Source organism: Stutzerimonas stutzeri (genome assembly GCF_002890915.1).
Lineage (GTDB): Bacteria > Pseudomonadota > Gammaproteobacteria > Pseudomonadales > Pseudomonadaceae > Stutzerimonas > Stutzerimonas stutzeri_AF.
The window spans coordinates 1-57,671 of sequence record NZ_POUT01000005.1 but is presented as its reverse complement, the minus strand read 5'-3'; the positions used below and the strand labels follow the sequence as shown (position 1 = coordinate 57,671).

General features: G+C 67.2%; 46 protein-coding genes and 2 pseudogenes (1 of these 48 running past the window's edge). 29 read left to right on the top strand and 19 right to left on the bottom strand.

From position 1 onward, the window contains the following. The 3 genes from CXK94_RS10745 to CXK94_RS10735 all read left to right on the top strand — a co-directional run. Positions 1–437, top strand: the end of a protein-coding gene (locus CXK94_RS10745; protein ID WP_037037920.1) for a putative bifunctional diguanylate cyclase/phosphodiesterase. 1,801 nt of this gene lie to the left of the window's left edge; the window shows 437 of its 2,238 coding nt (coding positions 1,802–2,238); its start codon lies beyond the left edge, outside the window; the stop codon is at positions 435–437. Positions 438–565: 128 nt separating this feature from the next. Then, positions 566–847 carry a hypothetical protein gene (locus CXK94_RS10740; RefSeq protein ID WP_037037919.1) on the top strand — a complete coding sequence of 94 codons (282 nt, stop codon included), beginning with the start codon at positions 566–568 and terminating at the stop codon, positions 845–847. A gap of 69 nt (positions 848–916) precedes the next feature. Continuing rightward, positions 917–1,099 carry a hypothetical protein gene (locus tag CXK94_RS10735; protein ID WP_037037917.1) on the top strand — a complete coding sequence of 61 codons (183 nt, stop codon included), beginning with the start codon at positions 917–919 and terminating at the stop codon, positions 1,097–1,099. Positions 1,100–1,117: 18 nt separating this feature from the next. On the opposite strand, the gene CXK94_RS10730 is transcribed toward CXK94_RS10735, so the two are convergent. The 3 genes from CXK94_RS10730 to dbpA all read right to left on the bottom strand — a co-directional run bounded on the left by CXK94_RS10730 (position 1,118) and on the right by dbpA (position 6,126). Continuing rightward, a complete protein-coding gene (locus CXK94_RS10730; RefSeq protein ID WP_102894344.1) occupies positions 1,118–2,302 on the bottom strand; it encodes an NAD(P)/FAD-dependent oxidoreductase in 1,185 nt (394 codons plus the stop codon). Between the two features lie 33 nt (positions 2,303–2,335). Continuing rightward, on the bottom strand, positions 2,336–4,537 hold the full coding sequence (gene yccS / locus CXK94_RS10725; protein WP_102894343.1) for a YccS family putative transporter: 2,202 nt from the start codon (positions 4,535–4,537) through the stop codon (positions 2,336–2,338). Between the two features lie 209 nt (positions 4,538–4,746). Beyond that, positions 4,747–6,126: an ATP-dependent RNA helicase DbpA gene (gene dbpA / locus CXK94_RS10720; protein ID WP_102894342.1), complete on the bottom strand. Its 1,380-nt coding sequence runs from the start codon at positions 6,124–6,126 to the stop codon at positions 4,747–4,749. Between the two features lie 169 nt (positions 6,127–6,295). Between dbpA and CXK94_RS10715 the strand changes: the two genes are divergently transcribed. From CXK94_RS10715 to CXK94_RS10700, 4 genes are all read left to right on the top strand, one after another. Next, on the top strand, positions 6,296–6,805 hold the full coding sequence (locus CXK94_RS10715) for an ATP-dependent zinc protease (RefSeq protein WP_102894341.1): 510 nt from the start codon (positions 6,296–6,298) through the stop codon (positions 6,803–6,805). A 505-nt stretch (positions 6,806–7,310) separates the two neighbouring features. Continuing rightward, positions 7,311–7,574 (top strand): DUF4212 domain-containing protein, encoded by a 264-nt coding sequence (locus CXK94_RS10710; RefSeq protein ID WP_037037913.1) that lies wholly within the window; start codon positions 7,311–7,313, stop codon positions 7,572–7,574. A 5-nt stretch (positions 7,575–7,579) separates the two neighbouring features. Then, positions 7,580–9,349 carry a sodium:solute symporter family protein gene (locus CXK94_RS10705; protein WP_102894340.1) on the top strand — a complete coding sequence of 590 codons (1,770 nt, stop codon included), beginning with the start codon at positions 7,580–7,582 and terminating at the stop codon, positions 9,347–9,349. Between the two features lie 98 nt (positions 9,350–9,447). Next, positions 9,448–9,966: a hypothetical protein gene (locus CXK94_RS10700; RefSeq protein WP_102894339.1), complete on the top strand. Its 519-nt coding sequence runs from the start codon at positions 9,448–9,450 to the stop codon at positions 9,964–9,966. Positions 9,967–10,080: 114 nt separating this feature from the next. Here the strand turns inward: CXK94_RS10700 and CXK94_RS10695 are convergent, their stop codons facing one another. The 3 genes from CXK94_RS10695 to CXK94_RS10685 all read right to left on the bottom strand — a co-directional run bounded on the left by CXK94_RS10695 (position 10,081) and on the right by CXK94_RS10685 (position 15,082). After that, positions 10,081–10,788 carry a 3'-5' exonuclease gene (locus tag CXK94_RS10695; RefSeq protein WP_102894338.1) on the bottom strand — a complete coding sequence of 236 codons (708 nt, stop codon included), beginning with the start codon at positions 10,786–10,788 and terminating at the stop codon, positions 10,081–10,083. After that, positions 10,785–12,719, bottom strand: a complete 1,935-nt coding sequence (locus tag CXK94_RS10690) for a putative nucleotidyltransferase substrate binding domain-containing protein (protein WP_102894337.1) — start codon at positions 12,717–12,719, stop codon at positions 10,785–10,787. The genes CXK94_RS10695 and CXK94_RS10690 overlap by 4 nt, the downstream gene beginning before the upstream one ends. A 182-nt stretch (positions 12,720–12,901) precedes the next feature. After that, positions 12,902–15,082: a malate synthase G gene (locus CXK94_RS10685; RefSeq protein ID WP_037037907.1), complete on the bottom strand. Its 2,181-nt coding sequence runs from the start codon at positions 15,080–15,082 to the stop codon at positions 12,902–12,904. 236 nt (positions 15,083–15,318) lie between these two features. Between CXK94_RS10685 and CXK94_RS10680 the strand changes: the two genes are divergently transcribed. Further along, complete coding sequence (locus CXK94_RS10680; protein ID WP_102894336.1) at positions 15,319–15,843, top strand: glycine cleavage system protein R; 525 nt, start codon at positions 15,319–15,321, stop codon at positions 15,841–15,843. Positions 15,844–15,847: 4 nt separating this feature from the next. Here the strand turns inward: CXK94_RS10680 and rarD are convergent, their stop codons facing one another. Continuing rightward, on the bottom strand, positions 15,848–16,738 hold the full coding sequence (rarD, locus tag CXK94_RS10675; RefSeq protein WP_102894335.1) for an EamA family transporter RarD: 891 nt from the start codon (positions 16,736–16,738) through the stop codon (positions 15,848–15,850). A gap of 147 nt (positions 16,739–16,885) precedes the next feature. On the opposite strand from rarD, the pseudogene CXK94_RS10670 reads away from it, so the two are divergent. Both CXK94_RS10670 and treF read left to right on the top strand, forming a co-directional pair. Next, positions 16,886–17,633 (top strand): annotated as a pseudogene (locus CXK94_RS10670) (SDR family NAD(P)-dependent oxidoreductase). Between the two features lie 288 nt (positions 17,634–17,921). After that, positions 17,922–19,562, top strand: a complete 1,641-nt coding sequence (gene treF / locus CXK94_RS10660; RefSeq protein WP_102894333.1) for an alpha,alpha-trehalase TreF — start codon at positions 17,922–17,924, stop codon at positions 19,560–19,562. Positions 19,563–19,577: 15 nt separating this feature from the next. Here treF and CXK94_RS10655 read toward each other — a convergent pair whose 3' ends face one another. From CXK94_RS10655 to CXK94_RS10640, 4 genes are all read right to left on the bottom strand, one after another. Continuing rightward, on the bottom strand, positions 19,578–20,504 hold the full coding sequence (locus tag CXK94_RS10655; protein WP_037037902.1) for an EamA family transporter: 927 nt from the start codon (positions 20,502–20,504) through the stop codon (positions 19,578–19,580). A 178-nt stretch (positions 20,505–20,682) separates the two neighbouring features. Then, entirely contained in the window at positions 20,683–21,195 is a 513-nt protein-coding gene (locus CXK94_RS10650; protein WP_037037900.1) for an LEA type 2 family protein, read from the bottom strand. Then, the gene (locus tag CXK94_RS10645) at positions 21,196–21,954 is read right to left on the bottom strand and encodes a slipin family protein (protein ID WP_037037898.1); all 759 of its coding nucleotides are present in this window, start codon (positions 21,952–21,954) and stop codon (positions 21,196–21,198) included. After that, positions 21,944–23,317 carry an NfeD family protein gene (locus tag CXK94_RS10640; protein WP_102894332.1) on the bottom strand — a complete coding sequence of 458 codons (1,374 nt, stop codon included), beginning with the start codon at positions 23,315–23,317 and terminating at the stop codon, positions 21,944–21,946. Before CXK94_RS10640 ends, CXK94_RS10645 begins: the two co-directional genes overlap by 11 nt. A 252-nt stretch (positions 23,318–23,569) precedes the next feature. Between CXK94_RS10640 and CXK94_RS10635 the strand changes: the two genes are divergently transcribed. After that, positions 23,570–23,767, top strand: coding sequence for a hypothetical protein (locus CXK94_RS10635; RefSeq protein ID WP_037038016.1), 198 nt, complete (start codon positions 23,570–23,572; stop codon positions 23,765–23,767). A gap of 5 nt (positions 23,768–23,772) precedes the next feature. Here the strand turns inward: CXK94_RS10635 and CXK94_RS10630 are convergent, their stop codons facing one another. Then, positions 23,773–24,765, bottom strand: coding sequence for an SDR family oxidoreductase (locus tag CXK94_RS10630; RefSeq protein WP_102894331.1), 993 nt, complete (start codon positions 24,763–24,765; stop codon positions 23,773–23,775). A gap of 456 nt (positions 24,766–25,221) precedes the next feature. On the opposite strand from CXK94_RS10630, the gene CXK94_RS10625 reads away from it, so the two are divergent. The 5 genes from CXK94_RS10625 (at position 25,222) to CXK94_RS10605 (ending at position 31,679) form a co-directional block, all read left to right on the top strand. Then, positions 25,222–25,380, top strand: a complete 159-nt coding sequence (locus CXK94_RS10625) for a YqaE/Pmp3 family membrane protein (RefSeq protein ID WP_037045204.1) — start codon at positions 25,222–25,224, stop codon at positions 25,378–25,380. Between the two features lie 192 nt (positions 25,381–25,572). Continuing rightward, positions 25,573–29,064, top strand: coding sequence for a response regulator (locus CXK94_RS10620; RefSeq protein ID WP_102894330.1), 3,492 nt, complete (start codon positions 25,573–25,575; stop codon positions 29,062–29,064). A gap of 1 nt (position 29,065) precedes the next feature. Then, positions 29,066–29,884, top strand: a complete 819-nt coding sequence (locus CXK94_RS10615) for a CheR family methyltransferase (protein WP_102894329.1) — start codon at positions 29,066–29,068, stop codon at positions 29,882–29,884. Next, the gene (locus CXK94_RS10610) at positions 29,881–30,483 is read left to right on the top strand and encodes a chemotaxis protein CheB (protein ID WP_102894328.1); all 603 of its coding nucleotides are present in this window, start codon (positions 29,881–29,883) and stop codon (positions 30,481–30,483) included. The genes CXK94_RS10615 and CXK94_RS10610 overlap by 4 nt, the downstream gene beginning before the upstream one ends. 2 nt (positions 30,484–30,485) lie before the next feature. Further along, positions 30,486–31,679 (top strand): hybrid sensor histidine kinase/response regulator, encoded by a 1,194-nt coding sequence (locus tag CXK94_RS10605; protein WP_102894327.1) that lies wholly within the window; start codon positions 30,486–30,488, stop codon positions 31,677–31,679. Positions 31,680–31,775: 96 nt separating this feature from the next. On the opposite strand, the gene selO is transcribed toward CXK94_RS10605, so the two are convergent. The 4 genes from selO to CXK94_RS10585 all read right to left on the bottom strand — a co-directional run bounded on the left by selO (position 31,776) and on the right by CXK94_RS10585 (position 40,457). Beyond that, positions 31,776–33,236 carry a protein adenylyltransferase SelO gene (gene selO, locus CXK94_RS10600; RefSeq protein ID WP_102894326.1) on the bottom strand — a complete coding sequence of 487 codons (1,461 nt, stop codon included), beginning with the start codon at positions 33,234–33,236 and terminating at the stop codon, positions 31,776–31,778. 91 nt (positions 33,237–33,327) lie between these two features. Continuing rightward, entirely contained in the window at positions 33,328–36,621 is a 3,294-nt protein-coding gene (mscK, locus tag CXK94_RS10595) for a mechanosensitive channel MscK (RefSeq protein WP_102894325.1), read from the bottom strand. A gap of 137 nt (positions 36,622–36,758) precedes the next feature. Next, positions 36,759–38,504, bottom strand: a complete 1,746-nt coding sequence (locus tag CXK94_RS10590) for a potassium/proton antiporter (RefSeq protein ID WP_037044274.1) — start codon at positions 38,502–38,504, stop codon at positions 36,759–36,761. A 135-nt stretch (positions 38,505–38,639) separates the two neighbouring features. Next, a complete protein-coding gene (locus CXK94_RS10585) occupies positions 38,640–40,457 on the bottom strand; it encodes an acyl-CoA dehydrogenase (RefSeq protein ID WP_102894324.1) in 1,818 nt (605 codons plus the stop codon). Positions 40,458–40,593: 136 nt separating this feature from the next. Here CXK94_RS10585 and fni point away from each other — a divergent pair, with 136 nt between their 5' ends. Then, complete coding sequence (gene fni, locus CXK94_RS10580) at positions 40,594–41,634, top strand: type 2 isopentenyl-diphosphate Delta-isomerase (protein ID WP_102894323.1); 1,041 nt, start codon at positions 40,594–40,596, stop codon at positions 41,632–41,634. A 1-nt stretch (position 41,635) separates the two neighbouring features. Here the strand turns inward: fni and CXK94_RS10575 are convergent, their stop codons facing one another. After that, positions 41,636–42,679, bottom strand: coding sequence for an NAD(P)H-dependent flavin oxidoreductase (locus CXK94_RS10575; RefSeq protein WP_102894322.1), 1,044 nt, complete (start codon positions 42,677–42,679; stop codon positions 41,636–41,638). Positions 42,680–42,828: 149 nt separating this feature from the next. Between CXK94_RS10575 and CXK94_RS10570 the strand changes: the two genes are divergently transcribed. Both CXK94_RS10570 and CXK94_RS10565 read left to right on the top strand, forming a co-directional pair. Beyond that, on the top strand, positions 42,829–43,716 hold the full coding sequence (locus tag CXK94_RS10570; RefSeq protein WP_102894321.1) for a LysR family transcriptional regulator: 888 nt from the start codon (positions 42,829–42,831) through the stop codon (positions 43,714–43,716). Positions 43,717–43,742: 26 nt separating this feature from the next. Continuing rightward, positions 43,743–44,582, top strand: coding sequence for a 23S rRNA (adenine(2030)-N(6))-methyltransferase RlmJ (locus tag CXK94_RS10565; RefSeq protein WP_102894320.1), 840 nt, complete (start codon positions 43,743–43,745; stop codon positions 44,580–44,582). Between the two features lie 140 nt (positions 44,583–44,722). On the opposite strand, the gene CXK94_RS10560 is transcribed toward CXK94_RS10565, so the two are convergent. Next, positions 44,723–45,697 (bottom strand): serine/threonine protein kinase, encoded by a 975-nt coding sequence (locus tag CXK94_RS10560; RefSeq protein ID WP_102894319.1) that lies wholly within the window; start codon positions 45,695–45,697, stop codon positions 44,723–44,725. A gap of 113 nt (positions 45,698–45,810) precedes the next feature. Next, positions 45,811–46,515, bottom strand: a complete 705-nt coding sequence (locus tag CXK94_RS10555) for a ComF family protein (protein WP_102894318.1) — start codon at positions 46,513–46,515, stop codon at positions 45,811–45,813. A gap of 92 nt (positions 46,516–46,607) precedes the next feature. On the opposite strand from CXK94_RS10555, the gene bioB reads away from it, so the two are divergent. The 10 genes and pseudogenes from bioB (at position 46,608) to CXK94_RS22410 (ending at position 57,306) form a co-directional block, all read left to right on the top strand. Further along, positions 46,608–47,663 carry a biotin synthase BioB gene (gene bioB, locus CXK94_RS10550; RefSeq protein ID WP_102894317.1) on the top strand — a complete coding sequence of 352 codons (1,056 nt, stop codon included), beginning with the start codon at positions 46,608–46,610 and terminating at the stop codon, positions 47,661–47,663. A 108-nt stretch (positions 47,664–47,771) separates the two neighbouring features. Beyond that, entirely contained in the window at positions 47,772–48,950 is a 1,179-nt protein-coding gene (bioF, locus tag CXK94_RS10545; RefSeq protein WP_102894316.1) for an 8-amino-7-oxononanoate synthase, read from the top strand. Next, positions 48,883–49,668: pseudogene (locus tag CXK94_RS10540) on the top strand (alpha/beta fold hydrolase); the annotation flags it as partial. The gene bioF and the pseudogene CXK94_RS10540, both read left to right, overlap by 68 nt. Continuing rightward, entirely contained in the window at positions 49,661–50,476 is an 816-nt protein-coding gene (gene bioC / locus CXK94_RS10535; RefSeq protein WP_037043259.1) for a malonyl-ACP O-methyltransferase BioC, read from the top strand. The pseudogene CXK94_RS10540 and the gene bioC, both read left to right, overlap by 8 nt. Position 50,477: 1 nt before the next feature. After that, complete coding sequence (gene bioD, locus CXK94_RS10530) at positions 50,478–51,167, top strand: dethiobiotin synthase (RefSeq protein ID WP_102894314.1); 690 nt, start codon at positions 50,478–50,480, stop codon at positions 51,165–51,167. Positions 51,168–51,240: 73 nt separating this feature from the next. Continuing rightward, a complete protein-coding gene (locus CXK94_RS10525) occupies positions 51,241–51,489 on the top strand; it encodes a hypothetical protein (protein WP_102894313.1) in 249 nt (82 codons plus the stop codon). Between the two features lie 315 nt (positions 51,490–51,804). Beyond that, complete coding sequence (locus CXK94_RS10520) at positions 51,805–53,610, top strand: phenylacyl-CoA dehydrogenase (protein ID WP_102894312.1); 1,806 nt, start codon at positions 51,805–51,807, stop codon at positions 53,608–53,610. A gap of 260 nt (positions 53,611–53,870) precedes the next feature. Further along, positions 53,871–55,160 (top strand): GGDEF domain-containing protein, encoded by a 1,290-nt coding sequence (locus tag CXK94_RS10515; RefSeq protein WP_037043264.1) that lies wholly within the window; start codon positions 53,871–53,873, stop codon positions 55,158–55,160. A 137-nt stretch (positions 55,161–55,297) separates the two neighbouring features. After that, a complete protein-coding gene (locus tag CXK94_RS10510; protein ID WP_102894311.1) occupies positions 55,298–57,076 on the top strand; it encodes an acyl-CoA dehydrogenase C-terminal domain-containing protein in 1,779 nt (592 codons plus the stop codon). Positions 57,077–57,135: 59 nt separating this feature from the next. Next, positions 57,136–57,306 carry a hypothetical protein gene (locus CXK94_RS22410; RefSeq protein ID WP_180984413.1) on the top strand — a complete coding sequence of 57 codons (171 nt, stop codon included), beginning with the start codon at positions 57,136–57,138 and terminating at the stop codon, positions 57,304–57,306. Positions 57,307–57,671: the final 365 nt, after the last annotated feature.

Sequence of the window (57,671 nt, the reverse complement as noted above, 5' to 3'; positions counted from 1 at the left end):
TGCTCATGCAGGACAGCGAGCTGATGCTGAACAGCCTGCGCGAGATCGCTGCGCTCGGCGTGCGCCTGGCGCTGGACGATTTCGGCACCGGCTATTCCTCGCTCGGCTACCTGAAGCGCTTTCCGCTGCACATCCTCAAGGTCGACCGCAGCTTCATCGCCGCCGCGCCGGAGGACGCCGATTCGGTCGCCATCAGCCGGGCGGTCATCGGCCTCGGCCATAGCCTCGGCCTGGCGGTGATCGCCGAGGGGGTGGAGCGCCCCGAGCAGCTGCAGTTCCTGATCGACGAGGGTTGCCAGAATGCCCAGGGCTTCTGGTTCAGCCGGCCGAGGCCGGCCGCCGAGCTGCAGCGGCTGTTCAACGGCGAGAACTGCTTCGACGGCTTCTGGGGCCTGCTGCCGCAGGCCAGCCTGGCGCCCCTGGGCCTGGAGCGCTGATGCCGGCGCCCCCTGCGCCGCGGCGCGCCAGGGCACTCTTGGCCCTCGCAAGGGTCAACACTCCTGTGGATCTTGATGAATCAAGAACTCGCCGGCCGCCCGCCGGCTCATCCTGAAGGAGGTTAACCATGCGTCTCACCTATTTGCTGCCCCCGGTACTCGGTCTTCTGCTGGTCGGTTGCGGCCCGGACGAAGACCGCGAGCGCGAGCCGACCCCGCCGCCGGCCACCACCGAGCAGCCAGCCGCACCGTCGACCGATACCACCACTCCGCCTGCCGGGACGGGCACGGGTACGGGCACCGCTCCGAGCACCGGCACGTCCGGCGGCATGGCCACTCCGCCCGCCGACAATGGCAGCGACATGGGCACCGAGTCCGATTCGGGCACTGCGCCCGGTACCTCGCAATAAAGGCGGTTTCGCCGAACCTGATCCAGGCACCTCGCGTAGCGCGCGGGTGCCTTCAGCAGGAGACATTCGATGAAGTGGACATTCGCCCCCGCCCTGGCCTTGGCCACGCTGGCCCTGTTGGGCTGCTCCCCCGAGGAGGAGGAGTCGGCGCTGGACAACAACAGCCGCAACCAGCAGGAATATCAGAACACCGCCACCGACCCGGCCGGGCCGCGTGAGCTGTCGCCGCCGTCGAACACGCCCAACGAGTAGCCGCCCGGTGTCTGCGGGTCAGACGAACTGGGCCGCGGCAAAGCCCGAGGCCCAGGCCCACTGGAAGTTGAAACCGCCCAGGTGGCCGCTGACGTCCAGCACCTCGCCGATGAAGTACAGCCCCGGCGATTTCTGCGATTCCAGGGTCTTGGACGAGACTTCGCGGGTATCCACGCCGCCCAGCGTCACTTCGGCGGTGCGATAGCCCTCGGTGCCGGCGGGCACCAGCTGCCAGTCGCTCAGCTGCGCGGCAATCGCCTCCAGCTCCACCCTCGTGTATTGCTTCAGCGCTCTGGAGACGAACCAGTGCTCGCAGAGCAGCCCGGCCATCTTGCGGGTGAAGACTTCGCCGAGCAGGGTCTTCAGCTCTGCATTGGGGCGTTCCTGCTGCTGCGTCGCCAGCCATTCGTCGAGGTTCAGGTGCGGCAGCAGGTCGATATGCAGCACGTCGCCCGGCTGCCAGTAGGAGGATATCTGCAGGATCGCCGGGCCCGACAGGCCGCGGTGGGTGAACAGGATGTTCTCGCGGAAGCTCTGCCCGTTGCAGCTGACCAGGCAGTCCTCCACCGAGGTCCCGGATAGCTCGGCGCACATGGCCTTGAGCGTCGGTTCGGTGATGGTGAAGGGCACCAGTCCGGCGCGGGTCGGCAGCACGTTGTGGCCGAACTGGCGGGCGACCTGGTAGCCGAAGCCGGTGGCGCCCAGAGTCGGGATCGACAGGCCGCCGGTGGCGATCACCAGCGACTGGCAATGCACTGGCCCGATGCCGGTCTGCAGCGCATAGCCCGTGTCGGTCTTCCTCACCGTCTCGACGGCGATGCCGAGGCGCAGGTCGACACCGGCCCGCGTGCATTCGCCGAGCAGCATCTCGAGGATGTCGCTGGACTTGTTGTCGCAGAACAGCTGGCCGAGCTTCTTCTCGTGGTAGGGCACGCCATGGCGGGCGACCAGCTCGAGGAAGTCCCACTGGCTGTAGCGCGCCAGCGCCGACTTGCAGAAATGCGGGTTGCCGGAGAGAAAGTTCGCCGGCTCGGTGTACAGGTTGGTGAAATTGCAGCGCCCGCCGCCGGACATCAGGATCTTCTTGCCGGCCTTGTTGGCGTGATCGAGCAGCAGCACCCGGCGCCCGCGCGACGCCGCGTTGAATGCGCACATCAGGCCGGCGGCGCCGGCGCCGATGATGGTGACTTCTGGGGTTAGCACGGGGTGCCCTCGTTCGCAGAAAAGCCGCGCATCTTACCGTGCCTGTCCGCCAGGCTCGACGGCATCCTGCTTGAGCAGGTGCACGGCCATGCTGCGCAACGGCGCCAGTTGCCGGCAGATCAGCCCGAGCTGGGTCTGCACCAGGCGATGGCCGTCGTCGGTGTCGTCCGGCAGCTGCTCGAGCCGCTGCGCTAGGGCATCTTCCTCTTCACTGTAGATGGCCACCGGACGCTTGTGCAGCAGCGCCGCGGCGAGGTCGTCGAGGCTGGCGGCGAGCTGCTGCGCGGCGCTTTCCAGCAGCGCGTCGCTGGCGTCGTCGGGCAGGCTCTCGCGGTGCGCGCCGAGGCCGGAGAGGTAGTTGAGCAGGGTGTGCGAGAGGATCAGGAAGCGGAAGCCGGTCTCGGCTTCCTTGCGGAAGTGCCCGGGCTCCAGCAGCATGTTCGACAGCGTGGTGGACAGCGCCGCATCGGCGTTGTGCGCGTTGCGCCGGGCCAGCCGATAGGCCAGGTCGTCGTGCTTGCCGCTCTCGTACTGGCGCATGATCTGGCGCAGATAGTCGCTGTTGCAGCTGAGGGTGTTGGCCACCACCTGGTTCAGCCGCCGGCCCTGCCAGTCCGGCAGGATCAGGAACACCGCGGCGGCGGCGATCAGGCTGCCGAGCAGGGTATCGAACAGGCGCGGCCAGATCAGTCCGTAGCCGTCGCCGACCTGGTTGAAGCAGAACAGCACCAGCAGGGTGATCGCCGCCGTGGCCAGGGTGTAGCGCGTGCTGCGGGCGGCGAAGAAGACCACCCCGGCGACCACCGCGAACAGCGCCTGGACCTGCGTATTGGGAAACAGATCGAACAGTGCCCAGCCGGCCAGCAGGCCGAGCACGGTGCCGCTGACCCGCTGCACCAGCTTGATCCGCGTGGCGCCGTAGTTGGGTTGGCAGACGAACACCGTGGTCAGCAGCACCCAGTAGCCCTGCTCGGGATGGATCGCGTGCAGCACCGCATAGCCGCCGACCAGGGCGATGCTCATGCGCAGGGCATGGCGGAACAGCAGCGAGGTCGGCGTCAGTTGCTGGCGCACGCGGTTGAAGGCCTCGCGCAGCGATTGCGGCTGGCGGTCCAGCAGGCTGCTGTCCTGCTCGCCCTGCAGCGCGTCGGGGTCGCTGGCGCTGGCGAGCTGGCGCTGCACAGTGGCGAGGTTGCCGGCCAGGGCGCGCAGCGAGCGCAGCAGGCCGCGCCAGGCCGGGTTGCTCTGCAGGCGCAGGTGCTCCAGCGAGGCCTCCAGGTCGGCCATCGCCTGGGCGTTGGCCTCGCTGTAGCGGAACGCCTGGCGCAGCTGCACCGCCTCGGCCAGCTCGCCGCAGGCGCTGGCCTGCAGGCGCAGCAGGCGCTGGCAGCGGAACAGCACGTCGCTGTGGAAGAAGGCCTCGGCCAGTGCCTGGTAGGGATAATGCGAGGAGCTGACGCGTTCGTGCAGGTCCTGGGCGAGGAAGTAGAGCTTGAGGTAGCGGTTGATCTTCACCCCGGGCCGCCCCTGGCCGAGGCGGTTGAGCAGGGTCTCCTTGGCCGCATTCAAGGCATTGACCACCCGGCCGTTCTGCTGCGCCAGTTGCAGGCGGCGCTCCTCGACGTCGAGCTGGCGCACCGGTTCGAACAGCGCGGCCTTGAGGCGGAAATAATGGCCCAGTTCGCGATACAGCCGGGCCAGGCTCTGCTGCACCGGCTGGTGGGTGAACAGGGCGTTCCACAGCACCGAGAGCAGGCCGTACCAGGCCGCGCCGGCGAGCAGCAGCAGCGGGTCGCGCCAGAACTGCAGCGCCGCCGCCTCACCACGCTGATCGGCGGCGATCATGCTGTAGATCGCGAGGATCAGCGTCGCCTGGGCGATGGTCGCGTAGCGTTCGCCGAGCGCGCCGAGCATCACCAGGGCGAAGGTCGAGGCGGCCAGGCCGAGGACGAACAGCAGCGGGTAGGGGAACAGCAGTTCCACCGAGACCGAGGCGACGCTGAAACACAGCAGCGTCACCAGCAGCGCGCTGAGCCGGCCGAGCCAGCTGTCGTCGGTTTCCGCCAGGGCGCTGGCGATGATGCCGAGGAACAGCGGAATCACCAGTGCCGGTTGTCCGAGCTGCCAGCTCAGCCCCATGCTGCCGGCCAGCGCGATGAACACCCGCAGGCTGTAGCCGAACTTCTCCAGCGCCCAGAGGCGCCGCAGGGACTGGCGGAACGAGGGTGTCGGCATGGGCGGGCGGACCTGGCGGCGGGAAAGGTTCTATTGGACGCCGTCAGCACAACGCTGTCACGGGCTGCGGCGAATTTTCCCGCATGGTAACGACCGCGCGCGCGGCAGTAGGGTGGAAAACTCGCGAAGCGATTTTCCACGCGGGGCGTGCAGCGATACGCCTCGTGAGCCCTGCACCCTATCCGCGTGGATGGCTTCGGCCATCCACCCTACAGCGCGCGGACCTTCAGCGAGCGGCCCTTGATCTTGCCGGCATTGAGGCGCTTCAGTGCCGGCCCGGCGACGTCACGTTCCACCGCGACGTAGGCCTGGAAGTCGAAGATCGCGATCTTGCCGACCTTGCTTCCGGGAATGCCGGCATCGCCGGTCAGGGCGCCGAGAATGTCGCCGGGGCGCAGCTTGTCCTTGCGGCCGGCGGCGATGCACAGCGTCTGCATGGGTGCCTGCAGCGGTTCGCCGCTGTGCGCCGCGAGGCTCTCCAGCGGCTGCCAGTTCAGCGGCGCCCGCTGCAGTTCCTCGATGGCCCGGGCGCGGTGCGCCTCCGCCGGGGCCACCAGGCTGACGGCGATGCCCCTGTTGCCGGCACGGCCGGTGCGGCCGACGCGGTGCACATGGACCTGGGCGTCGCGCGCCAGCTCGACGTTGATCACCAGGTCCAGCGCGTCGATGTCCAGCCCGCGCGCGGCCACGTCGGTGGCCACCAGCACCGACAGGCTGCGGTTGGCGAACATCGCCAGCACTTGGTCGCGCTCGCGTTGCTCGAGGTCGCCATGCAGTGCCATCGCCGAGATGCCGCTGGCATTCAACTGCTCGACCAGGTCCTGGCACTGCTGCTTGGTGAAGCAGAACGCCACGCAGCTCTGCGGGCGGAAACTGGCCAGTACCCGCACCACTGCCGGCAGCCGTTCGCCGGCGTCGATCTCATAGAAGCGCTGCTCGATCTGGGTGTCGTCGTGCAGGGCCTCGACCTTTACCTGCTGCGGCGTGCGCATGAAGGCCGCCGCGAGCTGCGCGATGCCGCTCGGGTAGGTGGCGGAGAACAGCAGGGTCTGCCGCTTGGCCGGGGTCCGCCCGATGATCGCGGCGATGGCGTCGTAGAAGCCCATGTCGAGCATGCGGTCGGCCTCGTCGAGCACCAGCGTATTGAGCCCGTCGAGTTGCAGCGTGCCTTTGTCCAGGTGCTCCTGGATGCGCCCCGGGGTACCGACGATGACGTGCGCGCCATGTTCCAGCGAGCCGATCTGCGGACCGATGGGAACCCCGCCGCAGAGGGTGAGGATCTTGATGTTGTCCGCTGCGCGTGCCAGCCGGCGCAGCTCCTTGGCGACCTGGTCGGCGAGCTCGCGGGTCGGGCACAGCACCAGCGCCTGGCAGCCGAAGTAGCGCGGGTTCAGTGGGGCGAGCAGGGCGATGCCGAAGGCGGCGGTCTTGCCGCTGCCGGTCTTGGCCTGGGCGATCAGGTCCTGGCCCTCGAGCATCGCCGGCAGGCTCTGCGCCTGGATCGGAGTCATCGCCGTGTAGCCGAGGGCGTCGAGGTTGGCCAGCATGGCGGCGGAAAGCGGCAGGGTGGCAAAGGCGGAATTGGGCACGGGCGGGGTCTTCGGCGGCGGAATCGGCGTGCAGTCTAACAGGGCCGCCCGGGCCTGCGCGGCGAACGGCCGGACGGTGGGAATGAAATGTTTTGTATGGTGGCCAGGCGGAACCCCGAGGCGGTGCGCCGATCGAAAATGGCCCACTCGTCACCCTCAGGAGGTCGTTTTGTCACGCGCGTTTTTCCTCGCCGGATTGCTGGCATTCCCCGCATTCGCGGCGCAGCCCACCCTCTATGGCCGTTACGAACACATCAAGATCGAAGAAATCGGCAAGACCCTGCCCGCCAAGATGGACACCGGCGCCATGACCGCCTCGCTGTCGGCGCGCGACATCGAGCAGTTCCGCCGCGATGGCGAAGACTGGGTACGCTTCCGCCTGGCCGTCGCTGGCGCCGATGACACGCTCTACGAGCAGCCCCTGCTCGGCATCAGCCGCATCAAGACACGTGCCGAAGAGGCCGGCGGCAGCGCATCGCGCAGCGAGCCGCCGCGGGCCGAGCGGCCCATCATCGGCATGCAACTGTGCATTGGCGACCAGTTGCGCGAAGTGGAGGTCAACCTGACCGATCGCACCCATTTCAGCTATCCGTTGCTGATCGGCGCCGAGACCATCCGCGACCTGGATGCGGCGATCTACCCCACTGAGAAGTACACCGCAGGCCAACCGGCCTGCTGAAGCAGGCCGCTCCTGCACGTTTGTGCCGTCCGGCTTCGGTCGAGGCCTGCTTCGCTTATTGCAATCAAGTCGAAATAAAGGATGTTCATTATTTCGACTTGTTATTTTTGTTTTAAACTTTAGTTCATAGGTCGTTAGTTTGAAACTTATATGGGTTCGTTCGGGCTTGTTAATGAGTGGTAATTAAATTGGAATATGATTTGGTGCGAATAGTCATATGCCGCTGTTAATTATCACGTGACCGGCCGGTCGTGTTTCGGGGTGGCTGGTCGATTGCCCTCGGCCTGCGACCGGTCCGCCTGCAGGGTGACGGCCGGCTGTCTGGGGCGACGGTTACGGTGCGATTGAGCGCAACAGGGCGTGCAGCTGGAGGGCTCTGTTTGGCACCTGCCCGCCTTTTTCGCTTGTTTGTCAGACTAAAGTCGGGGCTTTCATTCTATAAGGCACCTTTGTTAGATTCAGTATGTGGTTCTTTCTTGCAATAACAATAAGGCGGAGAACGTCAATGGCCGACAACGATAAACAAAATGCTGCTGCGTACTGGAAGGCGAATGTTCGCCTTATCACTTGGAGCTTAGTGGTCTGGGCTCTTGTCTCATACGGTTTCGGTATCCTCCTGCGCCCGCTGGTGTCCGGTATCCCTGTAGGGGGAACGGATCTTGGCTTCTGGTTCGCTCAACAGGGTTCCATCATCACGTTCATTGCGATCATCTTCCACTACGCGTGGCGGCTGAACAAACTGGACAAGGAATTCGGGGTTGAGGAGTAACCACTATGAGCCAATATTGGATCAACATGATGTTCGTGGGCGCCTCGTTCCTGCTCTATATCGGGATCGCGGTCTGGGCCCGTGCCGGGTCGACTAAGGAGTTCTACGTCGCCGGTGGTGGCGTTCATCCTGTCACCAACGGCATGGCAACGGCGGCGGACTGGATGTCCGCGGCATCCTTCATCTCCATGGCCGGTATCATCGCCTCCGGCGGTTATGCCACCTCCGTCTACCTGATGGGCTGGACCGGCGGCTACGTGCTGCTGGCGATGCTGCTTGCGCCCTACCTGCGCAAGTTCGGCAAGTTCACCGTGCCGGACTTCATCGGTGACCGTTTCTACAGCCGCGGCGCGCGCCTGGTTGCAGTTATCTGTCTGATTCTGATTTCCGTGACCTACGTAATCGGTCAGATGGCCGGTGCCGGTGTGGCGTTCTCCCGCTTCCTGGAAGTAAGCAACTCCGCCGGTATCTGGATCGCGGCCGCGATCGTGTTCGCCTACGCGGTGTTCGGTGGGATGAAGGGCATCACCTACACCCAGGTGGCGCAGTACGTGGTGCTGATCATTGCCTACACCATCCCGGCGGTGTTCATCGCCATGCAGCTGACCGGCAACCCGATCCCGATGTTCGGCATGTTCGGTACCCACGTCGATTCCGGCGTGCCGCTGCTGGACAAGCTGGATCAGGTCGTCACCGACCTGGGCTTCGCTGCCTACACCGCAGACATCGACAACAAGCTGAACATGTTCCTGTTCACCCTGTCGCTGATGATCGGTACCGCCGGTCTGCCGCACGTGATCATCCGCTTCTTCACCGTACCGCGGGTGGCCGATGCTCGCTGGTCCGCCGGCTGGACGCTGGTCTTCATCGCCCTGCTGTACCTGACCGCACCGGCCGTTGCCTCCATGGCGCGCCTGAACCTGGTACAGACCATCTATCCGGAAGGTCCGCAGGCCGAAGCGATCCGTTACGAAGATCGTCCGGAGTGGGTGCAGACCTGGGAACATACCGGTCTGATCAAGTGGGAAGACAAGAACAGCGATGGCCGTGTGCAGATGTACAACGACGCCAACGCCACCTTCGCCCCGACCGCCCAGGAGCGCGGCTGGAACGGTAACGAGCTGACCGTCAACAACGACATCATCGTGCTGGCCAACCCGGAAATCGCCAACCTGCCGAGCTGGGTCATCGGTCTGATCGCCGCGGGTGCCATTGCCGCTGCACTGTCGACCGCTGCCGGCCTGCTGCTGGCGATCTCCTCGGCGATCAGCCACGACCTGATCAAGACCCTGATCAATCCGAAGATCAGCGAGAAGAGCGAGATGAGGGCTGCCCGTATCTCCATGACGGCAGCCATCCTCCTGGCGACCTATCTGGGTCTGAACCCTCCGGGCTTTGCGGCCCAGGTGGTGGCCCTGGCGTTCGGTCTCGCGGCAGCGAGCCTGTTCCCGGCGCTGATGATGGGTATCTTCTCCAAGCGTGTGAACAGCGCGGGTGCCGTGGCCGGTATGCTGGTGGGTGTGGTGAGCACCGCCGTGTACATCTTCCTGTACCTGGGCTGGTTCTTCATCCCGGGCACCGCGACCCTGGCCAACACGCCTGACCAGTGGTGGATGGGGATTTCCCCGCAGGCCTTCGGTGCCGTAGGTGCCATCCTGAACTTCGCCGTGGCCTACGCGGTGTCGATGGCCACCCAGGCACCGCCGCAGGAGATCCAGGACCTGGTCGAGAGCGTGCGTACCCCGAAAGGTGCTGGCGCTGCGCTTGATCACTAACTGATAATGCAACCGGACGTCAGACCTGGTCTGGCACGAGGTTGAGGTACAAGTCGGGCTTCCATCTGGAAGCCCGATTTTTTTAGGGGGACTCGTATATGTTCTGGCATCTAATCGCGGCGGCAGCCGCCGCCGCTGCCGCTGCGGGGATCGCACTGCTGTTGCGTTCCTTGACGCGCAAGCGGCTGCCGAAGTGGATCGTTCCGGTATTTGCCGGCTTGGGCATGCTGGCATATGCCATTCACTACGAATACACCTGGTTCGCCAGCACCCAGGCGCGCCTGCCGGAAGGCTCCCTGGTGGTGTCGAGCGAAAAGGGCGGCATGCTCTGGCGGCCCTGGACGATGATGTATCCCATGCCGCTGGCCTATACGGTGCTGGATGACGCGAATGCGCAGGTCCAGGACACCGAGCAAGGGCGTGTTGCCCGCTTCGTGCTGTATCGCTTCGAGAAGAGCAGCCTGATGTCCACCGTGCGAAGTGCTCGCTATCAGCTGCTGTGCAGCGAGAAGGCGATGTTCAGGCTCAACGAGGCCGGCGAGGCGAAGGCCGAGACACTGACTCGACTGGAGCCGGCTTCACCGCTCTATCAGGCCATCTGCGAGCGCGCTCGGTAAGCGCTCGCCTCGACGTATGGCGGCCGCGCATCAGCACCGTCCGATGCGCGCTCCGGGATGACGCGGGGGACAGGCGGTCGCCTCCTGCAGCGCGCAGGTCGCTGGAGCATCGGCTCAGATCGAATTGAATGCGGCTTTGCGCGCGCGCTGCCAGCACCTGAGCCGCTGGGCCAGCTCGTCGAAGCGCTGCAGTCCCGTGCGCTGGGCGCGATTGAGCAGTATCAGGGCGATTTCCGCCGTGGCCATGGCATCGGCTGCCGCGTTGTGGCGCTGCGGAATGTGGATGTTGAACTGGTCGAGCCAGTGATCCAGGCCGCCGCGATGGATCATCGCTTCCGGAAACAGCATGGGCGCCAGATCCGCTACGTCGAGGAAGGTGTGCTCCAGGTTGTAACCCAGTTCGTTTTTCAGTGCGCGGGCCAGCATGCGCTGATCGAAGGGCGCGTGAAAGGCCAGTATGACGCTGTCGGCGGCGAACTCCATGAAACTGAGCAGTGCTTCGGCCGGCGGCAGCCCGCTGGCCAGCTCGCTGGGGGCGATGCCGTGTATCAGCACGCTCTCGGTGAGCTTGACCTGGCGACACAGGGTGCATTCGAACTGTTGGGAATAGTCGATGGCACCGTCTTCGATGACCACCGCGCCGATGGCGATGACCAGGTCGCGCTTGAGGTGCAGCCCGGTGGTTTCCAGGTCGAGCACCACCAGCCGCTGTTCACGCAGGGGGACGGCCTTGGGAAGCGCCGGCCGTGGCAGCTCGGCGATGCGCCGCTGCTGCTCGTGGGGGAGCTTCGGCCCGCGTGAGTTGAACCAGAACATACTCATAACTGATAGCGCACCGCGAGACTGGCCTGTAGACGCTGGGCCTGGCGGAAGGATTCGCGCAGGATTCGGCGGTCGAGCACATTGAGCGTATCCGGATCCAGGCGGTTGGAATAGGGCAATCCGTCGCGTGCCTGCTGTTGATGGTGCTGCATGCGCGTCTGCTGGATGAAATGGTAGGCCTCTTCGTAGGCCGCGCCGTCCTTGTCCTCGATGACGCCTTTTTCCACCAGCTTGCGCAGCCGCTCGAGCGTGTTGCAGCTGCCGATGCCATTGCTCAACGCCAGCAGGCGGGCACCGTCGACGAAGGGCGTCAGGCCTTGCACCTTGAGGTCCAGGGTGTCCTTGGTTTCGCCCTTGCGGGCCACGACGAAATCGCGAAAGCGGCCGACCGGTGGCCGATGGCGCAGGGCGTTGTCGGCCATCATGCGCTGGAACAGGCTATTGTCGGCGATTTCCTCGAGCAGGTTCTGGCGCAGCTGCTCGCAGCCTTCGGGCGAGCCCCAGATGGCGCGCAGGTCGAAATAGATGGTGCTGCTGAGCAGGTTTTCCGGCGTCGCCTCGCGGATGAACGAGCTGAAGCGGCGGCTCCATTCCTGGCGCGACAGGCACAGCTGCGGATTGCTGGCCATGATGTTGCCCTTGCACAGGGTAAAGCCGCAGGTATCGAGGTCGCGGTTGATGCGTTCGGCCAGCGGCAGCAGGCGCCCGCGGATGTGCGCGGCTTCGGCGGCGTCGGCGGCCTCGAAGAGCATGCCGTTGTCCTGGTCGGTGTGCAGGGTCTGTTCCTGGCGGCCTTCGCTGCCGAAGCACAGCCAGGTGAACGGAATGCCGGGATCGCCCATATTGGCGATGGCCAGCTCGATCACCCGGCAGACGGTGTGGTCGTTGAGCAGGGTGACGATGTGGGTGATCTGCGCCGAGGAGGCGCCGTGGGCCAGCATGTTGTCGACCAACTGCCGGATGCGGCTGCGAATGACCACCAGCGCATCGACGCTGTCCGCATGGCGGATGGTTTGCGCCAGGTGCACCAGGTCCACGCGCTGCAGGGAGAACAGGTCGCGCTCGGATATCACCCCGCACAGCAGGCCGTCCTCCACCACACAGACATGCGCGATGTGCCGCTCGGTCATGGCGATCGCCGCGTCGAAGGCGGTGGCGTCCGGCGGCAGGTAGAACGGATCGTGCGTCATGAACTGCGCGATCGGCTGGCCCAGATCGGTGGTGCCGCTGCCGATGACCCGGCGCAGGTCGCGCAGGGTGAAGATGCCCTGCGGATGGAGGGCTTCATCGACGATGACGATGCTGCCGACGTTCTCCTCCTGCATCAGCGCCACCGCCTCGTTCAGCGGCCGGCTGGGCAGGCAGGACACCGGATGGTGCAGCGCCAGGTCGCCGATGCTGGTTTCCAGCGAGAAGTTCTCGCCGAGGCTTTCCACGGCGCGCATCTGCGCCTGCTGGTTGACCAGGTCGAGCAGGCTGCTCACGCCACGTATGGCGAAGTCGCGAAACACGTCGGAACTGGACACCAGTTTGACGAAGGCCGGTTTGTTCAGCAGGAAGCAGAAGGTGTCTTCGGCCGCCAGGTGCGCGGTGCGGGTGGCGCGCTCGCCCATGAGGGCGGCCATCGGGAAGCACTCGCCGACGATGACCTCGAAGGTGGTGTCGGTGCCGCGCTTGGCGGTATGGGGGCGCTGGCCGTGGACGCGGCCCTGCTTGACGATGAAGAAGTGCTGCACCACGCCATCGTCCGGTGAAATGATGCAGTCGCCTTCGGCATAGAAGCGCAGCTCGCAATTCTCGACGAGATAGGCGAGGTGCGCCGGCTCCATCTGGTTGAACGGGGCGTACTTGCGCAGGAACTCCATGGTGCCGTGGATGTTCTGCAGTACAGCCGTCTTCCCTGCCTGGGCGAAGGCGTCAGGTGTGCTCATGGGTGATTTCCATTTTTTGTCCATGGTGGGCCGTGGGCCGGTTCGGCCCAATTGGACGTAAGTCTAGTCAGCGCGGGTATCCCGGAAGCTGATCGGGGTCAGCCCGGCGTTTCAGGGTGTTGCGGCGGGGCGGGAGACAAAAAAACCGCCCCGAGGGGCGGTTTTTCTGGTGCGGGACGAGGTTACAGGCCGTTCTTGGCCTTGAACTCGCGGCGGCGGCGGTGCAATACCGGCTCGGTGTAGCCGTTGGGCTGCTTGGTGCCTTCGAGGACCAGCTCCAGCGCAGCCTGGAAGGCCACGCTGTTGTCGAAGTCAGGTGCCATCGGGCGGTACAGCGGGTCGCCCTCGTTCTGGCGATCGACCACGGCGGCCATGCGCTTGAGGCTTTCGATCACCTGATCCTTGGTCACTACACCGTGGCGCATCCAGTTGGCGACGTGCTGGCTGGAGATACGCAGCGTGGCGCGGTCTTCCATCAGCGCGACGTCGTTGATGTCCGGCACCTTGGAGCAGCCGACGCCTTGTTCGACCCAGCGGACCATGTAGCCGAGGATGCCCTGGGCGTTGTTGTCCAGCTCGTTGCGCTTCTCTTCCTCGCTCCAGTTGGTGTCCTGTGCCAGCGGGAGGGTGAGGATGTCGTCGATGGACGCTTTCTCGCGCTTGGCCAGCTCGGCCTGACGTGCCTGCACGTCGACCTTGTGGTAGTGCATGGCGTGCAGCGTGGCGGCAGTCGGCGACGGGACCCAGGCGGTGTTGGCGCCGGCCAGCGGGTGGCCGACCTTCTGCTCGAGCATGGCGGCCATCAGGTCCGGCATGGCCCACATGCCCTTGCCGATCTGCGCCTTGCCCTGCAGGCCACAGGCGAGGCCCACGTCGACGTTGTTGTTCTCGTAGGCGTTGATCCACTTCTCGGCCTTCATGGCGGCCTTGCGCACCATCGGGCCGGCTTCCATGGAGGTGTGGATCTCGTCGCCGGTGCGGTCGAGGAAGCCGGTGTTGATGAACACCACGCGCTCGCGCGCTTCCTTGATGCAGGCCTTGAGGTTGATCGTGGTGCGACGCTCCTCGTCCATGATGCCGACCTTGAGGGTGTTGCGCGCAAGGCCGAGGACGTCCTCGACGCGGCCGAACAGTTCGCTGGCGAAGGCCACTTCTTCCGGGCCGTGCATCTTCGGCTTGACGATGTACATCGAGCCGGTGCGGGTGTTCTTGCGGCTGGTGTTGCCGTTGAGGTTGTGGATGGCGATCAGGCTGGTGAACAGGCCGTCCATGATGCCTTCCGGCACTTCGTTGCCGTCCTTATCGAGGATGGCGTCGTTGGTCATCAGGTGGCCGACGTTGCGGATGAACAGCAGCGAGCGGCCGTGCAGGGTCAGCTCGCCGTTGCCGGCGGCCTGGGTGTAGACGCGGTCCGGGTTCATCGCGCGGGTGATGCGCTTGCCGCCCTTCTCCAGCTCCTCGACCAGATCGCCCTTCATCAGGCCGAGCCAGTTGCGGTAGACGATGGTCTTGTCGTCGGCGTCGACGGCGGCGATGGAGTCCTCGCAGTCCATGATGGTGGTCAGCGCCGCTTCCATCAGGATGTCCTTCACGCCGGCGGCATCGGTCTGGCCGATCGGACTGGCCGGGTCGATCTGGATCTCGAAGTGGATGCCGTTGTTCTTCAGCAGTACGGCGATCGGTGCGCCGGCTTCGCCCTGGAAGCCCTGCAGCTGGGCCGGGTTCTTCAGGCCGGTGGTGCTGCCGTTGTTCAGCGCGACGACCAGCTTGCCGCCGTCGATGCGGTAGCCCGTGGAATCGGCATGCGAGCCGGTTTCCAGCGGGGCGGCCTGGTCGAGGAAGTCACGCGCGTAGGCGATGACCTTGTTGCCGCGGACTTCGTTGTAGCCCGGGCCCTTCTGCGCACCGCCTTCCTCGGAGATGGCGTCGGTGCCGTACAGCGCGTCGTACAGCGAGCCCCAGCGGGCGTTGGCGGCGTTCAGGGCGAAGCGCGCGTTCATGATCGGCACCACCAGCTGCGGGCCGGCCATGTGGGCGATCTCTTCGTCGACGTTCTCGGTGGTGGCCTGGAAGTCTTCGGCTTCCGGCAGCAGGTAGCCGATTTCCTGCAGGAAGGCCTTGTAGGCCACGGCGTCGTGGGCCTGACCGGCGCGGGCCTGGTGCCAGGCGTCGATCTGCGCCTGCAGCGCGTCGCGCTTGGCCAGCAGGGCGCGGTTCTTCGGCGCCAGGTCGTGGATGACGCTGTCGGCGCCGGCCCAGAAGGCCGCGGCATCGACGCCAGTGCCAGGAATCGCCTCGTTGTTCACGAAGTCGTACAGGACTTTGGCGACCTGCAGGCCACCGACTTGAACGCGCTCAGTCATTACTCGCCTCACTTGGTTCTTCTCATTCGCCGGACGGATTCGTTTCTTGTAGTCCGAGTCGCCGGATACTACATGAAGCCGTGGGGAAAATCAGTCCGCTGTCGGTCGCGTGCCGTTGGGGCATTGCGCGGCGGTCCTGCCGGCCTTGGCCTGCTATACCTATTGGGCCCTGTCCGCGCTGGACGCAGCGGCGCATCGCGCGGGCGGCTCACCCATTTTCAGCCAAGGAGCATCCCATGGAGCACCTCGTACTCACGGTCATCGCCGAGGATCAGCCGGGGCTGGTCGAGCGGCTGGCCCAATGCATCGCCGACCACGGCGGCAACTGGCTGGAGAGCCGCATGTCGCGCATGGCCGGGCAGTTCGCCGGCATCCTGCGGGTAGCCGTGCCGGCGCCGGCCCACGCCGAACTCAGCGCCGCGCTGCAAGGGCTGCAGGCCCAGGGCATTCGCGTCCTGCTGGCGCACAGCGGCGCGGAGCCGGAGACGAACTGGCAGGAGATCCAGCTGGAACTGGTGGGCAACGACCGCCCGGGCATCGTGCGCGACATCACCCGGCTGCTGGCCGAGCACGGCATCAACCTGGAAAGCCTGGACACCGACGTGCTGCCGGCGCCGATGAGCAGCGAACCGCTGTTCCGCGCCGAGGCGCGCCTGGCGGTGCCCAGCGAGCTGTCGCTGGAACTGCTGCAGCAGCGTCTGGAAACCCTGGCCGATGACCTGATGGTGGAACTCAGGCTGCAGCCGGCGGAGCAGGCGTAGGTGCTCAGCCGGCGCTTTTGCGCATCAGGCGCCAGGCGTCCAGGCTGTACACCGCAAGGCCGGCCCAGATGCAGAAGAACGCCAGCTGCCTGTCCACCGGGAAGGGCTCGCCGAACACCTGCACGGCGAGGATCAGCAGCAGCGTCGGCGTCAGGTACTGCAAGAAGCCCAGGGTCGAGTAGGGCAGGTGGCGCGCGGCGGCGTTGAAGCCCAGCAGCGGGACCAGCGTCACCGGCCCGGCGGCCATCAGCCAGAGCGCCTCGGGGGTGGTCCAGAAGGCCGGCTCGGTGCTCGCGCCGCTGCCGAAGAACAGCAGCCAGGCCGCGGCGACCGGCAACAGCAGCCAGGTTTCCACCACCAGCCCCGGCAGGGCGGCCACCGGCGCCTGCTTGCGCAGCAGGCCGTAGGTGCCGAAGCTCAGCGCCAGCACGATGGAGATCCAGGGAAACTCGCCAAGCGTCAGCAACTGCAGGCTGACCCCCACTGCCGCCATCGCCACGGCCAGCCATTGCAAGGGCCGCAGGCGCTCGCGCAGCACCACCAGCCCGAGCAGCACGTTGACCAGCGGGTTGATGTAGTAGCCGAGGCTGGCCTCGACCATGCGGTCATGGTTCACCGCCCAGACGTAGATCAGCCAGTTGGCCGCGATCAGCACGCTGGAAATGGCCAGCACGCCGAGGCGCCGCGGATGCGTCAGCAGCTCGCGCCACCAGCCCGGATGGCGCCAGAGCAGCAGCACCAGGGTGCCGAACACCGCCGACCAGATGACGCGCTGGGTGACGATCTCGAGCGCGGCGAATTGCTCGAGGGACTTGAAGTAGAGCGGAAACATGCCCCAGATGCTGAAGGTCGCCAGCCCCAGCAGGTAACCTTTGCGCAGATCGGCAGTAGCCATGGAGTCCTTAGATGGCAACGGGAGGCCGGCCATTGTGCGCCGCAATGTCGCACTTGTCTGCTGGTATCACTCTCTGCAATGCGTCGATGGGGAACACGGCCCGGCTGGTCCCGTCAGAGTTCGAAACGGCAGTCCATTGGAGGCAGCATGAAACTTCGCACCCAGGTGGCCCTGGTCACCGGCAGCACCCACGGTATCGGCCGTGGTATTGCCAGTGAGACTGGCGCAGGAAGGCGCCGATGTGGTGCTCAACGGCCGCGAGGACGATGCCGAGGCGCGCGAGAGCGTCGAACAGGTGCGGCGTTGCGGGCGCCGCGCCTGCTTCATCGCCGCCGACGTCGGCCGGGTCGAGGAGTGCCGGCGGCTGGTGCGCGAGAGCGTCGAGCGCATGGGCCGGCTGGATATCCTGGTCAACAATGCCGGCGTGCAGACGCATGCGGCATTCCTCGATGCCCGCGAGGACGACTACGATCGGGTACTGGACGTCAACCTGCGCGGGCCGTTCTTCCTCGCCCAGGCCTTCGCCCGCTATCTGCGCGAGCAGGGCCGCGGCGGGCGCATCATCAACAACAGCTCGGTGCATGAAGAACTGCCGCACCCCAACTTCACCGCCTACTGCGCGAGCAAGGGCGGCCTGAAGATGCTGATGCGCAACATCGCCATCGAGCTCGCCCCGCTCGGCATCACGGTGAACAACGTGGCCCCGGGAGCCGTGGAGACGCCGATCAACCGCGAGCTGATGAGCCAGCCGGACAAGCTCGCCAGCCTGCTGCAGAACATTCCCGCAGGGCGCCTCGGCCGGCCACACGACGTGGCTGGCGTGGTCGCCTTCCTGGCCTCGGCGGACGCCGAGTACATCACCGGAGCTACACTGGTAGTCGATGGTGGCCTGTAGGGTCTGTTGACGTTTCGGACGCGGCCGCGACGGAGCCGGTTTTTACGCGAGGCAAGGCGCGAGCCGTGAAGTCTGGTGGTCCCAAACGAACGGCGAGCAACGCAGCATCGCGTAAAAACCGGCCCGTCCCTTCGGGTTGCGCGGCAAATGACGCCATGCGGCGTTGCGGGACTTGACAAGGGAATGGCCATTGCCTGCGTCCCGCGCCTTGCCTGGCGTCATTTGGCGCAGCAACGCGGCGTGCGGCGAAACGTCAACAGACCCTATGGGAACTACAGCGAGCAGTGAATGACCGATACCCAGACGCATCCCCCGTTCGACTACGACACCAGCGCCGTCTCCGCGGCCGACACCCTGACCCCGGCCGACCGCTATCAGGAGCTGTTCGTCGCGGTGCAGATGCAAGGGGTGTTCGCCGACAGCAAGACCTTCGTCGACTGCGCGCCGCTGCATCACCCGGAGCTGATCCTCGAGCGCTACCGGACCCGCTGCGGCGATCCCGGGTTCGACCTGAAGGCCTTCGTCGCCGAGCACTTCAGCCACTACCGGCTGCCTGCCAAGGAATTCGTCGCCAACCCCGACGACAGCCTGGCCGAGCACATCGACCGGCTCTGGCCGGTGCTCACCCGGCATCCGCAGGAACACCCCGCGTACTCCTCGCTGCTGCCGCTGCCGCACGACTACGTGGTGCCGGGCGGACGCTTCACCGAGCTGTACTACTGGGATTCCTACTTCACCATGCTCGGCCTCGACGAGAGCGGGCGCTGCGACCTGCTGCGCTCGATGGCCGACAACTTCGCCTACCTGATCGACACCTACGGGCATGTGCCCAACGGCAACCGCACCTATTACCTGGGGCGCTCGCAGCCGCCGGTGTTCGCCCTGATGACCGAGCTGTTCGAGGAAACCGGCGTGCATCGGGCCAGTGATTACCTGCCGCAGCTGCGCAAGGAATACGCCTTCTGGATGGATGGCAGCGACTCGCTGCGCCCGGGCGAGTCGCACCGGCGCTGCGTCTGCCTGGCCGACGGGGTGGTGCTCAACCGCTACTGGGACGAGCGCGACACCCCGCGCGAGGAATCCTATCGCGAGGATGTCGAGACGGCGCGTGCCAGCGGCCGGCCGCGCCACGAGGTCTATCGCGACCTGCGCGCCGGCGCCGAATCGGGCTGGGACTTCAGCTCGCGCTGGCTGGACGATGCGCACCGCCTGAGCACCATCCGCACCACCGGTATCCTGCCGGTGGACCTCAACAGCCTGCTCTACCGGCTGGAGCGGCAGATCGCCGAACTCTCCGCAGTGAAGGGCCAGTCGGCCTGCGCAGCCGAATTCCGCCAGCGTGCCGCGACGCGGCTGGCGGCGATCGATCGCTACCTATGGAACCCGCAGGTTGGCGCCTACTTCGATTACGACTGGCAGGGCCGGCGCCAGCGCGACAACCTCACCGCTGCCACCCTGGCGCCGTTATTCGTGCAACTGGCCAGCGCCGAGCAGGCCGCCGCGGTCGCCGGCATCGTGCGCACGCGCCTCCTGGCCCCCGGCGGGTTGTCGACCACCGAGATCGCCGGCAGCGGCGAGCAATGGGATCGGCCCAACGGCTGGGCGCCGTTGCAGTGGATCGGCATTCGCGGATTGCAGCACTACGGGCACGACGCGCTGGCGCTGGACATCGAGGCGCGTTGGCTGAGCATCGTCGGCCACCTGTTCGAACGCGAAAGCAAGCTGGTCGAGAAGTACGTATTGCGGCCCTGTACCGAACACGCCGGCGGCGGTGAGTATCCGCTGCAGGATGGTTTCGGCTGGACCAATGGCGTTACCCGCAAACTGATGCAGGAAGACCCCAGCCACCAGGCCAACCGCTGCCGTGCCGGGCATTGCCGCGCGCAATGGGCCGATGCGCGCGAGCACAGCAGGCAAAGGGCGCCCTGATGGCCGGACGGCCGCTCACGGGCGGCGGTAGGTCAGCAGCACGATGCCGGTGACGACGATCAGCCCGCCGACGATCTGCCCCGGATTGAGCAACTGATCGAGCACCAGCCAGCCCAGCAGCAGGCTGGCCAGCGGCTCGACGTTCATCACCGGCGCGTTGCGCGGCATGTCCAGCCGCGGCACCGAGACGAACAGGGTGATGAAGCCCGTGCCGTAGAGCGCCACCAGCGCCGCCAGCGCCAGCCAGCCGGTGCTGCTGGCCGGCAGGGCGAGCCCGCCGGGCAGGACGCCGCTGAATCCGGCGAGATTGGCGCTGGCGAACACGATCAGCATGGTCAGCATGCTGCGCACCGAACCGCGCAGCGTCGACAGCTTGTGATCGGTGACCCACAGCGCGCAGGCGAAGGCCGTGGCGGCGCAGAACGCCAGCGTCACGCCCAGCGCCCACTGCGGGCCGCCGGCTGTGTCGCTGGCCAGCCGCGCGGGCACGTCCAGCACCAGCGCCAGACCGACGAGGATCACCCCCATCAGTGCCGCGGTACGTGCCGTCGGCCGGGGGCCGCCCAGCGCCCAGGTCAGCAGGGCCAGGAGGATCGGAAACAGATTCGCCACCAGCAAGGCGATGGCCACGGGAATGCGTGCCACCGCCGAATACAGGCACAGGCTCTGTATCGCGATCAGCAGGCCGAGCAGCAGCTGCCAGCGCCAGGTGGCGGCGCCCAGGCGGACGGGCTGGCGCTGCCAGGCCACCAGGGCGGCGAGCGCCAGCAGGGTGCCGCCGGAGCGCATCAGGATCGCCAGCAGCACGCCGGCGCCGTCGTCGAAGGCGATCCGCGCCGCGATGTGGTTGCCGGCGAAGGCGCAACCGAGGCAGAGCAGCAGGAGCACGGCGATGTGGCGCGCAAAGGGTGTCGCTGCGAAAACAGCGGGGGGCGTGGACATGGACTTCTCTTGTCAGGGGTTGCCGTTTCGCCGTAAGCCGCGCCGCTGCGAGAGCTCCATCGTAGGAGCGGGCCATGCCCGCGAAGTTTTGCAGCGGGCCAGTTCGCGAGCATGGCTCGCTCCTGCAAGGCGCGAAAGGCCGAATGATCGCCGGCCCGCATGGTGACAGCAAGCCACGTCAGGGGCGGCGATAGGGATTCGCCGTCACCGGGGACAGGTCGAAGGTGCCTCTCTCGACGAAGCGCTGGGTGCCGAACAGGCCGCCGGCGAGCTTGCCGCGCAGCACATAGGGCACTTCCTGCATGTCGATGTTTTCGGCAAGGCCCAGCGCCTGGCGTGCCGCGGAGAAGGCCGAGATGGTCACCGGCACGCTGAGCACCGTTTCGCCGAAACGTGGCACCGTGCCGCGCTGGTCGCTGACGCCGCTGGCCAGCCGCCGGCCGTTGACCTCCAGGTCCAGCGCGACGCCGTTGTAGTCGATGGCGCCGTCGTTGGGATTCTGCAGGCGCAGCCGGACCAGGAAGCGCAGCTCCAGGCCTTCGCCCTGCAACGGCTGGATGCCGGCGACCTGGACGTTGAGCGGATCGCGCGGCGCAAGGGCGGCGCAGGCGCCCAGGGCCAGTGCGAGCAAGGCCACCAGCAGCAGGCGCAGGGTTCGCGCCGGGGAATGGCGCTCGTGGAATGTGTGCACTCAGGCTTTCCTGTCCAGGTTCTTGATGCCTTGCAGCAGCTCGATGGGCAGCGGGAAGACGATGGTCGAGTTCTTGTCGCCGGCGATGTTGCTCAGCGTCTGCATGTAGCGCAACTGCATGGCGCCCGTCTGGCGGCCGAGCATCTCGGCGGCCTGCATGAGCTTCTCCGAGGCCTGCAACTCGCCCTCGGCATGAATGACCTTGGCCCGTCGCTCGCGTTCCGCCTCGGCCTGGCGGGCGATGGCGCGGATCATGGATTCGTCGAGGTCGACGTGCTTGATCTCGACGTTGGACACCTTGATCCCCCAGGCATCGGTCTGCGCGTCCAGCACCTGCTGGATGTCGTTGTTGAGCTGCTCGCGCTCGGCGAGCATGTCGTCCAGATCGTGCTTGCCGAGCACCGCGCGCAGCGTGGTCTGCGCCAGCTGGCTGGTGGCCGAGTGGTAGTCCTCGACCTGGATGATCGCCTTCTCCGCGTCCAGCACGCGATAGTAGACCACCGCGTTGACCTTCACCGAGACGTTGTCGCGGGAAATCACGTCCTGGGTCGGTACGTCCAGCACCAGGGTACGCAGGTCGACCCGGACCATCTGCTGCAGGCCGGGAATCACCAGGATCAGCCCCGGCCCCTTGACCTTCCAGAAGCGCCCGAGCTGGAACACCACGCCGCGCTGGTACTCGCGCAGGATGCGGAACGCCGAGGCGACCAGGCCTGCCAGCAGCACCAGCAGGACGATGAAACTCATTTCATAACCCATGATTCAGCTCCTCTTTCATAGGGGCGACCTCCAGTTGCAGGCCGTGCCGGGCGACTACGCGCACCTGCTGCCCGGCCTGCAGCGGCGTGGCGCTGCGGATCTGCCAGTTCTCGCCCTGCAGGTGGGCCCAGCCGTTCGACGGCGCTTGCGGCTGCACCGCGCTGACCACCGCCAGGCTGCCGATCAGTTCGCTGTCGCCGCCGACCAGTTGCCGGCGCCGCGCTCGCAACGCCATGGCGACGATGGCGAATACCAGCAGCGCGCTGGCCAGGCCCAGCGGCACGATCAGCCACAGCGGAATGCCGTAGCCGGGCACCTCGGTGTCGATGAGGATCACCGCGCCGACGACGAACGCGGCGACGCCGCCGATGCCCAGCACGCCGAAACTCGGCAGGAACGCCTCGGCCACCATGAAGGCGATACCGAGCAGGATCAGCGCCACCCCGGCGTAGTTCACCGGCAGCAGTTGCAGCGCGTAGAGCGCGAGGATCAGGCAGATGCCACCGAGCACGCCGCCGGCACCGATACCGGGGTTGGAGAACTCCAGGATCAGCCCGTAGATGCCGATCATCATCAGGATCAGCGCCACGCTGGGGTTGGTGATCACCGCCAGCAGGCGCACCCGCCAGTCCGGCGCGTGCTCGATCAGCTCGGCGCCGGCGGTCTGCAGTTGCACCTCGGCGGAAACGGTCCGCAGCGTCTTGCCGTCGAGCTGCGCCAGGAGGTCGGCGAGATCGCTGGCCAGGTAGTCGATCACCTTGAGCTCCAGCGCCTCCGACGCGGACAGGCTGACCGCCTCGCGCACGGCCTGTTCGGCCCACTCGGCATTGCGCTCGCGCAGCTGGGCGAGGCCGCGGATATAGGCGGAGGCGTCGTTGATCTGCTTGCGGCTCATGGCATCGCCGGGCGCCTGCGGGGCTTGCTCCTCGTCGGCATCCGGTTGCTGTGGCGGGGCGCCGGGCATGCCGCCACCGATCTGCACCGGCGTCGCCGCGCCGAGATTGGTGCCGGGGGCCATCGCCGCGACATGGCTGGCATAGAGCATGTAGGTGCCGGCGCTCGCCGCGCGCGCGCCGCTGGGCGTCACGTAGGTGGCGACCGGCACCGGGCTGGCGAGGATTTCCTTGATGATCGCGCGCATCGAACTGTCGAGGCCGCCGGGAGTGTCCAGCTGCAGCACGAGCAGCTGGGCGGCTTCGTCCCGCGCATGCTGCAGCCCGCGGATGATGTAGTCGGCGCTGGCCGGACCGATCGCGCCCTCCACGCGCAGCACCGTCACCGGTGCCGCGGCCGCTGCCGAACCGGCCAGCGCGAACAGCAGGAGCAGCAGCCAGCCCAGGCGCAGGGGCAGGTGGCGAGACATGGGTTATCCTCCGCAGGCAGCTCGGCGATCGGCCCGGTATCTGTTCAGCGTAGACGACCGGGGGCGGGGCACCCGTGGCTGCGCCGGTTCGCCGCTGCCGGCGTCCGGCCGAACCCGTGCCCGGTAACCGCCACAGCCCCCTGGCGGGTGCCGACAGCAGAAGGAGCCGACCATGCGCGCCCACCATCCTGACCACGGCCATGCCGGAGAAGCAGGGCCGTTCTGCCCGCCGATGCGGGCGAGGTGGCGGTGATGCCGGCGCCCCGCAACAAGACCGTCGAGGCGTTGATGCGCGCCGTACGCTGGGTCGGGTTGGTGGCCTGTACGCTGGCCGCGTTCGGCTACCTGGCCATCGGCAACTACAACATGGCCGGGCTGATGCTGGCGCTGGCCGTGCTGTCCTGGATCAATATCCGCCGCAAGCGCGCAGCGGAGCCGCCGCGACGCTGAGCACCTCAGCGCCCGCGCCGGCCGAGGACCAGGCCGATGCCCAGCGCCAGCAGCGCGCCGGCGCCCAGCGCCAGTCGGCCGGGCGTCGACGAGTCGAGTGCGAGCGCCTGCTGGCGGGCCTGGTCGCCGAAGCGGCCGTCGATGCGATGCAGGCCTTCGACCGGCTGGAAGAGGTTGTCCGGGCGCCCGTCCGCTTCCGCCTCGGCGCTCATCTGGCCGTCCCAGGCCCGCCTGGCCAGCAGCCGGTCGAGCAGGCCGGGCATCAACAGCGTGCCGATGATCGCCTTCAGGCTCGCGCTGCCGACCCAGAGTTCGCGCGGCGCCTCGCGGGCGGCGCGCAGGATGGCCCGCGCGGCGACTTCCGGCGTGTGGATCGGCGGCACCGGCTGCACGCGCCGGCCCAGCTTGTTGCGGGCCCAGTCGAACTGCGGCGTGTCGTGCGCCGGCAGCTGGACCATGGTCAGGCGGATGGCGCTGGCGTCATGGAGCAGCTCGCAGCGCAGCGCGTCGGTGAAACCGCGCACGGCGAACTTGGCCCCGCAATAGGCCGATTGCAGCGGGATGGCGCGGTAGGCCAGCGCCGAGCCGACCTGGACGATGGTGCCGCGGTTGCGCGGGCGCATGCAGCGCAGGGCGGCGAGGGTGCCGTGCACGCAGCCCAGGTAGGTCACCTCGGTGACGCGGCGGATTTCCTCGGCGCTCAATGCGCTGGCCGGGGCGAACACCGTGGCCATCGCCGCATTGACCCAGATCTCGATCGGCCCCAGTTCCGCCTCGATGCGCGTCGCCGCGGCGTCCAGCGCGGCAGCGTCGGCGACGTCGAGCGGGATCGCCAATACCTGTGCCCCCATCGCCTGCAACTGCCTGGCAGTCTCCTGCAGGCCCTGTTCGCCGCGCGCGATCACGGCGACCCGGTAGCCGGCCCCGGCAAAGCCGCGGGCGGCGGCGCGGCCGACGCCGGCGGTTGCACCACAGATCACCACGGTCGCGTCGCTCATCGCTGGATCCCCTCCGTTGCACTGGCCAATGGCGCGGCGCGCCTGTGTAGAGACGACCCGGGCAGCGCCCGGCGAGTTCCGGCGCGCTCCGCTGGCATGCCCGAGCGGGGAACTCGGCTATCGACCTTCGGCCAATGGCGGCGATGGCGCGGCTCTGTAATAGTTAGCAGGCTAAGAGACGAAGCTTGGCAACGCCCTTGGCTCAAAAGGCGAAGCGGCGTGACGCATCGGGCGCGCCCGCATACGAGCCGGCCGCTCGCGTCCATCCCCTCCCGTGCCTGTCAGGCACCCTCGGCGGCTTATCCAGTCGCCACGGTTTTCCGGTCGCTGCCGCTGGCGGCGATCCGCTGTTCCTTCCCCGCGGCAGGCATGGCCGGCGATAAGGAACCTCGCCGGGCCGGTCAGGTCGATTCCTGAGCAGGCCCCTCGGGCCCAATCCGACCGACGGAGACCATGATGGATCTTGTCCGCATCATTTGTGCGATTCTGCTGCCGCCGCTGGGAGTGTTCCTGCAAGTGGGTTTCGGCGGCGCCTTCTGGCTGAACATCCTGCTGACCCTGCTCGGCTACATTCCCGGCATCATCCACGCCGTCTGGATCATCGCCCGGCGCTGAGCGGGCCTGCCGGTTCCGCCTGTCATCGGCCTTTTGTGCTCGACGGGCTTGCCGTGTAGAGTCGCGTGACGCGGGCGCAACGGAACCTATCGCGCGCCAAACACTCAAGAACACGCCAGCATCGGAGCATGACCGCCGAGGACGCATGCGCCGCGCATGTGCTCGACAGTCGGGCGGCGCAAAGGGAGCCAGATGAGCGAGTCCTTCATCGACCAGAACAATTTCAGGCGCATCCTCAATCGCAATGTCGCCGTGCCGCTGGGCTTCGGTTTTCTCAGTGCGTTCTTCTTCAGCGCCATCGTCTATTACCTGCTCAGCGTCAGCCACGCGGTCGACCGTTCGGTGCGGGGCGTGGCCCATGCCCACGAGGCGCTGCGGCTGGTGGCCGAACTGGAAACCGGCATGCGCGGCTATCTGATCGCCGGCGAGGATGCCTTCCTCGAGCCCTATCACGAGGGGCTGGCGGCGATCGGTCGCGAACTGGAGCGGCTCAAGGATTACTCGCGGGACGATCCGCTGCAGCTGGGCCGTATCGAGAAAATCGAGGCGTTGCATCGGCGCTGGCTCGGCTTCGCCGAGCAGGCCATCGAGCGCCGCGAGGATGGTCGTTCGATCATCGCCTATGTCCGTACCGGGCGTGGTCTCGGCCTGACCACCCAGCGGCGCGCGCTGTTGAATGAATTCATTGCCACCGAGCGACAGAAGCGTACCGACCTCACCGGCCGCTCGGAGGTGATCACCACCGCGCTGATCGGCGGTTTCCTGCTGTTCAGCCTGCTCTTCAGCGGTTTGCTGGTGTTCCTCGGCCGGCGCGACCTGACGGCGCTGTCGGCGAGTTATTCCTCGTCGCTGAGCCGGCAGCGGGCCCACGCCGAGGCGCTGGAGAAGCAGGCCTGGTACCGCACCGGGCAGACGCAGCTGGGCGAGGCGATCATCGGTGAACTGACCCTGCCGGCGCTGGGCCAGGGCGTGCTGGGCTTCCTTGCGCATTACCTCGACGTGGCCGTCGGCGCGCTGTTCGTGGTGCAGGACGGCAAGCTGCAGCGGGTCGCCGAGTACGCCTACGATTCCGCTCATCTGCAGGGCGGCCGGACCCTGGAGTTCGGCTCCGGTCTGGTTGGTCAGGTTGCCCTGGAGCGCCGCCTGCTGGCGCTGGAGAACCTGCCGGCCGATTACCTGAAGGTGACCTCGGAGCTGGGCGAGGCCACGCCGCGTTCGGTGCTGTTGGTGCCGCTGGAGGACAGCGGCATGCTCAACGGCGTGATCGAGCTGGGCTTCCTGCGCCCGCTGCGCGAGGAGGACAGCGAGTTGCTGCGGCGCATCGGCGCCACCATCGGCTCGGCCATCGAGGCGGCGCGCTATCGCCAGCGGCTGCAGAAGGTGCTCGCCGAGACCCAGCAACTCAACGAGGAACTGCAGGTGCAGCAGGAAGAGCTGCGCGCCGCCAACGAGGAGCTGGAGGAGCAGTCCAGTGCCCTGCGCGAGTCGCAGACGCACCTGGAAGAGCAGCAGGCCGAACTGGAGCAGACCAACGAGCAACTGGCCGAGCAGGCCGATATCCTGGCCCGCCAGCGCGACGAGATGGACGAGAAGAACCGGCGCCTGCACGACGCCCGGCTGATGCTCGAAGCGCGCGCCGACGAGCTGCAGCGCGCCAGCCGCTACAAGTCCGAATTCCTCGCCAACATGTCCCACGAGTTGCGCACGCCGCTGAACAGCTCGCTGATCCTGGCCAAGCTGCTGGCGGACAATCCCGAAGGCAACCTCAGCGAGGACCAGGTGCAGTTCGCCCGCTCGATCTATTCGGCCGGCAACGATCTGCTCACCTTGATCAACGACATCCTCGACATCTCCAAGGTCGAAGCCGGCAAGCTCGAGGTGCATCCCGAGCTGACGATCCTCTCCCGCCTGGTCGACGGCCTGAAGAACCTGTTCCTGCCCCTGGCCAGGGAGAAATCGCTCGCCTTCGAGGTGGTGCTGGGCGACGACCTGCCGTCGACGCTGTTCAGCGACCGTCATCGCTTGGAGCAGATTCTCAAGAACCTGCTGGCCAATGCCTTCAAGTTCACCGAGAAGGGCACGGTGACCCTGCGCGTCGAGCGGCACGCCGGTGGCCAGCTGGCCTTTGCCGTCAGCGATACCGGCATCGGCATCTCGGTCGAACAGCAGGCGGCGATCTTCGAGGCCTTCCGCCAAGCCGACGGCACCACCAATCGCCGTTATGGCGGCACCGGCCTGGGCTTGTCGATTTCCCGCGAACTGGCGCAACTGCTCGGCGGACAGATCAGCGTGCAGAGCGCGCCCGGCGCCGGCAGCACTTTCACCCTGCTGGTGCCGGAGAATTACAGCGCGGCACCGCTCGCCGAGCCGGTTGCGCCGCCGCCGGTGGCTGCCGAGCCGGTCGACGCCGCTCCGCATGGCGAGGCGCCGGCGGCGGCGGCGCGCACCGTGCCCGCGGTCGCGCGCTTGCCCGACGATCGCGACGACCTGCCGTTCAAGGAGCGCTGCGTGCTGGTGATCGAGGACGAGCCGCAGTTCGCCAGGATCCTGCGCGATCTCGCCCATGAGCTGCGGTTCAGCTGCCTGATCGCGCAGAACGCCGACGACGGCTTCGACACCGCGGCCCAGTACAAGCCCGACGCGATCCTGCTCGACATGCGCCTGCCCGACCATTCCGGCCTGACCGTGCTCGAGCGCCTCAAGGAAAATCCGACGACCCGGCACATACCGGTGCACGTGGTGTCCGTCGAGGACCGCAGGGAGGCCGCGCTGCAGATGGGCGCGGTGGGCTACGCCATGAAGCCGGCGACCCGCGACGAACTCAAGGCGGTGTTCGGCCGCCTGGAGGCCAAGCTGGTGCAGAAGGTCAAGCGCATCCTGCTGGTGGAAGACGACGCTCGCCAGCGCGAGAGCATGTCGCGGCTGATCGAGGACGTCGACATCGAGATCACTGCCGTGGAGTTCGGCGAGCAGGCGCTCGAGCTGCTGCGCAGCACCGTGTTCGACTGCATGATCATCGACCTCAAGCTGCCGGACATGGACGGCAGCGAACTGCTCGAGCGCATGGCCAAGGAGGACATCTGCTCGTTCCCGCCGGTGATCGTCTACACCGGGCGCAACCTCACCCGCGACGAGGAGGCGGCGCTGCTCAAGTATTCGCGCTCGATCATCATCAAGGGCGCGCGCTCGCCGGAGCGCCTGCTCGACGAGGTCACGCTGTTCCTGCACAAGGTCGAATCGGACATGCCGCCGGAGCGGCAGAAGATGTTGAAGAGCGCGCGCAGCCGCGAGAAGGCCTTCGAGGGACGCAGGATCCTGGTGGTCGACGACGACGTGCGCAACGTCTTCGCCCTGACCAGCGCGCTGGAGCACAAGGGCGCGCGGGTGGAGATCGCCCGCAACGGCCTGGAGGCGATCGACAGGTTGCAGCAAGACGGCACCATCGACCTGGTGCTGATGGACATCATGATGCCGGAGATGGACGGCTTCACCGCCATGCAGGAGATCCGCAAGGACCCGCGCCTGGCCAAGCTGCCGATCATCGCCGTCACCGCCAAGGCCATGAAGGACGACCAGGAGCGCTGCCTGCGCGCTGGCGCCAATGATTACCTGGCCAAGCCCATCGACCTCGACCGGCTGTTCTCGCTGATCCGCGTCTGGCTGCCGAAAGTGGAGCTGCTGTGAAATGCCCGAGCGCAACGTCGAAATCGAACTCAAGCTGCTGATCGAGGCCATCTACCTCAAGTACAGCTACGATTTCCGCGACTACTCCGGCGCCTCGCTCAAGCGCCGGGTGCTCTTGGCGGTGAAGCAACTGAACTGCGGGAACATCTCCGCGCTGCAGCGCAAGATTCTCTACGACGCCCAGGCCTTCATGGACCTCTTGCAATACCTGACCATCCCGGTCAGCGAGATGTTTCGCGACCCCGGCTACTACCGGGCGCTGCGCGAGCAGGTGGTGCCGGTGCTGCGCACCTACCCGTCGCTGAAGATCTGGATCGCCGGCTGCAGTACCGGCGAGGAAGTCTATTCGATGGCCATCCTGCTGCACGAAGAGGGCCTGCTCGAACGCTCGCTCATCTATGCCACCGACATCAACCCGCGCTCGCTGGAGCAGGCGCGCCAGGGCATCTTCGCCATCGAACACCTGCGCCAGTACACCGCCAATTACCAGCAGGCCGGGGGCACGCGCAGCTTTTCCGACTACTACACCGCCGCCTATGACTCGGCGATCATGGATAAGGCATTGAAAGAAAAGGTTACCTTTGCCGATCACAGCCTGGCGACCGATAGCGTATTTTCCGAAACCCAGCTGATCTCCTGCCGCAACGTGCTGATCTACTTCAACAAGCCGCTGCAGGACCGTGCCTTCGGCCTGTTCCATGAATCGCTCTGCCACCGGGGTTTCCTCGGCCTGGGCAGCAAGGAAACCGTCGAATTCTCGGCCTATGCCGGACTCTACGAGCCGTTCGACAAACAGGAGAGGATCTTCCGCAAGCTATGAGCAGCGTTGCGCGGACCATCTTGCGCGGTAAGCGCCAGCCTCCGGTCGACGCCGTGGTGATCGGCACCTCGGCCGGCGGCCTGGAGGCGCTGAGTGTCGTGCTGCATGGCCTGCCTGCCGGTTTCCGTCTGCCGCTGCTGGTGGTCCAGCACGTGTCGGCCCAAGGGCCGACGCACCTGGCCGAGATCTTCCAGCGCAAGACCGCGATGACGGTCAAGGAAGTCGACGACAAGGAAGCGGTGTGCGGCGGCACGGTGTATTTTGCCGCGCCCGGCTACCATCTGTTGGTCGAAAGCGATCACAGCCTGTCGCTGAGCCAGGACGATGCGGTGAATTTCTCGCGGCCTTCCATCGACGTGCTGTTCGAATCCGCGGCCGACGCCTGGGGGCCGAACCTGGCGGGGGTCCTGCTCACCGGCGCCAACGAGGACGGCGCCGCCGGCCTCGAGGCGATCCACCGCAGCGGCGGACTGACCGTTATCCAGGACCCCGCCGAGGCCGCGGTAGCGACCATGCCCCGTGCTGCGCTCCAGCGCTTTGCGCCGGATCATATTCTGCCCCTGCGCGACATCCATCGACTGTTGCGAGAACTGGAGTGACCATGCCCGACCGTACCGACGAGGTGAACCTGCTGATCGTCGATGACCTGCCGGAGAACCTGCTGGCACTGGATGCGCTGCTGCAGGCGCCCGGCATCCACGTGCACCAGGCCGAGTCGGCCGAGCAGGCGCTGGAACTGCTGCTGCGCCACGAGTTCGCCCTGGCCATTCTCGACGTACAGATGCCCGGCATGGACGGTTTCCAGCTGGCCGAGCTGATGCGCGGCACCGAGCGCACCAAGCAGATCCCCATCGTCTTCGTCAGCGCTGCCGGCCGCGAGCTCGACTATGCCTTCAAGGGCTACGAGAGCGGCGCCGTGGATTTCATGCACAAGCCGCTGGATGCCCATGCGGTACGCAGCAAGGTCAGCGTGTTCGTCGACCTGTACCGCAGTCGCAAGCGCCTGGCGCGCCAGCTCGAAGCGCTGGAGAAAAGTCGGCGCGAGCAGGAGGTGCTGCTCGACGAGCTACGCAATACCAAGGCGGAGCTGGAAAACGCCGTACGCATGCGTGACGACTTCATGTCGGTCGTCTCGCACGAGTTGAAAACGCCGTTGAACACGCTGATTCTCGAGGTGCAGCTGCGCAAGCTGCAACTGAGCCGCAACAACCTCGCCGCGTTCGACGAGCGCAAGCTGCGCAGCATGGTGGACAAGGACGAGCGCCAGATCCAGAGCCTGATCCGCCTGATCGACGACATGCTGGACGTCTCGCGCATCCGCACCGGCAAGCTGTCGATCCGCCCCTCGCGCTTCGACCTCGCGCAGCTGGTGGGCAACGTCGTCGAGAGCTTTGCCGCGCAGATGGAGGCCAAGGGCTGCCAGCTGCAACTGGAGAAGAGCGCGCCGATCCTGGGCGTCTGGGACGGGTTCCGCATCGAGCAGGTGCTGGCCAACCTGCTGACCAATGCGATGCGCTACGGCGCCGGCAAGCTGGTTCAGGTCAGCGTTGCGCCATGCCCGGAGGGCGCCTGCATCGAAGTGCGCGACCATGGCATCGGCATCAGTCCGAAGAGCCTGACGCGCATCTTCTGCCAGTTCGAGCGCGCCGAAGGCAGCGAAGGCAGCGCCGGGCTGGGGCTCGGCCTGTTCATCGCCGACCAGATCGTCAAGGCGCACGGGGGGCACATCGAGGTGGAGAGCGAGGAAGGGCGGGGCTCGCTGTTCCGGGTGCTGTTGCCGCTGGGTGAGGGCTAGGGCCGCCGCTGGGGCGTAATGCGTAGGAGCGCGCCGTGCGCGCGAATCGCGGGCGCGGCCCGCTCCTACATAGTGATCTTGCAAGCGGCTTGCCGCCTAGGACGAACAGCTGATCTCCAGGTGCTTGCCCCACTCCGGTGGGCGTTCGGCGTAGCGCTGCATACCGGGCTGTTCGTCGAAGGGGCGCGAAAGTACCGCGTGCAGTTCGCGCACCGGGCCATAGTCGCCCTGTTCCGCCGCCTCGATGGCCTGCTGGGCCAGGTAGTTGCGCAGAATGAATTTCGGGTTCACCGCCTGCATGCGTACCTGGCGCTCGGCCGGGTTGCCGCCTTCGCGGGTGGTTCGCGCCCGGTAATCCTCGGCCCAGGCGTCGAACCCCTTGATATCGACGAAATCCTCGCGCAGGCGCGGCAGGGCCTGGTCGGGCGTCCGTTCGCTGAGTTCACGGAAGAAGTTGGTGTAATCCACCGCGCTGTCCTGCATCAACTGCAGCAGGCGCTGCACCAGGGGCTCGTCGCCATCCTCGGCCTGGCTGAAGCCCAGGCGCCGGCGCATCAGGTCCAGCCACTCGGCCTGGTACAGCGGCAGGAACAGCGCCATGGTTTCGCGCAGCACCTTCACGTCGACGAAGGGCGTCAGCGCCTGCGCCAGCGCGGCGAGGTTCCAGTGGGCGATGGGCACCTGGTTCTCGAAGGAATAGCGACCGCTGTCGTCGGAGTGGTTGCAGATGAAGCGCGCGTCGAAATCGTCGAGGAAGGCGTAGGGGCCGAAGTCGAAGGTGATGCCGAGGATCGACATGTTGTCGGTGTTCATCACCCCGTGGCAGAAGCCGTAGGCCTGCCAGCGTGCGATCAGCGCGGCGGTGCGCTCGAGCACCTGGCGGAACAGCGCGTGGTAGGGCTCGGGATGTTCCAGCAGCTCGGGGAAATGCGCCTCGGCGACGTGGTCGAGCAACTGCTTCAGCTCGGCGTGCTGGCGGGTGTAGTAGAAGAATTCGAAGTGACCGAAGCGCACGTGGCTGGGCGCCAGGCGCAGCAGCATGGCGCCGCGCTCCTGGCGCTCGCGGTACACCGGGGTGTCCGAGCCGACCACGCACAAGGCGCGCGAACTGGGAATGCCCAGCGCGTGCAGGTGTTCGCTGGCGAGGAACTCGCGGATCGACGAGCGCAGCACGGCGCGGCCGTCGCCCATGCGCGAATAGGGCGTCTTGCCGGCGCCCTTGAGGTGCAGGTCCCAGTGCTCGCCGGCGTCGTTGATCACCTCGCCGAGGAGCAGGCCGCGGCCATCGCCCAGTTGCGGGTTGTAGCTGCCGAACTGGTGGCCGGAATAGACCATCGCCCGCGGCTCGGCGGTGGACCAGATCTTGTGCCCGGAGAACAGTTCGGCGAACAGCGGTTGCTGCGCCTCGGCTGGGTCCAGGTCGAGCAGCGCCATCGCCGCTTCGCTGGCCACCATCAGCCGCGGCGTGTCCAGCGGCTGCGGCGACACCTGGGTGGAGAAGGTGTCGCCGAGGCGGGCGAAGCGGTTGTCGAAGCGGAGCTGGGTCAGGGTTTTCAAGTCGCCTCCGGCACGGCATGCAGGCAAGGATAGCCCGGCCGAGGCCGGGCCCGTTCAGGACGTTGGAGGCCGCGAGGCGCCTGGGTGTTCCTCAGGCCTGGTCGCCAGCCGCCGGCTTCGCCCCGTCGTCGGCGGGCCTGGTGCTCGCGCTGAGCTGTAGCTGCTGGCCGGCGAAGTTCTTCAGGAACACGTCGACCTGGCGGAAGGCGATGTTGATGCCGGCCTTGTTGAATTCGCGGTCGATGAAGCGGTTGATCTCGTCGGTGGCCGGGTTGCGGTCGCCGAGGTCGCGCACGTGGATGCGCAGCTCGTGGTCCAGCGTGCTCTCGCCGAAGTTGAGGAACAGCACCTGCGGTTCCGGCTCCTTGAGCACCCGCGGGTTGTCCCGCGCCGCCTGCAGCAGCAGCCGGCGCACCGCGTCCAGGTCCGAGCCATAGGCGACGCCGACCTTGAGCGTCACCCGGGTCACGGTGTCGCTCAGCGACCAGTTGATCAGCTGGCCGGTGATGAAGGTCTTGTTCGGAACGATGATGTCCTTGCGGTCGAAATCGGTGATGGTGGTGGCGCGGATGCGGATGCGGCTGACCGTGCCGGACAGGTTGCCGATGGTCACCACGTCGCCGATGCGCACCGGCCGCTCGAAGAGGATGATCAGGCCGGAGATGAAGTTGGCGAAGATCTCCTGCAGGCCGAAACCCAGGCCCACCGAGAGCGCCGCCACCAGCCACTGCAGCTTGTCCCAGCTGACGCCGAGGGTCGACAGCGTGGCGACGATGCCGAAGCCGGCCAGCGCGTAGGACAGCAGCGTGGTGGTGGCATAGGCGCTGCCCTGCGCCAGGCGCAGCTTGGACAGCACCATGACTTCCAGCAGGCCCGGCAGGTTGCGTGCCAGCGCTGCGGTGATGGCGATGATCAGCAGCGCGCCGAGCAGGTTGTTCAGGCTGATCGCCGAGGTGGTCAGGGTCTCGCCACTGCCGCTGGTGTATTCGTAGAGGGTGATGTTGTCCAGGTAGGAGACCACCGAGATCAGGTCCGACCAGACCCAGTACAGCGCCACCAGGAACAGGCCGAACATGGCCATCCGGGTCAGGCGCAGCGACTGCTGGTTGACCTGCTCGATATCCAGCCCCGGCTCGCCCTGGAACTCCAGCGCGTCGCCGGTCTCGTCGGCCTGCGCCTGGCGCTTGGCCAGTGCGCGCTTGTAGGCCAGGCGCCGCGCCGCCACGGTCAGGCCGCGTACCAGCGCGGCTTCGACGACGATCCAGATCATCAGCAGGTAGAGCGTGTCGATCAGCCGGTCGGTGAGTTTCAGCGCGGTGTAGTAGTAGCCGAAACCCACGGCGACGATCAGCACCAGTGGCAGCACGCTGAACAACAGGCCGATCATCAGCCGCAGCGGTGGCGCGTTCTGGCTCGACGGGCCCTTGAGCTGCAGGCGGTTGAGGCGCCAGCTCATCAGCGCGAAGCAGGTCAGCACCACGAGGATGCCCAGCACGTCGTCGGCCAGCCGTGCCGGCTGGTGTTCGGCCACGCTGACGACGGCGACCAGGGCCACCACGATCATGCCCAGGCGGCGGATTTCGTTGCGCAGGAAGGCGACCTGCGGGCGCGACCAGCCGAAGTGCACCTCGGCCACGCGCCCCGGCGACAGCATGCGGTAGGCGCTGTAGAACACCAGCCAGGCCTGGGCCATCTCGAACAGTGCGGCGCCGAGGACGTAGTTCTGTCCGCGCGCGTCCATCTGCAGCAGGTAGCCGCACAGCGCCAGGAACAGCGCGCCGGGCAGCGCCAGCAGCAGGTTGAGCAGCAGCGCCAGCGGCGTATGCAACTGGCTGTCGTTACGGAAATGGCCGATCTCGCCGCTCAGGGCGCTGAGCTTGGCGTCGATCTTGTTGCGCCACCAGAACAGGGCGGCGATCAGCAGCAGTAGCGGCAGGAAGAACAGCGGGCGCTCCTTGAGGCCGGCGCCGAGCTCCTGCACGGCCGAGAGCCAGGGCATCGCCGCCAGTTGGGCCTTCAGCCGCTGCGGCGCGCCCTGCAGCCAGTTGTGATCCAGCGGCCTGTTGCTGGGAATCCAGAACATCTGCTCGTCCAGGGTGTCGCTGAGCGCGCGCGCGGTGTCCTGCAGCTGTTTCTGGTTCAGCTGCAGGGTGATCGAGGCGTTGAGCAGCGCGTCCAGTTCGCGGTTGAGGCGGTCGAGCAGTTCGCTGCGGGTATTGATCAGTTCCAGCAGCGTCCGCCGCAGCTCGGGGGTGACGTCCTCCTGCTTCTGCCGCGCCAGCAACTGCTCGACATAGGCGCCGGGGTTGCCCGCGGTTTCGCGGCGCTGGTTGAGTTCGAACTGGTAGAGGCGGATGTCGGCGATGTCGTCGGCGAGGTTCTTGTCCAGCTGCAGGCTCGGCAACGCCTGCTTCTGCTGGTAGAGGATACGCGACAGCAGCAGGCTGCCCTCGAGCACGGAGATCTGTTCTTCCAGCGCCTGGTCGGTCTGGTTGAGCGTATCGAGCTGCTGGCGGGTCTGCAGGTTCTGCTGGTTGAGCCGGTTCAGCCGTTCGGTGGCGCGCAGCAGGTAGTCGGAAAGCTTGAGGTTCTCGGCGCTTTCGGCGGCGAGCAGCTTGTCCGAGCCGGCCTGCTGCACCCGCGCCGAGAGTTCGGCCACGGTCTGTTCCGATTCGGCGCGGCGTTTCTCGTTGATCAGGCCCTGCAGCGCCTGGGTTTCCTGCTCGGCGCGGGCGATGCGTTCGGCCAGCAGGTCGCGGCGGCTCTTGCCCAGGTCCTGCAGCAGGCCGTTGCCGGCCAGTTCCTGGCGGCGCAGTTCGATCTGCGCGTTGAGCGAGCCGATCTCCGCTTCCAGCAGGGCGCGGCGTTCCTCGCTCAGCGGCTTGCCCGATTCGCGGCCGCTCTTGAGCAGGTTGTTGACGTCCTGGATGCGCGTCTGCGCCGTGCCGATCTGCGCCTGCGCGCGTTCGGGGCGGGTCTGCGCCGAGATGATCATGCTGTTGGCGGCGCTGAGCTGCTTCTGCCACTCGGACAGCTCGTCGACCCGTGCACTCAGGCGTTGCTCCAGGGCCTCGACCGATTGCCTGGCATAGCGTTGGGCGGGATCTTCCGCCGGGCTGGCCTTGAGCCTGGCCAGTTCGCGCTGGGCGTCGGCGATCTCCCTCGGCGCCTGCGCCAGCAGTGTCTTCAGTTCCTCCAGGCGCGTAGTGCTGGCCTCGGTCTGCTGGAGCAGGTTCTGGGTCTGTTCGGCAAGCGGGACCTGTGCGGATTTCGCCTCGCCCTCGGTGGCAGGCGGGGTGCCGGTCAGGCTGTCCAGCGGTTGGGCGTGCAGGGGGCCGGCGAGCAGGCAGAACGTTGCGAGCAACAGGGTGCGCAGGAGTGACATGGAGGCAGCGGGTACGCGGATGACGAAGAAGTGCGGAGTCTACGGGCTGCGCCGGCCGAGCGCGAGTCCGCAGGTCGGGCCACACGGTCGCCGGGCGCCTGCCGGAACGGCGCGGCCCGAGGCGTGCCCGCGCGCCGCTAGAACAGCAGCTGCGGGCCGGGCTTGTCGCCCTCGGGAAACTTCAGGCCGACCTTGCGCACCTCGCCGGCGTCCATCGCCGCCACGGTCCAGGTCAGCCCGTTCCATTCGACCTGGTCCCCGACCACCGGGCGGCCGCCGACGCGTTCGGCCATGAAGGCGCCGATTGTCTGCGCGCCGTCGACATCGCCCAGCTTGAGCCCGTAGAGCGCGGCGATGGCGCTCAGCTGGGCGTCGGCCTCGAGAATGAAGTCGCCGAAGAAACGCAGGTCCTGGCCGCGCTTGGGCGCCTGGCTGAACAGCTTGCCGAGTGCCGGCAGGTCCTCGTCGTGGCCGATCACGCAGAGGATGTCGTTGGCCTGCAGGCGGGTGCTGCCGGACGGGTGGAGCAGTTCGCGGCCGCGAAACAGGGCGGCGATGCGGGTGCCGGGCGGCATCTTCAGCTCGCGCAGCGCGGCGCCGATGCACCATTTGCCGGCACCCAGGCGGTAGACGAACAGCTCCCACTGGCTGGTGGCGTGAATCTGCAGGCCGGCGCGGGAGATCGGCGAGGGCGAGGGCGGGACTTCCACCTTGGCCTTCCTCGCCGCCCAGGCCAGCGTCGAGCCCTGCAGCAGCAGCGACACCAGCACGATGAAGAACGCCACGTTGAAGAACAGCTGGGCGTTCTCCAGCCCGGCCATCAGCGGGAATACCGCGAGAATCACCGGCACCGCGCCGCGCAGGCCGATCCAGGAGATGAACAGCCGTTCGCGCAGGTGGAAGCTGCGAAACGGCAGCAGGCTGACGAACACCGCCAGCGGCCGGGCGAAGAGGATCATCCACAGCGACAGCGCCAGCGCCGGAAGGGCGATCGGCAGCAGTTCGCTGGGCGTCAGCAGCAGGCCGAGCACCAGGAACATGCCGATCTGGCTGAGCCAGGCCAGGCCGTCGAACATGTGCAGGATGCCGTGGCGGTTGCGGATCGGGCGGTTGCCCAGCAGCAGCCCGCAGACGTAGATCGCCAGGATGCCGCTGCCACCGATGGCGCCGGAGAGGGCGAAGATCATCAGCCCGCCGGCGACCGCCAGCAGCGGGTAGAGGCCGTCGGCCACCGACAGCCGGTTGATCAGTTGCAGCAGCAGCCAGCCGCCGCCCAGGCCGAGCAGGGTGCCGATACCGAATTGTTGGACCAGGCTGAGCAGGAAGTCCCAGCCGAAGGTGGTGCGCCCGGCGAGGAGCATGTCGATCAGGGCGACAGTGAGGAACATCGCCATCGGATCGTTGCTGCCCGATTCGATCTCCAGGGTCGAGCCGACCCGTTCGTTGAGGCCCTTGCCGTTGAGCAGGTTGAACACCACGGCGGCGTCGGTGGAGCCGACGATAGCGCCGATCAGCAGACCCTGCAGCAGCGGCAGCTCGAACAGCCAGGCGGCCGCCAGCCCGGTCAGCCCCGAGGTGATCGCCACGCCCAGGGTGGCCAGCGAGAAGGCTGGCTTGAGCGCGACCCGGAAGGTCGTCGTGCGCGTGCGCATGCCGCCGTCGAGGAGAATCACCGCCAGCGCCAGGTTGCTGATGACGAAGGCCAGCTGGTAGTCCTCGAAGACGATGCCGCCGATGCCGTCGACCCCGGCGAGCATGCCCACGGCAAGGAAGATGACCAGGATCGGCACGCCGAGACGGGTCGACAGCGAACTCATCAGGATGCTGGCAGCAACCAACAGGGCACCGATAAAGAACAGGTGGTTGATGCTGCCGACGTCCAAATGAAATCTCCGTTAGAGGAAGCTGCCTTCGCATTCATGCATGCGATATGCCAGCGATTCTAACCTGACGATTTGACGGGCTGTCAAAAAAGCGCCCCGCCAGCGCGGGGCGTGCCTGGCGACGATGGCGAGGCTCTAGAACCAGGCGTCGCGCATGGCGAGGCAGGTGTCGTCGCGGCTGTGCAGCAAGGCCAGTTCGTGCTGGCAGCCGGGCACTTCCCAGGTCAGGAAGTAGCGCGCGGCCTGCAGCTTGCCGCGGTAGAAGTCGGCGTCGGCCGGATTGCCCTCGGCCAGCCCGCGCTCGGCGCGCAGCGCCTGCTCCAGCCAGCGCCAGCCGATCACCGCATGGCCGAACACTTTTAGATACAAAGCCGAGTTGGCCAGCGCCTGGTTCACCTGGCCGGCGGCGAGGTCGCCGAGCAGTGCCTGGGTCACTTCGGCGAGGCGGGCGACGTGCCGTTCCAGCGGCTCGCGCAGCGCGCTCAGCGCAGCGTGCTCGGCGGCACGCCGGCAACTGGCCTGGATCAGCCCGAGCAGCTGGTGCAGGCCGGCGCCCTGGTTCTGCATCAGCTTGCGGCCGAGCAGGTCCAGCGACTGGATGCCGTGGGTGCCCTCGTGGATCGGGTTGAGGCGGTTGTCGCGGTAGTACTGCTCCACCGGGTATTCGCGGGTGTAGCCGTGGCCGCCGAGCACCTGGATCGCCAGCTCGTTGGCCTTGAGGCAGAACTCCGAGGGCCAGGACTTGACGATCGGCGTCAGCAGGTCGAGCAGTTCGCCGGCATCGTGACGTTCTTGCTCGCTCTCGGCGCTGTGCTGGTCGTCCACCAGGCGCGCCGCGTAGAGGCCCAGGTCGAAGGCGCCTTCGACATAGGCCTTCTGCATCAGCAGCATGCGCCTGACATCGGTGTGCTCGATGATCGGCACCTGCGCCGAGGTCGGGTCCTTGCCGTCCGGCAGCCGGCCCTGCGGGCGCTCGCGGGCGTAGTTCAGCGAATAGAGGTAGCCGGCGTAGCCGAGCATGATCGCGCCCATGCCGACGCCGATGCGCGCCTCGTTCATCATCTGGAACATGTAGGCCAGGCCCTTGTGCGGCTCGCCCACCAGGTAGCCGACGCACCCACCGTTGTCGCCCCCCGCATTGTCACCAAAGTTCAGCGCGGTGCTGGTGGTACCGCGCCAGCCCATCTTGTGGAACAGCCCGGCCAGCAGCACGTCGTTGCGCGGGCCGAGGCTGCCGTCGTCGTTGACCAGGAATTTCGGCACGATGAACAGGCTGATGCCCTTCACCCCGGGCGGCGCGTCCGGCAGCTTGGCCAGCACCATGTGCACGATGTTCTCCGACAGCGCGTGGTCGCCGCCGGAAATGAAGATCTTGTTGCCGCGGATGCGGTAGCTGCCGTCGCCGGCCGGCTCGGCACGGGTGCGGATGTCCGACAGCGACGAGCCGGCATGCGGCTCGGTGAGCGCCATGGTGCCGAAGAAGCGGCCTTCGATCATCGGCTGCAGGAAGCGGCGCTTCTGTTCGTCGCTGCCGAAGGTCTCGATCAGGTGCGCGGCGCCCATGCTCAGCATCGGATAGGAGCTGGTGGCGATGTTGGCCGCCTGGAAATGCGCGAAGCAGGCCCGCGACAGCAGGTTCGGCAGCTGCATGCCGCCGTCCTCGAAGCTGCGCTGGGCGTTGTGGAATCCGGCCGCGATGAAGGCGTCGACCGCCGGCTTGACCTCGGGGATCAGCAGCGCCTCGCCGTTCTGGTAGACCGGCTCATGCTCGTCGGATTTGCGGTTGTGCGGCGCGAAGTACTTCTCGGCGAGGCTGCGCGCGGTGCCGAGGGCGGCATCGAAGGTCTCGCGGTTGTGATCGGCGAAGCGCGCGCGGCGGGTCAGCGCCTCGGCATCGAGCACCTCGTAGAGTTCGAACGCCAGATTGCGCGGGCAGAGCAGGGTCTCGGTCATGGTCAACCTCCGTTTTTATGCGTTCGAGTCTAAGGAGGCGGCGGCGCCGCTGCCTAGCTCCATACATTCGGGTGATAGTGCATAAAACCGCGCGTCTTCTGGCATCCTGCGGGCATGGCAGTAGGGGGGCACGAGCATGACCGAGAACGAGCTGACGACACGCAAGAACGACCACCTGGACATCGTCCTCGACCCGGCGCACGAGCGCCGCCCGTCGCCCAGCGGCTTCGATACCTGGCGTTTCGAGCACTGCGCCCTGCCGGAACTGGACCTGGATGCGGTGGACCTCTCGACGCAGCTGTTCGGCCGGCCGCTGGCCGCGCCGCTGCTGATCAGCTCGATGACCGGCGGCGCGCGAAGGGCGGCGGCGATCAACCGGCACCTGGCCGAAGCCGCGCAGGAATTGCGTATCGCCCTGGCCGTGGGCTCGCAGCGCGTGGCGCTGGAATCCGGCGCGGCCAACCACGGCCTGACCGGCGAGCTGCGCCGGCTGGCGCCGGACGTGCCGCTGCTGGCCAACCTCGGCGCGGCGCAGCTGGTGCGCGGCTATGGCCTCGACGAGGTGCGGCGCGCGGTGGCGATGATCGAGGCCGATGCGCTGATCATCCACCTCAACCCATTGCAGGAGGCCGTGCAGCCGGGCGGCGATCGCGACTGGCGCGGCGTGCTGCAGGCCATCGAGCGGCTGGCGCGCACGCTGGAGGTACCGCTGGTGGCCAAGGAAGTCGGCGCCGGGCTTTCGGCCGACGTGGCGCGACGGCTGCTGGAGGCTGGCGTCGACGTGCTCGATGTGGCCGGGGCCGGCGGCACCAGCTGGGCGGCGGTGGAGGCGGCGCGCGCGGCCAGTGCGCAGCAGCGTGCGGTGGCCGAGGCGTTCGCCGGCTGGGGCATCCCCACGGCCGAGGCGATCCAGGCGGTGCGCCGGGCCTGCCCGCAGGCCACGCTGATCGGCTCCGGCGGCATTCGCGACGGCATCGACGCGGCCAAGGCGATCGCCCTCGGCGCCAACCTGGTCGGCCAGGCCGCCGCCGTGCTGCAAAGCGCGCTCGATTCCAGCGCGGCGGTGGTCGAGCACTTCCGCGTGCTGACCGAACAGCTGCGCATCGTCTGCTTCTGCACCGGCTCGGCCGACCTCGCTGCGCTGGCCCGGGCGCCGCTGGTGCGGGCGGCGGGCTGAATCAGCCGCGCCAGCCGGCGGCCAGCTCGCGGGTCAGGGCGGCCGCGGGGATTTCCCGGCAGCCGCTGACGTTCTGCCCGGCCCAGAGCGGCGTGCAGTGATCCAGCCCGCGGCTTTCCGTCTTCGCTCGTAGCGCGCCGATGGCGTTGCCGGCCAGCGGGAAAGGCGGCACGCCGTCGGGCAGCGGGCCGAGTTCGCGCATGATGCGGTTGACGATGCCGCGTGCCGGACGGCCGCTGAACAGTGTGGTCAGTGCGGTATGCGCGGCCTGCGGGCTCTTCAGGGCGGCACGATGGAACGGGTTGGCACGGCTTTCCGGACACAGCAGATAAGCGGTGCCGAGCTGCACGCCGGCGGCGCCCAGCGCCTGCGCCGCCGCCACGCCGTGGGCATCGGCGATACCGCCGGCGGCGATCACCGGCACGTCCAGCGCGGCGACCAGTTGCGGCAATAGCGCGAAGGTGCCGACCTGGGTGGTCAGGTCCTCGCCGAGGAAGATGCCGCGATGGCCGCCGGCCTCCAGCCCCTGGGCGATCACCGCGTCGACGCCGTGCTGTTGCAGCCAGCGGCCTTCCGCGAGCGTAGTGGCGCTGGAGACGATCTTCGCCCCGGTGGCGCGCGCGCGCTGCAGCAGCTGCGCTTCCGGCAGGCCGAAGTGGAAGCTGATCATCGCCGGCCGGTGCCGTTCCAGCACCTCGGCCATCGCCGCGTCGAACGGCTGGCGGGTCGCGCCGCTGGGGATGCTGGCCGGATCGACGTCGAATTCGGCCAGCAATGGCGCCAGCAGGCGATGCCAGGCGTCGATGCGCGCCGGTTCGGCGGCCGGCGTCCGATGACAGAAGAAATTGACGTTGTAGGGCCTGTCGGTCAGCGCCTCGAGGGCGCTCAGCTCGGCCTCCAGCGCCGCGGCGTCGAGCATCCCGGCGGGAATCGAGCCCAGGCCGCCGGCCTCGCAGACCGCCGCCGCCAGCGTATGGTTCTGCGCACCCGCCATGGGCGCCTGGATGATGGGCAGTTCGATGCCGAGCAGGGATTTGAGGGACATGACGTGCTCCGTTACGGTGGTGACCGACTCGATGAGCGCCCGGGCGATCCGGACGGCTGGTGCGGTCGTCGTGCGCACCTTAGTCGTTGTCGCCTGTGGAGGGTTAGTGAAAAATATTGCAGTCAATTTTCACGATTGGTGAAGGATCGATGGGTGCCTGGCAGCGGCTCAACCCGCAGCTCTTCAAGTTCTTCCTCGCCGTGGCGCGCGAAGGTTCGCTCAGCGCAGCCGGTGCGCGCCTGAGCTGCGTGCCGTCGAATGTCTCGGCGCGCCTGCGGCTGCTCGAGCAGCAGCTCGATACCCGGCTGTTCCAGCGCCAGGGCCAGCGCCTGCGGCTGACCCCGGCCGGCGAGCGCCTGCTACCTCACGCCGAGCAACTGGAGCAGCTTTGCCAGGCGGCCTGGCGCAGCGTGCAGGAGGATGTCTGGACCGGCGGGCTGCGCCTGGGCTCGATGGAAACCACCGCGGCGGTGCGTCTGCCCGAAGTCCTGGCCGCCTTTCATCGGCGCGCACCGAAGGTCAATCTGCAGCTGAGCACCGGGCCCAGTCGGCGCCTGGTCGAAGGCGTGCTGGCTGGCGAGCTGGATGCCGGCTTGATCGGCGGCCCGTTCGAGCATGCCCAGCTCGACTGCCTGCCGATCTGGCAGGAGGAGTTGATGCTGGTGTTGCCGCTGGGGCGCGAGGCCGAGCGGCTCGAGCAGAGCCCGCAGACGCTGCTGGGCTTCCCGCAGGGCTGCCACTATCGCGAACGCCTGGAACGCTGGGCAGCGCGCCGCGGGCTCCAGGTGGCGGCACGGCAGAGCTACGGCTCGATCGATGCGATCTTCGCCGGCATTGCCGCCGGCATGGGCGTCGGCCTGCTGCCGCGCAGCCTGCTCGAACGCCACCCGCGCGGGCATCTGGTGCAGTACCAGCCGATCGCGGCGGAGCTGGGGGCGACCACCACCCTGCTGGTGCGCCGACGCGATGCGGGCGAGCACCCGCCGCTGGCGCTGCTGCTGGAACTGATGCGCGCGCGAAGCCCGCTCAGCGGGTAAGCTTGCCGGCTGTTTCGGAGACCATCATGAACTACCGCCACGCCTTCCATGCCGGCAACCATGCCGACGTTCTCAAGCACCTCACGCTGAGCCGCATCTTCGCCCTGCTGTCGCGCAAGGAGGCGCCGTTCGCCTACCTCGACAGCCATGCCGGCGTCGGCCTCTACGACCTGGCGGGCGACCAGGCCAGCCGCACGGGAGAATGGCTGCAGGGCATCGCCCGCATCTGGCAGGCGGAGGCGCGCCCGGCGCTGCTCAACGACTACCTCGGCGTGATCCGCGCATTGAACCCCGACGGCGCGCTGCGCTACTACCCCGGCTCGCCGGAGCTGGCGCGACGGTTGACGCGCGAGCAGGATCGCCTGCAGCTCAACGAGAAGCATCCCGAGGATGGCGCCCTGCTCAAGGACAACATGGCCGGCGACCGCCGCGTCGCGGTGCACCTGGGCGAGGGCTGGCACGTGCCGCGGGCGCTGATGCCGACGCGGGAGAAGCGTGTGGTGCTGCTGATCGACCCGCCGTTCGAGCAGGCCGACGAACTGGGTCGCTGCGTGGCGGCGCTCAAGGAGGCACTGGGGCGCATGCGCCAGACCATCGGTGCGATCTGGTACCCGATCAAGGACGAACGTCAGCTCAAGCGCTTCTACCAGGACCTCGCCCGCTGCGGCGCGCCCAAGCTGTTGCGCGCCGAGCTGTTCGTCCATCCGGCCGACGATGCCGGTCGTCTGAGCGGCTCCGGCCTGGCCATCGCCAACCCGCCGTGGGGGCTGGAGGAAGAACTGCGCGAGCTGCTGCCCTGGCTGGCCGAGCAGCTGGCGCAGAGCCAAGGGAGCTGGCGCTTGGACTGGCTGATCGAGGAGGCCTGATCTACGGGGCGGATCGCCGCCCGGTGGATCGATAAAGCGCGATCCACCCTACGCAGGCCCGATCCAAGGGTGGATGTCGCTTTTCACATCCACCATGGCGCACTCTTTCGGTGGTGAGGCCGTAAACGCTGGCGCGTTTCTCAGAACAGCCTGAGCGGCTCTTCCTGCAAGGCCGCGGTCTGTTCACGCAGGATCAGGACCTGCTCGCCCCAGTAGCGCTCGCTGCCGAACCAGGGAAAGCTCATGGGGAATGCCGGGTCGTCCCAGCGCCGTGCCAGCCAGGCGCTGTAGTGCAATAGCCGCAGCGCGCGCAGCGCCTCGACCAGCGGCAGTTCGCGCGGCGCGAAGTCGTGGAATTCCTGGTAGCCGTCCACCAGTTCGGCCAGCTGGGCGAGGCGCTCGTGGCGCTCGCCGGCCAGCATCATCCACAGGTCCTGCACCGCCGGGCCCATGCGGCAGTCGTCGAGGTCGACCAGGTAGAAGGCATCGTCGCGGGCGAGGATATTGCCCGGATGGCAATCGCCATGCAGGCGGATCGAGTTGAAACGGGTGCTGGCGAAGACCTCCTCGACCCGCCCGAGCAGATCGCGGGCGACCGATTCGTAGGCCGGCAGCAGGCTCTTCGGAATGAAGCCGCCTTCCAGCAGGGTGGCCAGCGAGTCATGGCCGAAGCGCTGCACGGTCAGGCTTTCGCGGTGCGTGAACGGCCGGCTGGCGCCCACCGCGTGCAGGCGCCCGAGCAACTGGCCGAGGCGATAGAGCTGGTCGAGATTGCCCGGCTCCGGCGCGCGGCCGCCGCGGCGGGGAAAGAGGGCGAAGCGGAAGCCGGCGTGCTCGAACAGCGTCGTGCCGTCGCGCTCAAGCGGCGCCACCACCGGCACTTCGTGTTCGGCCAGCTCCAGGCTGAAGCGGTGTTCCTCGAGGATCGCCGCGTCGCTCCAGCGGCCGGGCCGGTAGAACTTGGCGACCAGCGGCGCTTCGTCTTCGATGCCCACCTGGTAGACGCGGTTCTCGTAGCTGTTGAGCGCCAGCACGCGGGCATCGCTGAGGTAGCCGATGCTCTCCACGGCGTCGAGGACCAGATCCGGCGTGAGGGTATCGAAGGGATGGGACATGAGCGGCTCCGCTGGCTGGGTCGTTCAGTGTACGTAGGGTGGAAATCTCGCGCAGCGAATTTCCACCGGACAGGCGACATGCTGGAGAAGGTGTCGGTTCGCGGGCCGGCCGCTCAGCCACCCGGCTTGGGCGTACGCGCCAGGCAGTAGACATCCACCCGCGCCGCACCGGCCCGCTTGAGCAGGCGAGCCAGCGCCTCGGCGGTGGCACCGGTGGTCAGCACGTCGTCGACCAGTGCCAGGTGGCGATCCTCGACCCTGGCCGTGGCCGAGAGAGCGAAGGCTTGGCGCAGGTTGCGCCGGCGCGTGGCGGCGTCCAGTTGCTGCTGCGGCGGCGTATCCACCAGCCGCTGCAGGGTGGCCGCCTCGACCGGAATGGCCAGGCCCCGGCCAAGCCAGTCGGCGAGCATCCGTGCCTGGTTGAAGCCGCGCTGGCGCAGCCGCCGGCGGGCCAGCGGCACTGGCAACAGGGCGTCCGGCCGCGGCAGGCCGTCGGCGAAGGCATGTTCCAGGTGGTGCGCCAGGCGTTCGCCGAGCAGCCGGCCGAACGGCCAGCGCGCCTGATGCTTGAAGCGGGTGATCAGCGCATCCACGGGGAAGGCGAAGCGCCAGGGCACCTCGACATGATCGTAGGACGGCGGGCGTTTCAGGCACTCGCCACAGACCAGGTCGCGCGTGGGCAAGGGCAGGGCGCAGATGGAACATTGGCCGTCGAGCCAGGGCAGCTCGGCCTCGCAGGCGCCACAGAGCGGATGACCCTCGCAGGGTTCGTCGCACAGCAGGCAGTGCTGTTCAATAATCGACCAGTTGTTAACCATGATTCCCTTCCTGGTTGACAGCGCTTCGGGCTTGGCTAACCATTTCGCATCCGTGCCAGGCCGCCGAGCCGATATTTATACAAGGAACGCCCATGAGCGCCACCTCCGCTTCCGCCACCCGCCACGACTGGTCTCTTGCCGAGGTCAAGGCGCTCTTCGAGCAACCCTTCAACGACCTGCTGTTCCAGGCGCAGACCGTGCACCGCCGGCACTTCGACGCCAACCGCGTGCAGGTCTCCACCCTGTTGTCGATCAAGACCGGCGCCTGCCCGGAAGACTGCAAGTACTGCCCGCAGTCCGGCCACTACAACACCGGCCTGGATAAAGAGAAGCTGATGGAGGTGCAGAAGGTGCTGGAGGCGGCGGCCGAGGCCAAGGCCATCGGCTCGACGCGCTTCTGCATGGGCGCGGCCTGGAAGCACCCGTCGGCCAAGGACATGCCCTACGTGCTGAAGATGGTCGAAGGGGTCAAGGCCATGGGCCTGGAAACCTGCATGACCCTCGGCAAGCTCGACCAGGAGCAGACCCAGGCGCTGGCCGCCGCGGGCCTGGACTACTACAACCACAACCTCGACACCTCGCCGGAGTTCTACGGCAACATCATCACCACGCGGACCTACGCGGAACGCCTGCAGACGCTGAGCTACGTGCGTGACGCGGGAATGAAGATCTGCTCGGGCGGCATCCTCGGCATGGGCGAATCGCTGGACGACCGCGCCGGCCTGCTGATCCAGCTGGCCAACCTGCCGGAGCATCCGGAGTCGGTGCCGATCAACATGCTGGTCAAGGTCAAGGGCACGCCGCTGGCCGAGGAGCAGGACGTCGATCCGTTCGACTTCATCCGCATGCTCGCCGTGGCGCGGATCATGATGCCCAGGTCCCATGTGCGCCTGTCCGCCGGCCGCGAGCAGATGAACGAGCAGATGCAGGCCCTGGCCTTCCTCGCCGGCGCCAATTCGATCTTCTATGGCGAGAAACTGCTGACCACCGCCAACCCGCAGGCGGACAAGGACATGCAGCTGTTCCAGCGCCTGGGCATCAAGCCCGAGGAGCGCGAGGAGCATTCCGACGAGGTGCACCAGGCCGCCATCGAGCAGGCGCTGGTCGAGCAGCGCGATTCCAAGCTGTTCTACGACGCCACCGCCTGATATCCATGGTGGATGAGCTGCGCGTCATTCACCCTACGCCGGACTCGACGCCTGCGTAGGGTGGATAACCCGCGTGCGGTTATCCACCGCTTGCCACGCCGAGTCGCCATGTCCTTCGATCTCGCTTCCCGCCTCGCCGCCCGCCGCGCCGAACACCTTTACCGCCAGCGCCCGCTGCTCGAGACGCCGCAGGGGCCGGAGGTGGTGGTCGATGGCGAGCGCCTGCTGGCCTTCAGCTCCAACGACTACCTGGGCCTGGCCAATCACCCCGAGGTGATCGCCGCCATGCAGCAGGGCGCCGCGAGGTGGGGCGTCGGCGGCGGCGCCTCGCACCTGGTGATCGGCCACAGCACGCCGCACCATGCGCTGGAAGAGGCGCTGGCCGAATTCACCGGCCGCCCGCGCGCGCTGCTGTTCTCCACCGGCTACATGGCCAACCTGGCGGCGGTCACCGCGCTGGTCGGGCAGGGCGACACGGTGCTGGAGGATCGCCTCAACCATGCCTCGCTGCTCGATGCCGGATTGCTTTCCGGCGCGCGTTTCTCGCGCTACCTGCATAACGATGCCGCGAGCCTGGCCAAGCGCCTGGACAAGGCCGTCGGCAACACCCTGGTGGTGACCGATGGCGTGTTCAGCATGGACGGCGACCTGGCCGGACTGCCGGCGCTGTGCGCCGAGGCGAGAAAGCGCGACGCCTGGGTGATGGTCGACGACGCCCATGGCTTCGGCCCGCTGGGCGCCTCCGGTGGCGGTATCGTCGAGCACTTCGGCCTCGGTAGCGACGAGGTTCAGGTGCTGGTCGGCACCCTGGGCAAGGCCTTCGGCACGGCGGGCGCCTTCGTCGCCGGCAGCGAGGAGTTGATCGAGACATTGATCCAGTTCGCCCGTCCGTACATCTACACCACCAGCCAGCCACCGGCGGTCGCCTGTGCCACACTCAAGAGCCTGGAGCTGCTGCGCAGCGAAGGCTGGCGGCGCGAGCATCTGAGTCGTCTGGTGGCGCGTTTTCGCGACGGCGCGGCGCGGATCGGCCTGACGCTGATGGACAGCCCGACGCCGATCCAGCCGGTGCTGGTCGGCAGCAGCGAGCGGGCGCTACGGCTGTCGGCGCTGCTGCGCGCGCGCGGCATCCTGGTCGGCGCCATCCGCCCGCCGACGGTTCCGGCCGGCAGCGCGCGGCTGCGGATCACCTTCACCGCGGCCCACACCGATGCGCAGCTCGAGCGCCTGCTGGAGGCGCTGGCCGACTGCTGGGCACGACTGCCCGAGGAGTGCGACGATGCGTGATCGCCTGATTCTGCTACCGGGCTGGGCGTTCGGCCCGGCCGCACTCGAACCGCTGGCCGAGGTGCTGCGCGAGCGCGAACCGCGCCTGCAGGTCGACATCGCCCCCCTGCCGGTGCTGGAACGGCCCGAGGCCTGGCTCGACGAACTGGATGCCCGCCTGCCGGCCGACAGCTGGCTGGCCGGCTGGTCGCTGGGCGGCATGCTGGCGACGCAACTGGCTGCGCGCCGGGACGCCGCTTGCCCGGGCCTGATCACCCTCTGCAGCAACCCCTGTTTCCGCAGCCGCGCCGACTGGCCCACGGCGATGCCCGCGGAAGTCTTCGATGCCTTCGAGGCGGCCTTCCGCCTGGGGCCGGACGACACCCTCAAGCGCTTTGGCCTGCTCTGCAGCCGCAGCGCCTTCGACCCGCGCACGCTGGCCAGGCAGCTGCAGGTCAGCCTGCTCGACCAACCGCAGGCGGTATTCGCCGCGGGCCTCAGACTGCTCGCCGAGCTGGACGGCCGCGCGGCGCTGCAACGCTATGTCGGGCCGCAGCTGCACCTGTTCGCCGGCGGCGATGCGCTGGTGCCGCAGGCCGCCGCCGAGGCGCTGCTGGCCTGGCTGCCCGACGTCGAAGTCGACGTGCTGGCCAACGCCAGCCATGGCCTGCCGCTGGAGCGTGCCGAAGACGTGGCGACGGCGATGCTGGCCTTCATGAATGAGGGCGAGGATGACTGAGGCGGCAGTGAGCGAGCGGCACGGGAACACGCTGCCCGACAAGGGCCAGGTAGCCGCCTCCTTCTCCCGCGCCGCGGCCAGTTACGACGGCGTCGCGGCGTTGCAGCGGCATGTCGGCGGCCAACTGCTGGCCCGTCTGCCAGACGGCGTGCGGGTATCGCGCTGGCTCGACCTGGGCAGCGGCACCGGCTATTTCTCCCGCGCCCTGGCCTGCGCCTTCCCGCAGGCCGAGGGCGTGGCGCTGGATATCGCCGAGGGCATGCTGCGGCATGCGCGGCCCGCGGGCGGCGCACGACAATTCGTCGTCGGCGACGCCGAGCAGCTGCCGCTGCGCGACGGCTGTGCCGAGCTGGTCTTCTCCAGCCTGGCGCTGCAGTGGTGCGAGGATTTCGCCGGTGTCCTGGGCGAGGCGCGGCGGGTGTTGCGGCCAGGCGGCACGTTCGCCTTCAGCAGCCTGTGCAGCGGCACCCTGCAGGAGCTGCGCGACAGCTGGCAGGCGGTGGATGGCTTCGCTCACGTCAACCGCTTCCGCCCGCTGGCCACCTATCAGGCGTTGTGCCGCAACAGCGGGCTGCAATTGGTGAGCCTGGAGATGCGGCCCGAGGTGCTGCATTTTCCCGACCTGCGCCAGCTCACCCATGAGCTCAAGGCGCTCGGTGCGCACAACCTTAATCCCGGGCGCCCCGGCGGGCTGACCGGGCGCGCCCGCATCCGCGCGCTGGTCGAGGCCTACGAACGCTTCCGCCGGCCCGAGGGACTGCCGGCCACCTATCAGGTGGTCTATGGCATCCTGCGCAAGGAACCCTGAGATGAGCCGCGCCTTCTTCATTGCCGGCACCGATACCGACGTCGGCAAGACCACCATCGCCGCCGGCCTGCTGCATGCGGCGCGCCAGGCCGGGCTTTCCACCGCGGCGGTGAAGCCGGTCGCCTCCGGCTGCGAGTCGACGCCGCAGGGCCTGCGCAACGCCGATGCCCTGGCGCTGCTGGCCGAGTGCAGCCTGCCGCTGGACTATGCAATGGTCAATCCATTCGCCTTCACCCCGGCGATCGCGCCGCATATCGCGGCGCGCGAAGCCGGCGTGGCGCTGACGATCGAGGCGCTGGCCGCCGCCGTGCAGCCGGTGCTGGATCGCCGGGCCGACTTTACCCTGGTCGAAGGCGCCGGCGGCTGGCGGGTGCCGCTGAGCGGGCGGGAAAACCTGTCCGCATTGCCGGTGCGCCTGGGCCTGCCGGTGATCCTGGTGGTCGGCGTACGACTGGGTTGCATCAACCACGCCCTGCTCAGCGCCGAGGCGATCGCTGCCGATGGCCTGGCGCTGGCCGGCTGGGTGGCCAATATCGTCGACCCGGCCACGTCGCGGCTGGAGGAGAACCTGGCCACGCTCGACGAACGGCTGTCGGCGCCCTGCCTCGGCCGGGTGCCGCGGCTGGCGCGAGCGTCCGCACAGCGGGTGGCCGTTCATCTGCAGCTGGCCCCGCTCGGCCTGCCGGCATAGCGGCCAGGCGTCGCTTGCGGTTGGCGGCGATTATTTGCTTGAATGCCAGCAACCTGATTGCGCGGAGCCATCCATGCAGATCACCAGCAGTCTTCTCGGCGCCGGTCTGAGCGCCTACCAGGGCGGCCAGCAGCGTGTCGAACAGGCCGGAGTGGCGATCGCCGCCGGTAGCTTGCCGGGCGCCGACAATTCCCAGGCGCTGGCCGAACTCACCGAACAGCTGATCCAGATGAAGCTCGGCGAGCACAGCGCCAACCTGGGCGCACGCATGATCCAGAGCGCCGACGAAGTGCTCGGCACCCTTATCGATACCCAGGCCTGATTCCCTCGGGCCGTTCAGGTTCCGCCGTCTTCCCCGGCGCGCCTGCCGTTCGGCGCCCGCCTTCTTCCTTCGCCATGCCTCGATCCACTTGCCTCGGCCTGTCTCGACAGGCTCGCGGCTGGCTGGACGATGGCCGAATTGACCTATACCTGCTGCCGTTTCCCCCGCTTGACAGGGCTTGGGGCGAAACGTATGTTTCAAACGTCTGTTTGATACCGGTCTCTACTGGTGCCCGGTCGCGTCAACCAAATCAACTAAAAGTTGACGACCCCAACCGAAAGTTGTCTCAAAGAATCCACCGCTGAGGTTTATCCAATGCCCGACTACAAGGCCCCCTTGCGCGATATCCGCTTCGTACGTGACGAGCTGCTCGGCTACGAGGCGCACTATCAGAGCCTGCCGGGATGCGAAGACGCCACGCCGGACATGGTCAATGCCATCCTCGAGGAAGGCGCCAAGTTCTGCGAGCAGGTGCTCGCACCGCTGAATCGTGTCGGTGACACCGAGGGCTGCACCTGGAGCGAGAGCGGGGTGAAGACCCCGAGTGGCTTCAAGGAAGCCTATCAGCAGTACGTCGAAGGCGGCTGGCCGAGCCTGGCGCACGACGTCGAGCAGGGTGGCCAGGGCCTGCCGGAATCCCTCGGCATGGCCATGAGCGAGATGATCGGCGAGGCCAACTGGTCCTGGGGCATGTACCCGGGTCTGTCCCACGGTGCGATGAACACCCTGCACGCGCACGGCACCCCCGAGCAGCAGCAGACCTACCTGACCAAGCTGGTGACCGGCCAGTGGACCGGCACCATGTGCCTGACCGAGCCGCACTGCGGCACCGACCTGGGCATGCTGCGCACCAAGGCCGAGCCGCAGGCCGACGGCAGCTACAAGGTCACCGGTACCAAGATCTTCATTTCCGCCGGCGAGCACGACATGGCCGAGAACATCGTCCACATCGTGCTGGCCCGCCTGCCCGACGCGCCTGCCGGCACCAAGGGCATCTCGCTGTTCATCGTGCCGAAGTTCCTGCCCTCGGCCTCCGGCGAGGCGGGCGAGCGCAACGGCGTGTCCTGCGGCTCCATCGAGCACAAGATGGGCATCCACGGCAACGCCACCTGCGTGATGAACTTCGACGGCGCCACCGGTTTCCTGATCGGGCCGCCGAACAAGGGCCTGAACTGCATGTTCACCTTCATGAACACCGCCCGCCTGGGCACCGCGCTGCAGGGCCTGGCCCATGCCGAGGTGGCCTTCCAGGGCGGTATCAAGTACGCCCGCGAGCGTCTGCAGATGCGTTCGCTGAGCGGGCCGAAGGCGCCGGACAAGGCCGCCGATCCGATCATCGTGCATCCGGATGTGCGCCGCATGCTGCTGACCATGAAGGCCTTCGCCGAAGGCAACCGCGCCATGCTCTACTTCGCCGCCAAGCAAGTGGACGTGATGCAGCGCAGTGCCGACGAAGCACAGCGCAAGGCTGCCGATGCCATGCTGGCGTTCCTCACCCCGATCGCCAAGGCGTTCATGACCGAAGTCGGCTTCGAAGCCGCCAACCATGGCGTGCAGGTCTACGGCGGCCACGGCTTCATCGCCGAGTGGGGCATGGAGCAGAACGTGCGTGACAGCCGCATCTCCTGCCTGTACGAAGGCACCACCGGTATCCAGGCCCTCGACCTGCTGGGGCGCAAGGTGCTGATGACCCAGGGCGAGGCGCTCAAGGGCTTCACCAAGATCGTGCACAAGTTCTGCCAGGCCAACGAGGGCAACGAAGCCATCCAGGGCCTCGTCGGCCCGCTGGCGCAGCTGAACAAGGAGTGGGGCGAGATCACCATGAAGGTCGGCATGGCCGCGATGAAGAACCGCGAGGAAGTCGGCGCGGCGTCGGTGGACTACCTGATGTACTCCGGCTACGCCTGCCTGGCCTACTTCTGGGCCGACATGGCGCGCGTCGCCGCCGAGAAGCTGGCTGCTGGCACCGAGGAAGAGGGTTTCTACAAGGCCAAGCTGCAGACTGCGCGCTTCTACTTCGCGCGCATCCTGCCGCGCACCCGCGCCCACGTGGCAACCATGTTGTCCGGTGCCGACAACCTGATGGACATGGCCGAGGAAGATTTCGCCCTCGGTTACTGACTGAGTCGATGTGCTGACGGAAAGCCGCTGCCTGTGCAGCGGCTTTCCGCATTCCGGGCGCAGACCGCGTCGCGCTGGCGCGGATGTCTTGCAACACCGGCATGCGGACGCCCACGGGTAGGCTGGCGCTGAGCGTAGCGAAGCCCAACGGGAACCTGCGTTTTTGCCAATCAGATCCGCATTTTTCCGGCTGGACGGCTGCGCCTGCGCGGGCACGAAGGCAGAATGCTATCTTTCGTCGGCAGACCGTCGGAGTCGCCGTGTCGCGCCCCTATCCACTTCGCCTCAGTCATTTCCTCGCCCCGCTGGCGCTGCTGGCCGGTGGCTGGGTAATTGCTCGCCAGGCGACGCTCAACGAATTCTTCACCTCGCTGTACAACGTCCTGCCGACGGTGCTGCTGCTTCTGGGTGGGGCGTTCTGCCTGGTCTACGGGCGCATCCGCGAGCTGTTCCTGCTGCTCTGCGTCTATATCGCTTACTTCCTGCTCGATACCCACGCCGATCATTACCGTGCCCACGGGCAACTGCTGGACGACGCCGCGCTGACCTTTCACCTGTGCAGCCTGCTGCTGCCGTTGTTGTTCGGCCTCTACGGCATCTGGCGCGAGCGCAGCCATCTGGCCCAGGACGGGCTCGCCCGTGCCGCCGTGCTGTTCGTCGTCGCGGTGGTGGCACTGGCGCTGGCCCGGCGCTTCCCGGAGGCGCTGCATGCCTGGCTGGTGGAAATCCGCTGGCCGATGCTGCAGGCCGGCTGGATGAATCTGATCCAGCTGGCCTATCCGGCCTTCCTGCTGGCCATCCTGCTGCTGGCCGCGCAGTACCTGCGCCAGCCCAGACCTTCCCATGCGGCGCAGCTGGTCGCATTGCTCGGCGTGCTGTTGCTGTTGCCGCAGACCTTCAGCCGCCCGGGCGCGCTGAACGTGCTGAGCAGCCACGTGCTGCTGATGCTGGTGGTGGCGATCGCCCACGAGGCCTATCTCATGGCCTTCCGCGACGAACTGACCGGGCTGCCCGGCCGCCGTGCGTTGAACGAGCGCCTGCAACGTCTGGGGCGCCAGTACGTGCTGGCCATGGCGGACGTGGATCATTTCAAGGCGTTCAACGATACCCATGGGCATGACGTCGGCGACCAGGTGCTGCGCCTGGTCGCCAGTCGATTGCGCAGGATCGGCGGTGGCGGACGTGCCTACCGCTATGGCGGCGAGGAGTTCACCTTGGTGTTCCCCGGGCGCAGCCTCGATGAATGCCTGCCGCACCTGGAAGCCGTGCGCCAGGCCATCGAGGGCTATGCCCTGCAGCTACGCGACAGGAACAGCCGGCCCAAGGACGATCGCCAGGGCCGCCAGGCGCGGGGCAAATCCTCCTCGGGCCAGGTTTCGGTGACGATCAGCATCGGCGTCGCCGAGCGGCAAGCCGAGCAGCGCAGCCCGGAGGAGGTCATCAAGGCCGCGGACCAGGCGCTGTACAGCGCCAAGAAGGGCGGGCGCAACTGTGTGCGGACGTATGGAAATGGACGGGGTGCGGTGCGCACCGTCGAGCGCGCGCTGTGATGCCCAGGGAACTCATTTCGTGACCATGTAAAACCATTCGGTCACAAAAAGACGCTTAATCCTGTCTTCGTTATTCGGTTAGACTCGCTGAAACGGCCCCGAGTGGCCGCCGACCAGTGTCTTGCGAGGTTCTTTCCATGGCTGACTACCGAGCGCCGCTGCGCGACATGCGTTTCCTCCTCAACGAAGTCTTCGACGCACCGGCACTCTGGCAGCGCCTGCCGGCGCTGGCCGAGGTGGTCGATGCCGAGACGGCCGAGGCGATCCTCGAGGAGGCGGGCAAGATCACCGCCAACGGTATCGCCCCGCTGAACCGCAGTGGTGACGAAGAGGGCTGCCACTGGCAGGGCGGCGAGGTGGCGACGCCGGCCGGCTACAAGGAGGCCTATCGCCTGTATGCCGAAGGCGGCTGGGTCGGCGTCGGCGGCGATCCGGCCTTCGGCGGCATGGGCATGCCCAAGGTCATCTCGGCGCAGGTCGAGGAGATGATGAACTCCGCCAGCCTGGCCTTCGGCCTGTACCCCATGCTGACCTCCGGCGCCTGCCTGTCGATCCATGCCCATGCCAGCGAAGAACTCAAGCACAAATACCTGCCGAACATGTATGCCGGCGTCTGGTCCGGTTCCATGTGCCTGACCGAGCCGCACGCCGGTACCGACCTGGGCATCATCCGCACCAAGGCCGAACCGCAGGCCGATGGTTCCTACACGATCAGCGGTACCAAGATCTTCATCACTGGCGGCGAGCACGACCTGACCGAGAACATCATCCATCTGGTGCTGGCCAAGCTGCCGGACGCACCGGCCGGCTCGCGCGGCATCTCGCTGTTCCTGGTACCCAAGGTGCTGGTCGCCGAGGACGGCTCGCTGGGCGAGCGCAACGCGGTGTCCTGCGGTTCGATCGAACACAAGATGGGCATCCAGGCCTCGGCCACCTGCGTGATGAACTTCGACGGCGCCATCGGCTGGATGGTCGGCGAGCCGAACAAGGGCCTGGCGGCGATGTTCACCATGATGAACTACGAGCGCCTGGGCGTCGGCATCCAGGGCCTTTCCACCGGCGAACGCTCCTACCAGAGCGCCGTCGAATATGCCCGCGAGCGCATCCAGAGTCGCGCGCCGACCGGGCCGGTGGCGCAGGACAAGGCGGCCGACCCGATCATCGTGCATCCCGACGTGCGCCGCATGCTGTTGACCATGAAGGCGCTGAACGAAGGCGGGCGGGCGTTTTCCAGCTACGTGGCGCTGCAACTGGACATCGCCAAGTTCAGCGACGATGCCGAGGCGCGCCAGCGTGCCGAGGCGCAGGTGGCGCTGCTGACACCGGTGGCCAAGGCCTTCCTCACCGACATGGGGCTGGAGAGCACCGTGCATGGCCAGCAGGTCTTCGGTGGTCACGGCTTCATCCGCGAGTGGGGCCAGGAACAGCTGGTGCGCGACTGCCGCATCACCCAGATCTACGAAGGCACCAACGGCATCCAGGCCCTCGACCTGGTTGGGCGCAAGGTGGTGGGTAGCGGCGGCACCCTGTACCAGGCCTTCGCCGATGAGATCCGCGCCTTCATCGCGGCTGCCGGTCCGGAACTGGCCGAATTCGTCGAGCCGCTGAAGGCGGCGCTGGACAATCTGGACGAGCTGACGGCCTGGGTCATCGATCGTGCCAAGGCCGACCCGAACGAGATCGGCGCCGCCTCGGTGGAATACCTGCACGTGTTCGGCTATACCGCCTACGCCTACATGTGGGCGCGAATGGCCGCCGTGGCGTGCGGCCAGCAGGAGCAGGACGATTTCTACCGGAGCAAGCTGGGTACCGCGCGTTTCTATTTCGCCCGCCTGTTGCCACGGATCCACTCGCTCAGCGCTTCGGTCAAGGCCGGTAGTACGTCGCTGTACCTGCTGGATGCGGCGCAGTTTTGAAAAGGCTATCCCAATTGTGTGCTATTCGAAGTGTCGAGGTGTTCTCGTAGGAGCGGGCCATGCCCGCGAATATTCCCGCGCACAAAAGCTTCGCGGGCATGGCCGCTCCTGCACGTCTATCCGCAGCAGCCCATGAAAAGGGCTTAACCCGGCAAGGCAATTTGAAATTATTTGGCCATGATGCGGAACGATTAAGTCGGCGCTTCGGTCATAAAAACCGCATCTTGTAAGCCTTCGCTTACATCGGTGGGTCAAGGATGGCTCGTTTGTAGGAAATGGCTTACAAGACGCGACGCAGGATGGCTACTATTGGTCGTTCGAACCGGGCGGTAATCTTCTGCACTAAGGATGTGGCGCAAGGACAGCGCGAACCAACAAAACGGACCACACAGGGAGCGGCGCCAGGATGGTGCGCGGTCATGGACGTCAGGATTCAGTCTGCAAAGCCCCGCTTCGGCGGGGTTTTTCTTGTGCGCCCAGCATGGGCGCACTCTTGGAGGTGCAAGTCCTCCCGTGAGCTGGCCACAGTGAACGAAGCGAAGCGCAACTGCGTAAGGGTGACCGAGCGTGGGGAGGAAGCGTGGAGCGTAATCTG

Coding starts and splice junctions, on each gene's coding strand:
- CXK94_RS10555 (WP_102894318.1), bottom strand. CDS start 46,515: ATGGTTAACAACTGGTCGATTATTGAACAGCACTGCCTGCTGTGCGAC.
- CXK94_RS10690 (WP_102894337.1), bottom strand. CDS start 12,719: ATGAGCACACCTGACGCCTTCGCCCAGGCAGGGAAGACGGCTGTACTG.
- CXK94_RS10605 (WP_102894327.1), top strand. CDS start 30,486: ATGCCCGACCGTACCGACGAGGTGAACCTGCTGATCGTCGATGACCTG.
- CXK94_RS22410 (WP_180984413.1), top strand. CDS start 57,136: ATGCCCGCGAATATTCCCGCGCACAAAAGCTTCGCGGGCATGGCCGCT.
- bioB (WP_102894317.1), top strand. CDS start 46,608: ATGAGCGCCACCTCCGCTTCCGCCACCCGCCACGACTGGTCTCTTGCC.
- CXK94_RS10710 (WP_037037913.1), top strand. CDS start 7,311: ATGGCCGACAACGATAAACAAAATGCTGCTGCGTACTGGAAGGCGAAT.
- yccS (WP_102894343.1), bottom strand. CDS start 4,537: ATGCCGACACCCTCGTTCCGCCAGTCCCTGCGGCGCCTCTGGGCGCTG.
- CXK94_RS10585 (WP_102894324.1), bottom strand. CDS start 40,457: ATGACCGAGACCCTGCTCTGCCCGCGCAATCTGGCGTTCGAACTCTAC.
- CXK94_RS10570 (WP_102894321.1), top strand. CDS start 42,829: ATGGGTGCCTGGCAGCGGCTCAACCCGCAGCTCTTCAAGTTCTTCCTC.
- CXK94_RS10510 (WP_102894311.1), top strand. CDS start 55,298: ATGGCTGACTACCGAGCGCCGCTGCGCGACATGCGTTTCCTCCTCAAC.
- CXK94_RS10610 (WP_102894328.1), top strand. CDS start 29,881: ATGAGCAGCGTTGCGCGGACCATCTTGCGCGGTAAGCGCCAGCCTCCG.
- CXK94_RS10740 (WP_037037919.1), top strand. CDS start 566: ATGCGTCTCACCTATTTGCTGCCCCCGGTACTCGGTCTTCTGCTGGTC.
- bioD (WP_102894314.1), top strand. CDS start 50,478: ATGAGCCGCGCCTTCTTCATTGCCGGCACCGATACCGACGTCGGCAAG.
- CXK94_RS10705 (WP_102894340.1), top strand. CDS start 7,580: ATGAGCCAATATTGGATCAACATGATGTTCGTGGGCGCCTCGTTCCTG.
- CXK94_RS10625 (WP_037045204.1), top strand. CDS start 25,222: ATGGATCTTGTCCGCATCATTTGTGCGATTCTGCTGCCGCCGCTGGGA.
- CXK94_RS10575 (WP_102894322.1), bottom strand. CDS start 42,679: ATGTCCCTCAAATCCCTGCTCGGCATCGAACTGCCCATCATCCAGGCG.
- rarD (WP_102894335.1), bottom strand. CDS start 16,738: ATGGCTACTGCCGATCTGCGCAAAGGTTACCTGCTGGGGCTGGCGACC.
- CXK94_RS10630 (WP_102894331.1), bottom strand. CDS start 24,765: ATGAGCGACGCGACCGTGGTGATCTGTGGTGCAACCGCCGGCGTCGGC.
- mscK (WP_102894325.1), bottom strand. CDS start 36,621: ATGTCACTCCTGCGCACCCTGTTGCTCGCAACGTTCTGCCTGCTCGCC.
- CXK94_RS10680 (WP_102894336.1), top strand. CDS start 15,319: ATGGAGCACCTCGTACTCACGGTCATCGCCGAGGATCAGCCGGGGCTG.
- CXK94_RS10695 (WP_102894338.1), bottom strand. CDS start 10,788: ATGAGTATGTTCTGGTTCAACTCACGCGGGCCGAAGCTCCCCCACGAG.
- CXK94_RS10685 (WP_037037907.1), bottom strand. CDS start 15,082: ATGACTGAGCGCGTTCAAGTCGGTGGCCTGCAGGTCGCCAAAGTCCTG.
- CXK94_RS10640 (WP_102894332.1), bottom strand. CDS start 23,317: ATGTCTCGCCACCTGCCCCTGCGCCTGGGCTGGCTGCTGCTCCTGCTG.
- bioF (WP_102894316.1), top strand. CDS start 47,772: ATGTCCTTCGATCTCGCTTCCCGCCTCGCCGCCCGCCGCGCCGAACAC.
- treF (WP_102894333.1), top strand. CDS start 17,922: ATGACCGATACCCAGACGCATCCCCCGTTCGACTACGACACCAGCGCC.
- CXK94_RS10560 (WP_102894319.1), bottom strand. CDS start 45,697: ATGTCCCATCCCTTCGATACCCTCACGCCGGATCTGGTCCTCGACGCC.
- bioC (WP_037043259.1), top strand. CDS start 49,661: ATGACTGAGGCGGCAGTGAGCGAGCGGCACGGGAACACGCTGCCCGAC.
- fni (WP_102894323.1), top strand. CDS start 40,594: ATGACCGAGAACGAGCTGACGACACGCAAGAACGACCACCTGGACATC.
- CXK94_RS10565 (WP_102894320.1), top strand. CDS start 43,743: ATGAACTACCGCCACGCCTTCCATGCCGGCAACCATGCCGACGTTCTC.
- CXK94_RS10700 (WP_102894339.1), top strand. CDS start 9,448: ATGTTCTGGCATCTAATCGCGGCGGCAGCCGCCGCCGCTGCCGCTGCG.
- CXK94_RS10620 (WP_102894330.1), top strand. CDS start 25,573: ATGAGCGAGTCCTTCATCGACCAGAACAATTTCAGGCGCATCCTCAAT.
- CXK94_RS10615 (WP_102894329.1), top strand. CDS start 29,066: ATGCCCGAGCGCAACGTCGAAATCGAACTCAAGCTGCTGATCGAGGCC.
- CXK94_RS10655 (WP_037037902.1), bottom strand. CDS start 20,504: ATGTCCACGCCCCCCGCTGTTTTCGCAGCGACACCCTTTGCGCGCCAC.
- CXK94_RS10525 (WP_102894313.1), top strand. CDS start 51,241: ATGCAGATCACCAGCAGTCTTCTCGGCGCCGGTCTGAGCGCCTACCAG.
- CXK94_RS10635 (WP_037038016.1), top strand. CDS start 23,570: ATGCCGGCGCCCCGCAACAAGACCGTCGAGGCGTTGATGCGCGCCGTA.
- CXK94_RS10645 (WP_037037898.1), bottom strand. CDS start 21,954: ATGGGTTATGAAATGAGTTTCATCGTCCTGCTGGTGCTGCTGGCAGGC.
- CXK94_RS10735 (WP_037037917.1), top strand. CDS start 917: ATGAAGTGGACATTCGCCCCCGCCCTGGCCTTGGCCACGCTGGCCCTG.
- CXK94_RS10520 (WP_102894312.1), top strand. CDS start 51,805: ATGCCCGACTACAAGGCCCCCTTGCGCGATATCCGCTTCGTACGTGAC.